The 57,671-nt window shown below is 62.2% G+C and carries 50 protein-coding genes and 1 tRNA gene (1 of these 51 running past the window's edge); 33 read left to right on the top strand and 18 right to left on the bottom strand.

Translation table 11 applies throughout. From position 1 onward, the window contains the following. The 3 genes in view from FW789_RS23200 to FW789_RS23190 are tightly spaced (at most 1 nt apart) and all read right to left on the bottom strand, a layout consistent with a single transcriptional unit that may run on beyond the window. On the bottom strand, window positions 1-311 hold the start of the coding sequence (locus FW789_RS23200; protein WP_103435189.1) for a TerB family tellurite resistance protein. 454 nt of this gene lie to the left of the window's left edge; the window shows 311 of its 765 coding nt (coding positions 1-311); the start codon lies at window positions 309-311; its stop codon lies off the left edge, out of view. Window position 312: 1 nt separating this feature from the next. Further along, a complete protein-coding gene (murU, locus tag FW789_RS23195) occupies window positions 313-984 on the bottom strand; it encodes an N-acetylmuramate alpha-1-phosphate uridylyltransferase MurU (protein WP_103435190.1) in 672 nt (223 codons plus the stop codon). Beyond that, window positions 981-1,994, bottom strand: a complete 1,014-nt coding sequence (locus FW789_RS23190) for an aminoglycoside phosphotransferase family protein (protein WP_446432104.1) — start codon at window positions 1,992-1,994, stop codon at window positions 981-983. The genes murU and FW789_RS23190 overlap by 4 nt, the downstream gene beginning before the upstream one ends. A gap of 130 nt (window positions 1,995-2,124) precedes the next feature. Here FW789_RS23190 and FW789_RS23185 point away from each other — a divergent pair, with 130 nt between their 5' ends. The 11 genes from FW789_RS23185 (at window position 2,125) to FW789_RS23135 (ending at window position 16,142) form a co-directional block, all read left to right on the top strand. Then, the gene (locus FW789_RS23185) at window positions 2,125-4,959 is read left to right on the top strand and encodes an LPS-assembly protein LptD (protein ID WP_446432103.1); all 2,835 of its coding nucleotides are present in this window, start codon (window positions 2,125-2,127) and stop codon (window positions 4,957-4,959) included. Continuing rightward, a complete protein-coding gene (surA, locus tag FW789_RS23180) occupies window positions 4,940-6,259 on the top strand; it encodes a peptidylprolyl isomerase SurA (protein ID WP_103435193.1) in 1,320 nt (439 codons plus the stop codon). The genes FW789_RS23185 and surA overlap by 20 nt, the downstream gene beginning before the upstream one ends. Continuing rightward, window positions 6,256-7,245: a 4-hydroxythreonine-4-phosphate dehydrogenase PdxA gene (gene pdxA, locus FW789_RS23175; protein WP_446432102.1), complete on the top strand. Its 990-nt coding sequence runs from the start codon at window positions 6,256-6,258 to the stop codon at window positions 7,243-7,245. Before surA ends, pdxA begins: the two co-directional genes overlap by 4 nt. Then, window positions 7,242-8,045, top strand: coding sequence for a 16S rRNA (adenine(1518)-N(6)/adenine(1519)-N(6))-dimethyltransferase RsmA (gene rsmA / locus FW789_RS23170; protein ID WP_101322389.1), 804 nt, complete (start codon window positions 7,242-7,244; stop codon window positions 8,043-8,045). Before pdxA ends, rsmA begins: the two co-directional genes overlap by 4 nt. Window positions 8,046-8,197: 152 nt before the next feature. Further along, window positions 8,198-8,578, top strand: coding sequence for a Co2+/Mg2+ efflux protein ApaG (gene apaG, locus FW789_RS23165; RefSeq protein WP_103435194.1), 381 nt, complete (start codon window positions 8,198-8,200; stop codon window positions 8,576-8,578). Next, complete coding sequence (locus FW789_RS23160) at window positions 8,578-9,459, top strand: symmetrical bis(5'-nucleosyl)-tetraphosphatase (protein ID WP_446432101.1); 882 nt, start codon at window positions 8,578-8,580, stop codon at window positions 9,457-9,459. Before apaG ends, FW789_RS23160 begins: the two co-directional genes overlap by 1 nt. Further along, window positions 9,456-9,785, top strand: coding sequence for a thiosulfate sulfurtransferase GlpE (gene glpE, locus FW789_RS23155; protein WP_101322392.1), 330 nt, complete (start codon window positions 9,456-9,458; stop codon window positions 9,783-9,785). Before FW789_RS23160 ends, glpE begins: the two co-directional genes overlap by 4 nt. Window positions 9,786-10,064: 279 nt before the next feature. Further along, window positions 10,065-11,987, top strand: a complete 1,923-nt coding sequence (locus FW789_RS23150; protein WP_103435196.1) for a PrkA family serine protein kinase — start codon at window positions 10,065-10,067, stop codon at window positions 11,985-11,987. Between the two features lie 129 nt (window positions 11,988-12,116). Continuing rightward, complete coding sequence (locus tag FW789_RS23145) at window positions 12,117-13,391, top strand: YeaH/YhbH family protein (RefSeq protein ID WP_101322394.1); 1,275 nt, start codon at window positions 12,117-12,119, stop codon at window positions 13,389-13,391. Then, window positions 13,388-14,956, top strand: a complete 1,569-nt coding sequence (locus FW789_RS23140; protein WP_101322395.1) for a SpoVR family protein — start codon at window positions 13,388-13,390, stop codon at window positions 14,954-14,956. The genes FW789_RS23145 and FW789_RS23140 overlap by 4 nt, the downstream gene beginning before the upstream one ends. A 58-nt stretch (window positions 14,957-15,014) precedes the next feature. Further along, window positions 15,015-16,142 carry a multifunctional CCA addition/repair protein gene (locus tag FW789_RS23135; protein ID WP_446432100.1) on the top strand — a complete coding sequence of 376 codons (1,128 nt, stop codon included), beginning with the start codon at window positions 15,015-15,017 and terminating at the stop codon, window positions 16,140-16,142. Between the two features lie 19 nt (window positions 16,143-16,161). Here the strand turns inward: FW789_RS23135 and folK are convergent, their stop codons facing one another. Together folK and folB are read right to left on the bottom strand one after the other, a co-directional pair. Further along, window positions 16,162-16,671, bottom strand: coding sequence for a 2-amino-4-hydroxy-6-hydroxymethyldihydropteridine diphosphokinase (gene folK, locus FW789_RS23130; RefSeq protein ID WP_186700414.1), 510 nt, complete (start codon window positions 16,669-16,671; stop codon window positions 16,162-16,164). Next, entirely contained in the window at window positions 16,662-17,018 is a 357-nt protein-coding gene (folB, locus tag FW789_RS23125) for a dihydroneopterin aldolase (RefSeq protein WP_101322398.1), read from the bottom strand. The genes folK and folB overlap by 10 nt, the downstream gene beginning before the upstream one ends. Before the next feature lie 74 nt (window positions 17,019-17,092). Here folB and plsY point away from each other — a divergent pair, with 74 nt between their 5' ends. Beyond that, window positions 17,093-17,662 carry a glycerol-3-phosphate 1-O-acyltransferase PlsY gene (plsY, locus tag FW789_RS23120; protein ID WP_446432099.1) on the top strand — a complete coding sequence of 190 codons (570 nt, stop codon included), beginning with the start codon at window positions 17,093-17,095 and terminating at the stop codon, window positions 17,660-17,662. Window positions 17,663-17,689: 27 nt separating this feature from the next. Here plsY and tsaD read toward each other — a convergent pair whose 3' ends face one another. After that, window positions 17,690-18,715 (bottom strand): tRNA (adenosine(37)-N6)-threonylcarbamoyltransferase complex transferase subunit TsaD, encoded by a 1,026-nt coding sequence (gene tsaD / locus FW789_RS23115; protein WP_186700416.1) that lies wholly within the window; start codon window positions 18,713-18,715, stop codon window positions 17,690-17,692. Window positions 18,716-18,920: 205 nt separating this feature from the next. On the opposite strand from tsaD, the gene rpsU reads away from it, so the two are divergent. The 6 genes from rpsU to FW789_RS23085 all read left to right on the top strand — a co-directional run bounded on the left by rpsU (window position 18,921) and on the right by FW789_RS23085 (window position 28,835). Further along, window positions 18,921-19,136: a 30S ribosomal protein S21 gene (rpsU, locus tag FW789_RS23110; protein WP_002551877.1), complete on the top strand. Its 216-nt coding sequence runs from the start codon at window positions 18,921-18,923 to the stop codon at window positions 19,134-19,136. Between the two features lie 297 nt (window positions 19,137-19,433). Further along, window positions 19,434-21,413, top strand: coding sequence for a DNA primase (gene dnaG, locus FW789_RS23105; protein WP_150571166.1), 1,980 nt, complete (start codon window positions 19,434-19,436; stop codon window positions 21,411-21,413). 68 nt (window positions 21,414-21,481) lie between these two features. Continuing rightward, on the top strand, window positions 21,482-23,332 hold the full coding sequence (gene rpoD / locus FW789_RS23100; protein ID WP_101322402.1) for an RNA polymerase sigma factor RpoD: 1,851 nt from the start codon (window positions 21,482-21,484) through the stop codon (window positions 23,330-23,332). A gap of 183 nt (window positions 23,333-23,515) precedes the next feature. Continuing rightward, window positions 23,516-27,253 carry a bifunctional diguanylate cyclase/phosphodiesterase gene (locus FW789_RS23095; protein ID WP_446432098.1) on the top strand — a complete coding sequence of 1,246 codons (3,738 nt, stop codon included), beginning with the start codon at window positions 23,516-23,518 and terminating at the stop codon, window positions 27,251-27,253. Between the two features lie 21 nt (window positions 27,254-27,274). Beyond that, a tRNA-Ile gene (locus tag FW789_RS23090) sits at window positions 27,275-27,351 on the top strand. Between the two features lie 341 nt (window positions 27,352-27,692). Next, window positions 27,693-28,835: a Fic family protein gene (locus FW789_RS23085; protein WP_446432097.1), complete on the top strand. Its 1,143-nt coding sequence runs from the start codon at window positions 27,693-27,695 to the stop codon at window positions 28,833-28,835. Between the two features lie 16 nt (window positions 28,836-28,851). Here the strand turns inward: FW789_RS23085 and FW789_RS23080 are convergent, their stop codons facing one another. Next, window positions 28,852-29,535, bottom strand: a complete 684-nt coding sequence (locus FW789_RS23080; RefSeq protein WP_103435205.1) for a hypothetical protein — start codon at window positions 29,533-29,535, stop codon at window positions 28,852-28,854. A 203-nt stretch (window positions 29,536-29,738) separates the two neighbouring features. Between FW789_RS23080 and FW789_RS23075 the strand changes: the two genes are divergently transcribed. From FW789_RS23075 to FW789_RS23030, 10 genes are all read left to right on the top strand, one after another. After that, window positions 29,739-30,200 carry an Lrp/AsnC family transcriptional regulator gene (locus FW789_RS23075; protein ID WP_101322405.1) on the top strand — a complete coding sequence of 154 codons (462 nt, stop codon included), beginning with the start codon at window positions 29,739-29,741 and terminating at the stop codon, window positions 30,198-30,200. Between the two features lie 173 nt (window positions 30,201-30,373). Beyond that, window positions 30,374-32,053, top strand: coding sequence for a flavin monoamine oxidase family protein (locus tag FW789_RS23070; RefSeq protein WP_101322406.1), 1,680 nt, complete (start codon window positions 30,374-30,376; stop codon window positions 32,051-32,053). 12 nt (window positions 32,054-32,065) lie between these two features. Beyond that, complete coding sequence (locus FW789_RS23065) at window positions 32,066-32,854, top strand: carbon-nitrogen hydrolase family protein (RefSeq protein ID WP_446432096.1); 789 nt, start codon at window positions 32,066-32,068, stop codon at window positions 32,852-32,854. 41 nt (window positions 32,855-32,895) lie between these two features. Next, window positions 32,896-35,226 (top strand): pyrroloquinoline quinone biosynthesis protein PqqF, encoded by a 2,331-nt coding sequence (gene pqqF, locus FW789_RS23060; RefSeq protein ID WP_446432095.1) that lies wholly within the window; start codon window positions 32,896-32,898, stop codon window positions 35,224-35,226. 159 nt (window positions 35,227-35,385) lie between these two features. Continuing rightward, a complete protein-coding gene (gene pqqA, locus FW789_RS23055; protein WP_003243383.1) occupies window positions 35,386-35,457 on the top strand; it encodes a pyrroloquinoline quinone precursor peptide PqqA in 72 nt (23 codons plus the stop codon). 79 nt (window positions 35,458-35,536) lie between these two features. After that, window positions 35,537-36,448 (top strand): pyrroloquinoline quinone biosynthesis protein PqqB, encoded by a 912-nt coding sequence (pqqB, locus tag FW789_RS23050; protein ID WP_427116780.1) that lies wholly within the window; start codon window positions 35,537-35,539, stop codon window positions 36,446-36,448. Window positions 36,449-36,457: 9 nt separating this feature from the next. Next, window positions 36,458-37,213, top strand: a complete 756-nt coding sequence (gene pqqC / locus FW789_RS23045; RefSeq protein WP_101322410.1) for a pyrroloquinoline-quinone synthase PqqC — start codon at window positions 36,458-36,460, stop codon at window positions 37,211-37,213. After that, window positions 37,210-37,485, top strand: coding sequence for a pyrroloquinoline quinone biosynthesis peptide chaperone PqqD (pqqD, locus tag FW789_RS23040; RefSeq protein ID WP_103435209.1), 276 nt, complete (start codon window positions 37,210-37,212; stop codon window positions 37,483-37,485). The genes pqqC and pqqD overlap by 4 nt, the downstream gene beginning before the upstream one ends. Next, entirely contained in the window at window positions 37,457-38,617 is a 1,161-nt protein-coding gene (pqqE, locus tag FW789_RS23035; RefSeq protein WP_340612756.1) for a pyrroloquinoline quinone biosynthesis protein PqqE, read from the top strand. The genes pqqD and pqqE overlap by 29 nt, the downstream gene beginning before the upstream one ends. Continuing rightward, the gene (locus FW789_RS23030; RefSeq protein WP_446432094.1) at window positions 38,583-40,415 is read left to right on the top strand and encodes an alpha/beta hydrolase family protein; all 1,833 of its coding nucleotides are present in this window, start codon (window positions 38,583-38,585) and stop codon (window positions 40,413-40,415) included. The genes pqqE and FW789_RS23030 overlap by 35 nt, the downstream gene beginning before the upstream one ends. A 51-nt stretch (window positions 40,416-40,466) precedes the next feature. On the opposite strand, the gene FW789_RS23025 is transcribed toward FW789_RS23030, so the two are convergent. Next, window positions 40,467-40,625, bottom strand: a complete 159-nt coding sequence (locus tag FW789_RS23025) for a YqaE/Pmp3 family membrane protein (protein WP_101322414.1) — start codon at window positions 40,623-40,625, stop codon at window positions 40,467-40,469. A 215-nt stretch (window positions 40,626-40,840) separates the two neighbouring features. Next, window positions 40,841-42,064: an aspartate aminotransferase family protein gene (locus FW789_RS23020; RefSeq protein ID WP_411564187.1), complete on the bottom strand. Its 1,224-nt coding sequence runs from the start codon at window positions 42,062-42,064 to the stop codon at window positions 40,841-40,843. Window positions 42,065-42,231: 167 nt separating this feature from the next. Between FW789_RS23020 and FW789_RS23015 the strand changes: the two genes are divergently transcribed. Further along, window positions 42,232-43,155, top strand: a complete 924-nt coding sequence (locus tag FW789_RS23015) for a LysR family transcriptional regulator (protein ID WP_103435213.1) — start codon at window positions 42,232-42,234, stop codon at window positions 43,153-43,155. Window positions 43,156-43,411: 256 nt separating this feature from the next. Here FW789_RS23015 and FW789_RS23010 read toward each other — a convergent pair whose 3' ends face one another. The 9 genes from FW789_RS23010 to bioB all read right to left on the bottom strand — a co-directional run bounded on the left by FW789_RS23010 (window position 43,412) and on the right by bioB (window position 53,769). Beyond that, on the bottom strand, window positions 43,412-45,190 hold the full coding sequence (locus tag FW789_RS23010; protein ID WP_103435214.1) for an acyl-CoA dehydrogenase C-terminal domain-containing protein: 1,779 nt from the start codon (window positions 45,188-45,190) through the stop codon (window positions 43,412-43,414). 136 nt (window positions 45,191-45,326) lie between these two features. Then, window positions 45,327-46,610, bottom strand: a complete 1,284-nt coding sequence (locus FW789_RS23005; protein ID WP_103435215.1) for a GGDEF domain-containing protein — start codon at window positions 46,608-46,610, stop codon at window positions 45,327-45,329. Window positions 46,611-46,820: 210 nt separating this feature from the next. Beyond that, complete coding sequence (locus FW789_RS23000; RefSeq protein WP_186700438.1) at window positions 46,821-48,626, bottom strand: phenylacyl-CoA dehydrogenase; 1,806 nt, start codon at window positions 48,624-48,626, stop codon at window positions 46,821-46,823. Between the two features lie 266 nt (window positions 48,627-48,892). Beyond that, the gene (locus FW789_RS22995) at window positions 48,893-49,189 is read right to left on the bottom strand and encodes a pyrroloquinoline quinone biosynthesis protein PqqE (RefSeq protein WP_101322420.1); all 297 of its coding nucleotides are present in this window, start codon (window positions 49,187-49,189) and stop codon (window positions 48,893-48,895) included. A 124-nt stretch (window positions 49,190-49,313) separates the two neighbouring features. Continuing rightward, on the bottom strand, window positions 49,314-49,994 hold the full coding sequence (gene bioD / locus FW789_RS22990; RefSeq protein WP_446432093.1) for a dethiobiotin synthase: 681 nt from the start codon (window positions 49,992-49,994) through the stop codon (window positions 49,314-49,316). A gap of 1 nt (window position 49,995) precedes the next feature. Continuing rightward, on the bottom strand, window positions 49,996-50,820 hold the full coding sequence (gene bioC, locus FW789_RS22985; protein WP_207073976.1) for a malonyl-ACP O-methyltransferase BioC: 825 nt from the start codon (window positions 50,818-50,820) through the stop codon (window positions 49,996-49,998). Beyond that, complete coding sequence (locus FW789_RS22980; protein ID WP_186700444.1) at window positions 50,813-51,544, bottom strand: alpha/beta fold hydrolase; 732 nt, start codon at window positions 51,542-51,544, stop codon at window positions 50,813-50,815. The genes bioC and FW789_RS22980 overlap by 8 nt, the downstream gene beginning before the upstream one ends. Next, a complete protein-coding gene (gene bioF / locus FW789_RS22975) occupies window positions 51,537-52,709 on the bottom strand; it encodes an 8-amino-7-oxononanoate synthase (protein ID WP_186700446.1) in 1,173 nt (390 codons plus the stop codon). The genes FW789_RS22980 and bioF overlap by 8 nt, the downstream gene beginning before the upstream one ends. A 1-nt stretch (window position 52,710) precedes the next feature. Next, the gene (gene bioB, locus FW789_RS22970; RefSeq protein ID WP_446432092.1) at window positions 52,711-53,769 is read right to left on the bottom strand and encodes a biotin synthase BioB; all 1,059 of its coding nucleotides are present in this window, start codon (window positions 53,767-53,769) and stop codon (window positions 52,711-52,713) included. Between the two features lie 89 nt (window positions 53,770-53,858). Between bioB and FW789_RS22965 the strand changes: the two genes are divergently transcribed. From FW789_RS22965 to rarD, 4 genes are all read left to right on the top strand, one after another. Next, window positions 53,859-54,596 (top strand): double zinc ribbon domain-containing protein, encoded by a 738-nt coding sequence (locus tag FW789_RS22965; protein ID WP_446432091.1) that lies wholly within the window; start codon window positions 53,859-53,861, stop codon window positions 54,594-54,596. Window positions 54,597-54,668: 72 nt separating this feature from the next. After that, window positions 54,669-55,433 carry a TOBE domain-containing protein gene (locus tag FW789_RS22960; RefSeq protein ID WP_446432090.1) on the top strand — a complete coding sequence of 255 codons (765 nt, stop codon included), beginning with the start codon at window positions 54,669-54,671 and terminating at the stop codon, window positions 55,431-55,433. A gap of 64 nt (window positions 55,434-55,497) precedes the next feature. Continuing rightward, window positions 55,498-56,472, top strand: a complete 975-nt coding sequence (locus FW789_RS22955; RefSeq protein WP_446432089.1) for a serine/threonine protein kinase — start codon at window positions 55,498-55,500, stop codon at window positions 56,470-56,472. A 62-nt stretch (window positions 56,473-56,534) separates the two neighbouring features. Continuing rightward, the gene (gene rarD / locus FW789_RS22950) at window positions 56,535-57,422 is read left to right on the top strand and encodes an EamA family transporter RarD (RefSeq protein WP_207073981.1); all 888 of its coding nucleotides are present in this window, start codon (window positions 56,535-56,537) and stop codon (window positions 57,420-57,422) included. Window positions 57,423-57,671 lie beyond the last annotated feature (249 nt).

Genomic DNA, 57,671 nt, shown 5'->3' with positions numbered 1-57,671 from the left:
TTGAACGCGGCAATCGCCCGCAACCGCGCCGGCTCGGCCAGCGCCAAGCGGGCCATCTCCTGACGCGCCTGCTGAATATGCCCAGGCGCCACCCGGCCGTCGCTTTTGGCCAAACGCCCAAGCAATACAAACAACAGCTCATCATCACGCAACGGCGGGCGCCCGCTCAGGCGCTCGCGACAGTCCGCCCAACTCTGCAGGCGCAAACGCCGGTCCATGGCCTGACCCAGCAAGGCTCCCAGTAGTGCACCAGGAATACTGGCCACTGCAAAGCCTGCCCCGGCACCAATCACTGTGCTCGGCCACCACATGTCAGGCGCGCTCGCCGATCAGGCGCTCGACTTCGGCGAGCCGCTCGAGCGTACCGACATCGACCCAATGGCCCTGATGGTGCTCGCCGCTGACCTGGCCCTGCGCCATCGCCGCACGCAGCAGCGGCGCAAGCTTGAACGCGCCCGCCTGGCAACCTGTGAACAACGCTGGGTCCAGTACTGACACCCCACTGAAAGTCAGCGTGCCTGGAGTATCGTCGCCATCGATCACCCGCTCACCTTGCAGGCGGAAATCGCCACGGCCGTGGTGCCCGGGGTTATCCACCAGCACCAGATGGGCCAACGCCTTGCTCGGCGCGCGCAAACGGCTAAAGTCGAAATCGGTCCAGACATCGCCGTTAACCAGAATGAACGGCGCATCACCGAGCAGCGGCAGCGCCTTGAAGATACCGCCGCCGGTTTCCAATGGCTCGCCCTCGGCCGAGTAGCGAATGCTCAGGCCGAACTGGCTGCCATCGCCGAGGTGGTCTTCGATCTGCTGGCCGAGCCAGGCATGATTGATTACCACCTCGGTCACACCGGCAGCCGCCAGCGCGCGCAGGTGATACTCAATCAGCGGCTGGCCGGCGACCGGCACCAGCGGTTTCGGGGTGTGCAGGGTCAGCGGGCGCATGCGCTCGCCCTTGCCTGCGGCCAGAATCATCGCCTTCATCGGCCCGCCTGCAGTTGTGCGATCAAGCTGCCCAGTTCTGCCAGCTCCGGCCGGCGCGCGATCACTTCGTCTATATAAACAAAGAAGCGTGGTACGTCGCTGAGGTAGCGCGGCTTGCCGTCGCGGTGGCAGATGCGCGCGAAAATACCGATGACCTTGAGGTGGCGCTGCACGCCCATCAGGTCACTGGCGCGGTGGAACGCCTCGAACTCAGCCTGCACCGGGATGCCGGCAACCCGCGCCTTCTCCCAGTAATCACCCAACCAGCCTTCAACCCGCGCTTGCGGCCAGCTGAGGAAGGCGTCCTTGAACAGGCAGGTGATGTCATAGGTGACCGGGCCATAGACCGCATCCTGAAAATCCAGCACGCCAGGGTTGGGCTCACTGTGCATCAGGTTGCGCGGCATGTAGTCGCGGTGCACCAGCACTTTTGGCTGGGCCAGCGCGCTGTCGATCAACAGCTGGCTGACACGCTGCCAGCTGGCCTGCTGCTCGGCACTCAGGCTGACGCCCAGCTCGCGGCCCACATACCACTCAGGAAACAGCTCAAGCTCACGGCGCAGCAAGGCGTCGTCGTAGCTCGGCAGCGCTGCGTCCAACGGCAGCCGCTGCAAGGCCAGCAGGGCGTCGATGGCGTCGGCGAACAGGCCGTCGGCGTTGTCCGGGTTAATAATGTCCAGGTATGTCTGGTGGCCCAGATCGCCCAGCAGCAGGAAGCCTCGCGCCAGGTCTTGCGCATGAATGGTCGGCACGTGCACGCCGGCACTGGCCAACAAATGATCGATGGCAACGAACGGCGCGCAATTTTCCTGCGGCGGCGGCGCATCCATGACCACGAAACTGCGCTCGCCGGCCTGCCAGCGGAAGTAGCGGCGGAAGCTCGCGTCACTGCTGGCGGCGGTCAGCGTACCTGCTGGCACGTCGCCCCAGCCGTTGCGTTGAAACAGGTTGAGCAGTTGTTCCTGGAGCCAGGCCTGGAGCAGTTCTAGACGAAGATCGTGTTCGGGCATTACAAGGGTCTCCGACGGCCCTAGCCGTCAAGCGGGTCATGCTTTATTATCCAGCATCTTTTTCAGACCATCGAGAGGCGTGCGGCCCCACACGCGGGCAGATGGCACGCAGGAAGCCCGGACTAATAAGATGGCATTGAAATCCCCCACGTTTCGTAGAAAGTTTCCGTTGCTGGTAACAGGCAGTTTGCTGGTACTGCAACCACTGGCCACCTCGTACGTGGTGGCAGCCGAGCAGTTTGACTGCCAAGTGTCCGCCTCCGGTGGTTGGGACTGCAAGCCCAAGACACCAGCCAACAGCCTGCCACCACGCCCTGTGCATGATGGCGCAGCGCTCAGTTCGACCGGCGAAGGTAAGGCTGAACAAGCCACCGTCGACGGCGAACCCGCGCCAATGCTGGTTACCGAGAGCAAGGGCCGCGGCCTGAAAACGCGCAGCGAAGACTACAGTCACCTCGACTGGGTCCCGCGCGACAAGCTCACGGCTGCCCAACTGGCCGAGACCGGTCCGTACTGCGCCGGTGCCTACATCGAGCCGACCCGCCCCGGCATGGATGACACCACGCCCAAGGACGAGTCGCCGACCTACATCAATGCCAAGGTCTCCAAGTACCAGCAGGAGCAGCAGATCGCTACCCTCGCCGGTGACGTGGTCATGCGCCAGGGCAGCATGCAGGTCGAGGCTGATGAAGCCAACCTTTACCAGGCCGAAAACCGTGGCGAGCTCAAGGGCAACGTCAAGATCCGTGACAACGGGGCGCTGGTAGTCGGTGATGCCGGGCAGATCCAGCTCGACACCGGTGAAGCCCAGGTCGACAACGCCGAATACGTGATGCACAAATCGCGCATTCGCGGTAACGCCCTGTACGCCAAACGCGCCGAAAACGCCATCATTCGCCTCAAGGACGGTACCTATACCACCTGTGAGCCGAACAGCAACGCCTGGCAGCTGAAGGGCAACAACATTACCTTGAACCCGGCCACGGGCTTCGGTACTGCGACCAACGTCACCCTGCGGGTCAAGGATTTCCCGGTGTTCTACACACCGTACATCTACTTCCCGATCGATGACCGTCGCCAGTCCGGCTTCCTGCCGCCGTCGTTCAGTTCCAGCAGCGACACCGGCTTCATGCTGGTCACGCCGTACTACTTCAACCTGGCGCCGAACTACGACGCCACGTTGTACCCGCGCTACATGGCCAAACGCGGCATGATGGTCGAAGGCGAATTCCGCTACCTGACCAAGTCCAGCGAAGGTCAGTTCGGCGGCGCCTACCTGAACGACGAAAGCAACGATCGCGAGAAGCAGACCGACTACCAGAAAGATCGCTACATGATCAACTGGCAGCACCGCGGTGGCCTTGATGATCGCCTGATGGCGGAAGTCGATTACACCAAGATCAGCGATCCGTTCTACTACCAAGACTTGGAGTCGGAGCAGATCGGCGTCGAGTCCGGTGATGTGGTCAACCAGCAAGGTGCGCTCACCTACCGTGGCGACAGCTACGTTGCGCGCCTGAATGCACAGGCTTACGAGCTGGCCACCATTTCGCAAATAACGCCGTACGACAAGCTGCCGCAGCTGACCATCAACGGCATGCTGCCGTACCATCCGGGCGGCTTCGATCTGTCTTATGACGCCGAGGCAGTGCGCTTCGATCGTGATTTGAAAGATGATTTCGTGCGTGACAAAGACGGTAACCCAGACACATCGGTCGGCGGTATCGCTGGCCGTCGGCTGGATGAAAACGTTTCAGGTCTGGCTCGCGCCAACGGTACACGCTTGAACTTCGCTCCAGCCATCAGCTTGCCGATTGAAGCGAGCTACGGTTATGTCAAACCGAAGTTGAAGTACGTCTATACCCGTTACGATCTCGATCTGGATGGCAAGGGTAAAAGCGACATTCAAACGGGCCTCGCGAGAGCCGCCGCGAATGGAACTGAGTATATCCGAGGGCAGTATTCGGGCACTCAAGACCGCAACGTACCGGTCTTCAGCGTCGACAGCGGCCTGTACTTCGACCGCAATACCCAGTGGTTCGGCAAGGACTACCGTCAGACTCTCGAGCCGCGCCTCTTCTATCTCTACGTTCCGTATGAAGATCAGAAAGACATTCCGGTGTTCGACTCAGGCGAGAGCTACTTCAATTACTCCTCGCTGTTCCGCGACAACCGCTTCACTGGCTCGGACCGGATTGGCGACGAGAACAAGCTGTCGCTGGGCGTGACCAACCGCTGGATCGAAGACAACGGCTTCGAGCGTCAGCGCGTCAGTGTCGGCCAGGCCCTTTACTTCGCCGACCGCAAGGTGCAGATGCCAGGCATCGACTGGCGCACCCGCCAGGACTCGAAATCGAACGTCTCGCCGTACGCATTCGAATACATGTTCGCCTTCAACCGCGACTGGCGCCTGAATGCCGACTACAACTGGGATCCGGACACCCGCAGCCCACGTTCGGGTAGCGCGATGTTCCACTACCAGCCGGAAGATAATCCGAACAAGATCATCAACGCTGGCTACCGCTACCGCAACGACCTGGTCCGCTACGACTCGCTGACCGGCACTTGGCAGGTAGGCGGCGGCGACTATGGCACCCCAGGGCAGCCGAACTACGTCAAGGACTACTACAAGATCAAGCAGCATGACTTCTCGGTGATCTGGCCGATCGTGCCGCAATGGAACGCCATCGCGCGCTGGCAGCACGACTACAACCAGAACCGTACCCTGGAAGCCATGGGCGGGTTCGAGTACGACAACTGCTGCTGGAAGCTGCGTCTGATCAACCGTTACTGGATCGACTACGACGACTTCAGCCAGGCAATTCCGCAGAACGAAAAAGGCGACCACGGCATCTTCCTGCAAATCGTCCTGAAAGGGCTCGGTGGCGTCGTGGGCAACAAGGTCGAATCTTTCCTCGACCAAGGCATTCAAGGTTATCGTACTCGTGAAGACCAAGCTTATTGATCGTCTGCGCCCGCTGATGCTGGGCGCCGCACTGCTGACCGGCGTGGCGCATGCTGCGCCACAACCGCTGGACAGCGTGGTGGCCATCGTCGACAACGACGTGGTCATGAAGAGCCAACTGGACCAACGTGTACGTGAGGTCGAACAGACCATCGCCAAGCGTGGCGGCGGCATGCCGCCGCCTGGCGCGCTGGACCAACAGGTACTGGAACGCCTGATCGTCGAAAACCTGCAACTGCAGATTGGCGAACGCTCGGGCATCCGCATCACCGACGAAGAGCTGAACCAGGCCATCGGCACCATTGCCCAGCGCAATGGCATGTCGCTGGAGCAGTTCCAGGCCGCGCTGCGTCGTGACGGCTTGTCGTTTGACGATGCTCGCGAGCAGGTCAAACGCGAGATGATCATCAGCCGCGTGCGCCAGCGCCGGGTTGCCGAGCGGATTCAGGTGTCCGAGCAGGAAGTGAAAAACTTCCTCGCCTCCGATCAGGGCAAGATGCAGCTGTCGGAAGAGTTCCACCTCTCCAACATCCTCATCCCGACCCCGGAAGGCGCCAACTCGGCAGCGATCCAGGCGGCCGCTCAGCAAGCCGGCCAGGTCTACCAGCAGCTCAAGCAAGGCGCAGATTTCGCGCAGATGGCCATCGCCCGTTCGGCCAGCGAAAACGCCCTCGAAGGCGGCGACATGGGCTGGCGTAAAGCCGGTCAACTGCCACCTGAGTTCGCCAAGATGCTCAGCGGCCTCAGCAACGGCGAGATCGCCCAGCCGATTCGCATCCCCAACGGCTTCCTCATCCTGAAAATGGAAGAGAAGCGCGGTGGCAGCGAAAACGTCCTGCGTGATGAAGTGCACGTGCGCCATATCCTGATCAAGCCAAGCGAGATCCGCAGCGACGCGGCCACCGAGCAACTGGCCGAGAAGCTCTACGAGCGGATCAAGAACGGTGAAGACTTCGCCACCCTGGCCAAGAGCTTCTCGGAAGACCCGGGCTCGGCACTCAACGGCGGCGACCTCAACTGGGTCGACCCGAACAGCCTGGTGCCTGAGTTCCGCGAAGAAATGGCCCGCGCCCAACAGGGTGAAGTGACCCGTCCGTTCCGTACCCAGTACGGCTGGCATGTGCTTGAAGTCATGGGCCGCCGCGCCACTGACAGCACCGACCAGGCCCGTGAACAGCAAGCCCTGAGCGTGCTGCGCAACCGTAAATACGACGAAGAGCTGCAAACCTGGCTGCGCCAGATCCGCGACGAAGCCTACGTTGAGATCAAGCTGCCTGGCGCCGACCAGGCCGCCCAGTGAAGCCCCTGCGCTTCGCCGTTACTCCCGGCGAGCCGGCCGGCATAGGTCCCGACCTGTGCCTGCTGCTCGCCAGCGAAGCCCAGCCCCACCCCCTGATTGCCATCACCAGCCGTGACCTGCTCGCCGAGCGGGCCACCCAGCTGGGGTTGGCTGTCGACCTGTTGACAGTCGCGCCGGGCAACTGGCCCGAGCAACCAGCACCGGTCGGCAGCCTGTATGTCTGGGATACACCGCTGGCGACAGCGGCTGTGGCCGGCCAGCTCGATCAGGCCAACGCCGCATTTGTGCTGCAGACCCTGACCCGCGCCGGCAACGGCTGCCTTGATGGCAGCTTTGCCGGGATGATCACCGCGCCGGTGCACAAGGGCGTGATCAACGAGAGCGGTATCCCGTTTTCCGGGCATACCGAGTTTCTCGCCGAACTGACCCACACCGCACAAGTGGTGATGATGCTCGCCACCGGCGACCTGCGCGTTGCCCTGGTAACCACCCATCTGCCGCTGCGCGAGATTGCCGACGCAATCACCGCTGAACGCCTCGAGCGGGTTACGCGCATCCTGCATGCCGACCTGCGCGACAAGTTCGGCATCGCCAACCCGCGCATCCTGGTCTGCGGCCTCAACCCGCATGCCGGCGAAGGCGGCCACCTGGGCCGCGAAGAAATCGACATCATCGAGCCTGCACTGCAGCGCCTGCGCAACGAAGGCATGGACCTGCGCGGCCCGCTGCCGGCCGATACCCTGTTTACCCCAAAATATCTGCAGCACTGCGACGCGGTGCTGGCGATGTACCACGACCAAGGCCTGCCTGTACTCAAGTACAAGGGCTTTGGCGCGGCGGTCAACGTCACCCTGGGTTTGCCGATCATCCGCACCTCGGTCGATCACGGCACCGCCCTGGACCTCGCCGGCAGCGGCCAGGTCGACACCGGCAGCCTGCGCGTCGCGCTACACACCGCCTATCAGATGGCCGAGAACCGCAAATGAACGAGCAATACCAACACCGCGCGCGCAAGCGCTTCGGCCAGAACTTCCTGCATGACGCCGGTGTTATCCACCGCATCCTGCGCGCCATCCACGCCAAGCCCGGCGAGCACCTGCTGGAAATCGGACCAGGCCAGGGCGCCCTCACCGAAGGCCTGCTGAGCAGCGGCGCGCAACTGGACGTCGTCGAGCTGGACAAGGACCTGGTGCCGATCCTGCAACACAAGTTCGCCGGCAACGACAATTTCCGTCTACATCAAGGCGATGCGCTGAAGTTCGACTTCAACCAGCTGGGTGTTCCAGCCGGCAGCCTGAAAGTGGTCGGCAACCTGCCGTATAACATCTCTACGCCGCTGATCTTCCACCTGCTCAGCCACGCCGGACTGATCCGCGACATGCACTTCATGCTGCAAAAGGAAGTGGTCGAGCGCATGGCCGCAGGGCCTGGCGGCGGCGATTGGGGCCGGCTGTCGATCATGGTGCAATACCACTGCCGGGTCGAACATCTGTTCAACGTCGGCCCTGGCGCGTTCAACCCGCCGCCGAAGGTCGACTCGGCGATCGTGCGCCTGGTCCCGCATGAAGTCCTGCCGCACCCGGCCAAGGATCACCTGCTGCTCGAGCGCGTCGTGCGCGAAGCCTTCAACCAGCGCCGCAAGACCCTGCGCAACACGCTCAAGGCCTTGCTCAGCAATGAACAGATCGAAGCCGCCGGCGTCGATGGCAGCCTGCGCCCCGAGCAGCTCGACCTGGCTGCGTTCGTGCGTCTGGCCGACAAGCTGGCCGAACAGAGCGCCGCGTAACAACGGTACCGGCCTGGCCTGGGTGTAGCCATTTGCGCCCAGGCCGCTACACCCGCTGAAGCACCTCCGCTGCGACACGACTGGCCTCCCGCCCCGCCGATAGCCTAGACTGCATGCATTGCCGTAATCGCGTGTTTGCTCAAGGCCATTGCATGTCCGACCCTCGATACCTGATCGACGTTAACGTCGTCACCCGCTACCTCAAAGAACAGTCCGACCCCGACAACGAGCGCTTTGCGTTCGCCTACACCATTACCGTGCAGAACAGCGGCACGGTCGCAGCCAAGCTGATGTCACGGCACTGGCTGATCACCAATGGCAACGGCGAAGTCGAAGAAGTGCGCGGGGCCGGTGTGGTGGGCCAGCAACCGCTGATCGCGCCTGGGCAGAGCCACACCTACAGCAGCGGTGCGGTGATCAGCACCCGCGTCGGTGCCATGCAGGGCAGCTACCAGATGTTCGCCGAAGACGGTAAGCGCTTCGATGCCGCCATTGCCCCCTTCCGCCTGGCTGTACCTGGGTCGCTGCACTGATGGCTGTGTACGCCGTCGGTGATCTGCAAGGCTGCCTGCAGCCGCTCAAGTGCCTGCTCGAACGTGTGCGCTTCAATCCAGCTGTCGACCGCCTGTGGCTGGTCGGTGACCTGGTCAACCGCGGCCCCGAATCGCTGGAAACACTGCGTTACCTGTACGCCATGCGCGATTCGCTGGTGTGCGTGCTGGGTAACCATGACCTGCACCTGCTGGCGGCCTGGCACAACGTCGAGCGCCTGAAAAAAAGCGACACCCTGCGCGAGATTCTCGAGGCGCCAGATGCCGATCAGTTGCTCGACTGGCTGCGCCGGCAAAAACTGCTGCATTACGACGAGCAGCGCGGCGTTGCCCTGGTGCATGCCGGTATCCCACCTCAATGGACCCTGGGCAAAGCCCTTGAACTGGCTGCCGAGGTAGAGCAGATACTGCGCGACGACACCCGACTCAAACTCTATCTGGACGGCATGTACGGCAACGAGCCGAACAAGTGGAGCAAGGACCTCAGCGGGGTCGATCGCCTGCGCGTGATCACCAACTACTTCACCCGCATGCGCTTCTGCACCGCCGCAGGCAAACTAGACCTGAAAAGCAAAGAAGGCCTGGACACTGCACCCAAGGGCTACAAGCCCTGGTTCGCGCACAAAGACCGCCGCTCCCGGCATGTGCAGATCATCTTCGGCCACTGGGCCGCCCTCGAAGGGCAAGCCGACGCCCCTGGCGTAGTAGCGCTGGACACCGGCTGCGTGTGGGGCGGCGCGATGACCCTGTACAACGTCGACAGTGGCGAAATGCACCGCTGTGACTGCGCCGACGACGGGACCCCGCGCCCGCCGGTCAGTCAGCTAAACTCAACGATCAGCCCAGAAGGAACCTCGCCATGAGCGAATTCAAGCGCATCCCTCCCGAGCAGGCCCAGGCCCTGCGCGAGCAAGGTGCAGTCGTGGTCGACATCCGTGACCCGCAAGCCTACGCCGCTGGCCACATCGATGGCGCTCAGCACCTGGACAACCACTCGATCAGCGACTTCATTCGCGCCGCCGATCTGGACAAGCCTACCGTGGTGGTCTGCTACCACGGCAACTCCAGCCAGAGCGCTGCCGCGTACCTGATTGGCCAAGGTTTTTCCGACGTCTACAGCCTTGATGGCGGCTTTGAACTGTGGCGCAACACCTACCCCGCCGAGACCGCTACCAGCTCCGCCGAATAAATTTTCACTAGCCTGCAGCCCGCGCCCCGTGCGGGCTGCGCCAGACCTGACGAACGGTCGCGGCAAACTTCTCGGCCTAGCGCCCTTGCCCTTGCGCAGAACCAACTACTCTTAAGCTCAGGCCATCCAAAAAGGGGAGAGCCGGTACACCGGCGTGCGGGTCATCGGTAGCGCTTCAAGGGTGTTCTGGGGGGTACACAGCGGCCGGCGAAATCCGGCAGCTGCCAGCATCAACTGATTGATCCGGCGTCGGCTCCACGTATCGAGCGAGGTGACGTCATGAGTATTTTTAGCCACTTCCAACAACGTTTCGAGTCAACCCGTCAGGAAGAACTGTCGCTGCAGGAATACCTGGAGCTGTGCAAGCAGGACCGCAGCGCGTACGCCTCGGCGGCCGAACGGCTGTTGCTGGCCATCGGTGAACCGGAGGTGATCGATACTTCCACCAACTCACGGCTGTCGCGCATCTTCTCCAACAAGGTGATCCGGCGCTATCCGGCCTTTGCCGACTTCCATGGCATGGAAGAGTGCATCGACCAGATCGTTTCCTACTTCCGCCATGCTGCGCAGGGCCTGGAAGAAAAGAAACAGATCCTTTATTTGCTCGGCCCGGTGGGTGGCGGTAAGTCGTCGCTGGCCGAGAAGCTCAAGCAACTGATCGAAAAAGTACCGTTCTATGCGATCAAGGGCTCGCCGGTCTTCGAGTCGCCGCTGGGTCTGTTCAATGCGACAGAAGACGGCGCCATTCTCGAAGAAGACTTCGGCATCCCACGGCGTTATTTGAACACCATCATGTCGCCCTGGGCGACCAAGCGACTGGCTGAGTTCGGGGGCGACATCAGCCAGTTCAAGGTGGTCAAGCTGTACCCGTCGATCCTCAATCAGATCGCCGTGGCCAAGACCGAACCCGGTGACGAGAACAACCAGGACATCTCGGCACTGGTCGGCAAGGTCGATATCCGCAAGCTCGAAGAGTTCCCGCAGAACGACGCCGACGCCTACAGCTACTCGGGCGCATTGTGCCGGGCCAACCAGGGTCTGATGGAATTCGTCGAGATGTTCAAGGCGCCGATCAAGGTCCTCCACCCATTGCTGACAGCTACTCAGGAAGGTAACTACAACAGTACCGAAGGACTGGGGGCGATCCCCTACTCCGGCATCCTGCTGGCTCACTCCAACGAATCGGAGTGGCACACCTTCCGTAACAACAAGAACAACGAAGCGTTCATCGACCGGATCTACATCGTCAAGGTGCCGTACTGCCTGCGCGTCAGTGACGAGATCAAGATCTACGACAAGCTGCTGTTCAACAGCTCGCTGGCCAAGGCGCATTGCGCGCCCGATACCTTGAAGATGCTGGCCCAGTTCACTGTGCTGTCGCGCCTTAAGGAGCCGGAAAACTCCAACATCTACTCGAAGATGCGCGTCTACGACGGCGAGAACCTCAAGGACACCGATCCGAAAGCCAAGTCGATCCAGGAGTACCGCGATTCGGCCGGTGTCGACGAGGGCATGAACGGTCTGTCGACCCGCTTCGCGTTCAAGATCCTGTCCAAGGTGTTCAACTTCGACGCCCACGAGGTAGCGGCCAACCCGGTGCACCTGCTGTATGTACTGGAGCAGCAGATCGAGCAGGAGCAATTCCCGGCCGAGGTGCGTGAACGCTATCTGCGCTTCCTCAAAGAGTACCTGGCACCGCGCTACATCGAGTTCATCGGCAAGGAAATCCAGACCGCCTACCTCGAGTCCTACAGCGAGTACGGCCAGAACATCTTCGACCGTTATGTGCTGTATGCAGACTTCTGGATTCAGGACCAGGAGTATCGCGACCCGGAAACCGGCGAAATCCTCAACCGGATTGCCCTCAACGAGGAGCTGGAAAAGATCGAGAAACCGGCCGGCATCAGCAATCCGAAGGACTTCCGCAACGAGATCGTCAACTTCGTGTTGCGCGCCCGCGCCAACAACAACGGCAAGAACCCAACCTGGCTCAGCTACGAAAAACTGCGGGTGGTGATCGAGAAAAAAATGTTCTCCAACACCGAGGACCTGCTGCCGGTCATCAGCTTCAACGCCAAGGCCAGCAAAGAGGACCAGCAGAAGCACAACGACTTCGTCACTCGGATGGTGGAGCGTGGCTACACCGACAAGCAGGTGCGCCTGCTTTCGGAATGGTACCTGCGGGTCAGGAAATCGCAGTAAGCGGCTAGCTAGACGGCCCAGACCGCACGCTGTGCAGCGCACCGTTTCGACGCTGCGCCACAGCCTGCGGTACTGGTGGTGGCTGTTTCGTGCAGCTTCAAGCCTGCAGCTGTTGTCAGCGGAGAGACCATGAGCTACGTAATCGACCGACGCCTGAACGGCAAGAACAAGAGCACGGTCAACCGCCAGCGTTTTCTGCGCCGGTATCGTGACCACATCAAGAAGGCCGTCGAAGAGGCGGTGAGTCGTCGCTCCATCATGGACATGGAGCACGGCGAACAAATCAGCATCCCCGGGCGTGATATCGACGAACCGGTGCTTCATCATGGCCGCGGCGGCAAGCAGACCGTGGTCCATCCAGGCAACAAGGAATTCACCGCCGGTGAACACATCGCGCGGCCGCAAGGCGGCGCCGGCGGTGGCGGCGGACGTGGCAAAGCGGGTAATTCCGGCGATGGCATGGACGACTTCGTATTCCAGATCACTCAGGAAGAGTTTCTCGAGTTCATGTTCGAGGATCTCGAGCTGCCCAACCTGGTCAAACGCCAGCTGACCGGCACCGAGACTTACAAGACCGTCCGCGCCGGGATCAGCAACGAAGGCAACCCGGCACGCATCAACATCATCCGCACCCTGCGCTCGGCTCATGCCCGGCGCATCGCCCTGACCGGCAGCAGCCGCGCCCTGTTGCGCGAGGCCAAGGCGGAGCTGGCACGACTGAAAGTCGAAGAGCCGGACAATTTCACCGATATCCAGGCAGTCGAAGCCGAGATCCAGCGTTTGAGCGCGCGGATCAACCGCCTGCCCTTCCTCGACACCTTCGACCTCAAGTACAACCTGCTGGTCAAGCAGCCCAGCCCCAGCTCCAAGGCGGTGATGTTCTGCCTGATGGACGTGTCCGGCTCGATGACCCAGGCCACCAAGGACATCGCCAAACGCTTCTTCATCCTGTTGTATCTGTTCCTCAAGCGGAACTACGACCGCATCGACGTGGTGTTCATCCGTCACCACACCAGTGCCCGCGAAGTCGACGAAGAAGAGTTTTTCTATTCGCGCGAAACCGGCGGCACCATCGTCTCCAGTGCGCTCAAACTGATGCAGGAGATCATGGCCGAACGGTATCCGACCAACGACTGGAATATCTACGCCGCGCAAGCTTCGGACGGGGACAACTGGAACGACGATTCGCCGATCTGCCGCGAGATCCTCTCCAAGCAGATCATGCCGCATGTGCAGTACTACACTTACGTTGAAATTACCCCACGTGAGCACCAGGCGCTGTGGTACGAGTACGAGCGCATCGGCGATTCGTTCCCGGATACCTTTGCCCAGCAGCAGTTGGTCTCGGCCGGTGATATCTATCCGGTCTTCCGTGAACTCTTCCAGCGCAGGTTAGCCACATGACCGCCAGAGCACAGAGACGCCAACCGATTTCCACCGGGTCCGAGTGGACGTTCGACCTGATCCAGACCTACGACCGTGAAATCGGTCGGCTGGCCGAGCGTTACGCGCTGGACACTTACCCCAACCAGATCGAGGTCATCACTGCCGAACAGATGATGGATGCCTATGCCTCGATCGGCATGCCGCTCGGTTACCACCACTGGTCCTACGGCAAGCAGTTCCTCAGCACCGAGAAGTCCTACAGTCGGGGCCAGATGGGCCTCGCTTACGAGATCGTGATCAACTCCGACCCATGCATCGCCTACCTGATGGAAGAAAACACCATGTGCATGCAGGCACTGGTGATTGCTCACGCCTGCTACGGCCACAACAGCTTCTTCAAGGGCAACTACCTGTTCCGCACCTGGACCGATGCCAGCTCGATCATCGATTACCTGGTGTTCGCCAAGCAGTACATCGCCCAGTGTGAAGAGCGCCATGGCATCGACGCGGTGGAAGACCTGATCGACTCCTGTCACGCCTTGATGAACTACGGTGTGGACCGCTACAAACGTCCCTACCCGATTTCCGCCGAGGAAGAGCGCCGCCGGCAAAAGGATCGTGAAGAGCACCTGCAACGCCAGATCAACGACCTGTGGCGGACCATCCCCAAAGGCGCCGACAAGGGCAACGACCGCGACGACGCGCGCTTCCCGGCCGAACCGCAGGAGAACATCCTTTATTTCATCGAGAAACACGCCCCATTGCTCGAGCCTTGGCAGCGTGAAGTGGTGCGCATCGTGCGCAAGATTGCCCAGTACTTCTATCCACAGCGCCAAACCCAGGTGATGAACGAAGGCTGGGCAACCTTCTGGCATTACACCTTGATGAATGACTTGTACGACGAAGGCCTGGTCACCGAAGGCTTCATGATGGAGTTTTTGCAGTCGCACACCAGTGTGGTGTTCCAGCCCGGCTTCGACAGCCCGTATTACAGCGGCATCAACCCCTATGCTCTGGGCTTCGCCATGTACGTCGACATCCGGCGTATGTGTGAACACCCAACCGATGAAGATCGCCGCTGGTTCCCTGAAATTGCCGGCAGCGATTGGTTGTCGACCATCAAGTTCGCCATGAGCAGTTTCAAGGATGAGAGCTTCATCCTGCAGTACCTGTCACCCAAGGTAATCCGCGACCTGAAGCTGTTCAGCATCCTTGACGACGACCAGCGTGATGACCTGCTGGTGCCTGCAATCCACGACGAAGACGGCTACCGCACCATCCGCGAACAACTGGCATCGCAGTACAACCTCGGCAACCGCGAACCGAACGTGCAGATCTGGAGCATCGACCGTCGCGGTGACCGCTCGCTGACCCTGCGCCACCAGCAGCACAACCGCAAACCACTGGGCGACTCCACCGAAGAAGTCCTCAAGCACCTGCACCGTTTGTGGGGCTTCGATATCCATCTGGAGACCGTGCAAGGTGACCAGATCATGAAGACCCATCACATGCCGCCACGCGGTGAGCACGGCGACCCCGGCGACTATGGCCGGATGGACCTGGCGGTGATCCACCACCTCTAGCCCAGCCACCGCCATTGCTGTCGACAGGGTATCCTGTCGCCAGCTATGGAGGTTCTACATGCAGATTTACAAAGTCGGCGGCGCCGTGCGCGACCGCCTGCTGGGCTTGCCGGTAAGCGATGTCGACTGGCTGGTAGTGGGTGCAACTGTCGAGCAGATGCAAGCGCTGGGCTATCGCCCGGTCGGTGCTGATTTCCCGGTCTTCATCCACCCGAAAACCGGCGAGGAGTACGCACTTGCGCGCACCGAACGCAAGAGCGGACGCGGCTATGGCGGCTTTACCTTTCACGCCAGCCCCGACGTTACCCTCGAAGAAGATCTGATCCGCCGCGATCTGACCATCAATGCCATGGCCGAAGACCTGCAGGGCAACCTATACGATCCCTACAACGGCCAGAGTGACCTCGAACAGCGCATCCTGCGCCATCTATCCCCGGCGTTCGCCGAAGATCCCCTGCGCGTGCTGCGGGTTGCGCGGTTCGCTGCGCGCTATGCCGCTTTGGGCTTCACGGTGGCCGCCCAGACGCTTGAGTTGATGCGCCAGATCACCGAGTCCGGTGAACTGCAGGCGCTGACTGCCGAACGCAGCTGGAAGGAGATCGAACGGGCCCTGATGGAAGATCAGCCACAGGTATTCATTGAAGTGCTGCTGGCCTGCGGCGCGCTCAAAGAGCTGCTACCCGAGCTGGATTCGCTGTTTGCCACGCCAGGTAAACGCGGCCAGACCACCTTGGCCGTGTTGGCCCACGCCGCAGCCCATGACCAGCCACTGCACGTACGCTGGGCCTGCCTGACCCATGATCTGGGTGCGGCCATCAAAGCCGTCAACCAACGCTTCAAGGCACCCCGCGAGTGCCAGGAACTCGCCACCCTGGTGGGCGAATGGCAGCATCACTACCAGCAGGCAGCAGCGCTGGATGCCAGCACGTTGCTCGATATTTTGCAGAAGTTCGACATCTATCGCCGTCCGCAGCGCCTGGAAGACTTCATGGCAGTCTGCGAGATGATTGCCCATGGACACTCGTTGCATGACTGCTCGCAGAGTGCCTACCTGCGCGGGGCAGCTGCAGCCGCGAAAGCCGTAGAAGTAAAAGACCTGGTCCAGCAAGGCCTGACCGGGCAAGCGCTGGGCGAGGCGGTCAAAGCCCAGCGATTGTCGGCACTCGAAGCCTATACCCAGCGCTGAATGCCGTTGTGACTGCAGCTCAAGTCCGGGTCAACTGCAAGCCGCGCCATTCGAACGGCACAGGTGCCAATATCTGATCGATGTTGGCGTCCTGCCATAGCTGGGCCATGCGCTTGCCCTCACCGGGATGGACCAGCTGCGGCGCGATCTGCGACAACGGCAGCAGCACAAAGGCGTTTTTCAGAATCTCCGCCCGCGGCAATTCCAGGCCATCAAAGCTACCGTGCAGATCGTCATACATCAGCACATCGATATCCAGCGGCAAGCCCTTGCGCTCAGGCGCGTAGCGGCCGTTTTCCGCCTCGATCAACTTCAGCCGACGGCCCAGCTCGAGCAGCGGCAGGTCGGTTTGCCCGGTCACCACCAGGTTGTAGAACGGACCACTCTTGATCCCCACCGCCTGGCTTTCGAATACTGCCGAGCAACGCATGTCGCCGAGAAAGCTGGCCAGCGCGTCGAGGCCTGCACACAAGTGCCGCTCGCGCTCGACATTGCTGCCCAGCCCCAGATATACCGTGCTCAGAGACATCCGCGCTCGATCTCCACGCCGACACCACCACGGGCCGCCGGCACCGCGCCCGGCTTGGTCAGCTTCAGGCGTATCCAGGGGATATTGAATTCGGCCATCAACAGCGCGACCAGGCGCTCGGCGAAGGTTTCTACCAGTTCGAACCGCGCCTGTTCGGCAAAGGCCTGAATGCGCGCCGTGATGGTGGCGTAGCACAGGGCCAGGTTGAGGTCGTCCGTGGCGGCCGCAGGGCGGTTGTCCCACGCCAGACTCAGGTCCAGGCGCAGGCACTGGCGAATCTCCCGCTCCCAGTCGTAGGCGCCGATTACCGTATCGACTTCCAGGCCTTCGATGAACACTCTGTCCAAGCACTTCTCTCCACAGCACGACAAGGGCGACTGGCGCCGTTAGAATCAAGGCGTCCTCGCCCGGAATAGTTAGCATGTTTTGGTTATTGGCGATGCTCGCCTACCTGCTTGGCTCGCTGTCCTTTGCCATTGTTCTGAGCCGCCTCAGCGGCAACCCCGACCCTCGCTCAAGCGGTTCGGGCAATGCCGGGGCGACCAACATGCTGCGCCTGGCTGGGCGCAAGATGGCGATCCTGACCCTGCTGGGCGACCTGTGCAAGGGCATCGTGCCCGTGCTGCTGGCCGAGCAAGCCGGGCTGGGTCTGCAACAGCAAGCCTGGATCGGCCTGTGCGCGGTCATCGGCCACCTGTTCCCGGTGTACTTTCGCTTCCGTGGCGGCAAGGGCGTAGCCACTGCCGCCGGCGTGCTCCTGGCCCTGTACACTCCAGCTGCCTTGGTGGCTATCACGGCCTGGCTGGTGACCTTCTACCTGACCCGCACCAGCTCGCTCGCCGCATTGATCGCCACTCCGCTGACCCTGCCATTGCTGGCCTGGCGCGAGCCGGCGGCGCTGCTGCCGATGAGTGTGCTGACGCTACTCATCGTCTGGCGCCATCGACGCAACCTGCGCGACCTGTTCGCTGGCCGCGAACGGCATTTCTGACGCCGCCCCAACCCTTTAAAAAACCGATCAGATCGGCGGCAACTGCTCCATCGGCCAGCGCGCCTGCACGCTGATCGCCAGATCCTGCTGCTGCCCGGCCAGCAAACGCTGACAACCGGCATAGGCGATCATCGCGCCGTTGTCGGTGCAAAAGCGCGGACGCGCGTAGTAAACACTGCCCTTGATCGAGGCGAGCATGCCTTCCAGCGATGCGCGCAACGCGGTATTGGCACTGACCCCGCCGGCAATCACCAGGCGCTTGAGGCCGGTCTGCTGCAGGGCGCGCTTGCACTTGATGGTCAGAGTGTCGACTACCGCCTGCTGGAACGCCAGCGACACGTCGCAACGGGTTTGCTCGGTGTCGTCACCGGCATCACGGCACTTGTTCCAGGTGTTCAGCGCTGAGGTCTTGAGGCCACTGAAGCTGAATTCCAGCCCAGGGCGGTCGGTCATCGGCCGTGGGAACGTGAAGCGCCCCGGCACACCCTGCTCGGCCAGGCGGGCGATTTCCGGGCCGCCGGGGTAATTCAGGCCGATCAGCTTGGCAGTCTTGTCGAAGGCCTCGCCGGCGGCGTCGTCCAGGCTCTCGCCGAGCAACTGGTACTGGCCGATACCATCGACCCGAACCAGCTGCGTATGGCCGCCAGACACCAACAAAGCGACGAACGGGAACTGCGGCGGCTGCTCTTCAAGCATCGGCGCGAGCAGGTGGCCTTCCATGTGATGCACGCCGATTGCCGGGATATCCCAGGCAAATGCCATCGACTGAGCGCAGGAGGCGCCCACCAGCAGCGCACCGACCAGGCCCGGGCCTGCGGTGTAGGCGATTGCGTCGATATCGCTGGCCACTGCGCCGGCATCCGCCAGCACTTCGCGGATCAACGGCAGCATGCGCTTGACGTGATCGCGCGAGGCGAGCTCGGGCACAACGCCGCCGTAGGCGCGGTGCAGGTCGATTTGACTGAACAGTGCATCAGCGAGCAAACCGCGTTCACTGTCATATAATGCGACGCCGGTTTCATCGCAGGATGTTTCCAATCCCAGTACTAGCATGGGTCTGTGCCTTGTTTAGGCTGAATTCGAAGGCGCGCATGATAGTCCCCGTGCCGAGTGCCGACCAGCGGTTTTCGATCAGAGGCTTTGCATTCCGGTCAGCTTAGCGTTAACATCCGCAACCCTTGAAAACCGACGTTCTCCAGCGCATCTTTATTTTTGTCAGGAGCACGTCTACCCCGGTAACGAACGAAGGTAGCCCTGGATGCCAGCCGTCAAAGTAAAAGAGAACGAACCCTTCGACGTAGCTCTGCGTCGTTTTAAGCGCTCCTGCGAAAAAGCCGGTGTACTGGCTGAAGTGCGTAGCCGCGAGTTTTACGAAAAGCCAACTTCCGAGCGTAAGCGCAAGGCTGCTGCTGCAGTCAAGCGTCACGCGAAGAAAGTGCAGCGCGAACAGCGCCGCGCCGTTCGCCTGTACTAATACAGACGTTCGTCGCAAAGCTTCTGCCCTGCCCGGCTAACCCCGGGCAGTTGGCAGCAGCAGCTTCAAACCTCAGGCGCGAGCCCGAGGCGCCAGCTACCTAGAGCAGCCGGCAACCGTAACACACGTCAGAACTGGTCCTCGCGACCAGGCGTGCCGTCCCTGTCTGACGAGCCCTTGTGGCTGGCGACGCGCACACTCCCCCCGCTTGACCCTCACTGCATCGCACCGCACCCATCATTCCCGCACCCTTGCGTTAGCGATTAGACTTGCCGACTGCACGATGACGAGACTGCCATGGCCGGGCTGATTCCCCAGAGCTTCATTGACGATCTGCTTAACCGCACCGACATAGTCGACGTGGTGAGTTCGCGCGTCCAGCTGAAAAAAACCGGCAAGAACTACTCCGCCTGCTGCCCGTTCCACAAAGAAAAATCGCCGTCGTTCACGGTCAGCCCCGACAAGCAGTTCTATTACTGCTTCGGTTGCGGCGCCGGCGGTAACGCGCTCGGCTTCGTCATGGACCACGACAACCTGGACTTCCCCCAGGCCGTCGAAGACCTCGCCCGCAGTGCCGGCATGGAAGTTCCGCGCGAAGAAGGCCGGCGTGGCAACAAGCCCCGTCAACCGACCGACTCGCCGCTGTACCCTTTGCTGGAAGCTGCCGCCGAATACTACCGCCAGGCGCTGCGCAGCCATCAGACGCGCAAGGCGGCCGTTGACTACCTCAAGGGCCGCGGCCTGTCCGGCGAAATCGCCCGTGATTTCAGCCTGGGCTTCGCCCCGCCCGGCTGGGACAACCTGATGAAGCACCTGGGTGCCGACAGCCTGCAGCAAAAGGTCATGATCGATGCCGGCCTGCTGATCGAGAACGCCGAAAGTGGCAAGCGCTACGACCGTTTCCGCGACCGGGTGATGTTCCCGATCCGCGACAGCCGTGGCCGGATCATCGCCTTTGGCGGCCGCGTGCTGGGTGACGACAAGCCCAAGTACCTGAACTCGCCGGAGACCCCGGTATTTCACAAAGGCCAGGAGCTGTACGGCCTGTATGAAGCGCGCAAGCACAACCGCAGCCTCGACGAAATCATCGTCGTCGAAGGCTACATGGACGTCATCGCCCTGGCTCAGCAAGGCCTGCGCAATGCCGTAGCGACCCTCGGCACTGCCACCAGCGAAGAGCACCTCAAGCGCCTGTTCCGGGTCGTGCCGAGCGTGCTGTTCTGCTTTGACGGCGATCAGGCCGGTCGCAAGGCAGCCTGGCGTGCACTGGAGTCGACGCTGTCGAGCCTGCAGGACGGTCGCCGCGCACGCTTTCTGTTCCTGCCCGAAGGCGAAGACCCGGACAGCCTGGTCCGCGCCGAAGGCACCGACGCGTTCCGCGCGCGCATCATTCAGCACGCGCAACCGTTGGCGGATTACTTTTTCGAGCAATTGAGCAACGAAGCCGATCCTCGCTCACTGGAAGGCAAGGCGCATATGGCGACCCTGGCTGCACCGTTGATCGAAAAAGTCCCCGGCGCGAACCTGCGCCAATTGATGCGCAACCGCCTCAAGGAAATCACCGGGCTGGATACTCAGCAGGTCGAGCAACTGACGCAGAACGCGCCGGCGGCCAGCGTGCCCGATTACGACCCAGGCTTCGACTACGACGCCATGGCCAGCTACACCCCCGACTATGCCGACGCGCACCAGCCCGACTACGGCGCGCAGCAAGAGCAGCGGCCATGGACGCCGAACAAGGGCGCCGGCAAGAAGCAGTGGGAGAAAAAACCCTGGGACAAGAAAGGCGGCAAACCCTGGCAACGGGATGGCCAGCGCGAGGCGCCGCCAAGGGTGCCGGCGCCGGTCGAACCGCCAACGCTGTCGGCCTTGCGCACACTGCTGCATTACCCGCTGCTGGCTGGCAAGGTCGAAGACGCCAGCCACTTCGCCGATGAAGAGCATGTGTACAACCAGCTGTTGATTTCGCTGATCGAAGCTGCACAGAAGAATCCTAAGCTAAGCTCAATGCAACTGATTGCACGCTGGCACGGCACTGACCAGGGCCGTTTATTGCGCGCCCTGGCAGAAAAGGAATGGCTGATCGATGCCGATAACCTTGAACAACAGTTTTTCGACACCATTACTAGCTTATCCGCCCGCCAACGCGAGCGCAGCCTGGAACATCTGATGCGCAAAGCGCGTCAAAGTGACTTGAGTCCAGAGGAAAAATCTCAGCTTTTGGCCCTGCTGAGCCGCAAAGTTCCTGCACAAAACCCGACCTCATCTGGCGCGTGAGGCCCTTATTCGGGTATAATCCTCGGCTTGTTTTTTTGCCCGCCAAGACCTTCAGTGGATAGGGTGTTATGTCCGGAAAAGCGCAACAGCAATCTCGTATCAAAGAGTTGATCACCCGCGGTCGTGAGCAGGGCTACCTGACTTACGCGGAGGTCAACGACCATCTGCCTGAGGATATTTCAGATCCAGAGCAGGTGGAAGACATCATCCGCATGATCAACGACATGGGGATCAACGTATTCGAGACTGCTCCGGATGCGGATGCCCTGTTGTTGGCGGAAGCCGACACTGATGAGGCCGCAGCCGAAGAAGCCGCCGCAGCACTGGCTGCTGTCGAGACCGATATCGGCCGCACGACCGACCCGGTGCGCATGTACATGCGCGAAATGGGTACTGTCGAGCTGCTGACCCGCGAAGGCGAGATCGAAATCGCCAAGCGGATCGAAGAAGGCATTCGTGAGGTCATGGGGGCTATCTCCCATTTCCCGGGTACTGTCGACTACATCCTCGGCGAATACACCCGCGTCACCACCGAAGGTGGTCGCCTGTCCGACGTATTCAGCGGTTACATCGACCCTGACGACAATATCGCCACGCCGTCCGAAGAAGCTCCGCAGCTAGGCGCCAAAAACGCCGCTGCTGCCAAGGACGACGAGGAAGAGGACGAAGAGAAAGACGACAGCGAGGAAGAGGAAGAGACCGAAAGCGGTCCCGACCCAGTCCTCGCCCAGCAGCGCTTCGGCGCCGTGTCCGACCAACTCGCGATTACCCTCAAAGTGCTCAAGAAGCACGGTCGCAGCCATGCCGAAAGCATTGGCGCGATGCAGGTTCTGGCCGAGCTGTTCATGCCGATCAAGCTGGTGCCCAAGCAGTTCGAGGTGCTCGTCGAGCGCGTTCGTGGTGCCTTGGACCGTCTGCGTCAGCAAGAACGCGCAATCATGCAGCTGTGCGTACGTGATGCGCGCATGCCGCGTGCAGACTTCCTGCGCCTGTTCCCGGGCAACGAAGTCGACCAGACCTGGAGCGGTGACCTCTCCAAGCGCAGCACCAAGTGGGCTGCAGCGCTGGGCGAAAAGAACGATGCCATCGTTGCCTGCCAGCAGAAGCTGGTAGACCTTGAAAACGAAACCGGTCTGACCGTTGCCGAAATCAAGGACATCAACCGTCGCATGTCGATTGGCGAGGCCAAGGCCCGTCGCGCCAAGAAAGAGATGGTCGAGGCCAACCTGCGTCTGGTGATTTCGATCGCCAAGAAGTATACCAACCGTGGCCTGCAATTCCTCGACCTGATCCAGGAAGGTAACATCGGCTTGATGAAGGCGGTCGACAAGTTCGAATACCGTCGTGGTTACAAGTTCTCGACGTACGCCACCTGGTGGATTCGTCAGGCCATCACCCGCTCGATCGCCGACCAGGCGCGCACCATCCGTATTCCGGTGCACATGATCGAGACGATCAACAAGCTCAACCGTATTTCCCGGCAGATGTTGCAGGAAATGGGTCGCGAACCGACCCCGGAAGAGCTTGGCGAGCGTATGGAGATGCCTGAGGACAAGATCCGCAAGGTGCTGAAAATCGCCAAAGAGCCAATCTCCATGGAGACGCCGATTGGTGATGACGAAGATTCGCACCTGGGTGACTTCATCGAAGACTCGACCATGCAGTCGCCAATCGATGTAGCTACCGTCGAGAGCCTCAAGGAAGCGACTCGTGATGTTCTGGGCGGCCTGACCGCACGCGAAGCCAAAGTGCTGCGCATGCGTTTCGGTATCGACATGAACACCGACCACACCCTTGAAGAGGTCGGCAAACAATTCGACGTAACCCGTGAGCGGATTCGTCAGATTGAAGCCAAGGCGCTGCGCAAGTTGCGCCACCCGACCAGAAGCGAGCATCTACGCTCCTTCCTCGACGAGTGATGACAAACCCCGGCCCAGGCCGGGGTTTTTCTTGGCCATCGAAAAAGTGCCAGCACTGACCGTGCAGTTGTCGGGGCAATCCCGCCAGCTGTTGAATTCCTGCCGAAGTTAATCGTCTTACCCTCACACCCCGCAGCAATGCACGGCTACACTCGAATTCAGACTATCTGCCTAGAGGCTGCTATGCCGAAAATGCCGGCCCTACTGTTGCTGATCCTGTTTTACTGGAGCGCAACGGCCGGCGCCCTGACCCTGACCGAAGACGAGCAAGCCTGGCTCAGCGCCCATCCACAGCTGCGCCTGGGCGTGGACGCATCCTGGCCCCCGTTCGAGTTTCGCGATCAGGAGGGCCTCTACCAGGGACTGGCCGCCGATTACATCAATGTGATCCAGGAGCGTCTTGGCGTCACTCTCAAGCCGACCGAGCCGAAGACCTGGGGCGAGGTGCTTGAGCTCGCCCGCAACAATCAGCTCGATTTACTGCCGGGCGTTATGTCGACCCCAGAACGGCAAAACTACCTGTCCTTCACCCGCCCATACCTGGACTTCCCGATCGTTATCCTGGCCCATGAAGGCGGCCCGCAACCGCGCACGCTCAAGGATCTGTACGGGCTGAAGATCGCGGTGGTAGAAAACTACGCGCCCCATGAACTGCTGCGCACCCACCACCCCGACCTCAATCTGGTCGCCCTGCCCAATGTCAGCTCGGCCCTGCAAGCCTTGGCGACCGACGAAGTGGACGCCGTGGTAGGTGACCTTGCTTCGAGTATCTGGAGCCTGCGCGAGCTCAAGCTCGATGGGCTCTACGTCAGCGGCGAAACACCCTACCGCTACCAGTTGGCAATGGGCGTACCCCGGGACAACAAGCAACTGGTGGCCATCCTCGACAAAGTCATCGCCGATATGAGCAGCGATGAAGTCAATGACATCCAGCAGCGCTGGGTCGGTAACGTCGTCGATCAGCGCAGTTTCTGGCACGACATGCTGCTCTATGGCCTGCCGACAGTTGTGCTGCTGATGCTGGTTCTCGCTGCCGTCATCCGCATCAATCGCCGGCTCAGCTCGGAAATATCCCGGCGCATAGCGCTTGAACAGGAACTGCGCAGCAGCGAATACCATTACCGCAGCCTGGTCGAAAGCCTGTTGGCGGTCGCATGGGAAGCCGACGCCAACGATTTCACCTACAGCTACGTCTCGCCCCACGCCGAAGACCTGCTCGGTTACAGCCTGGGAGACTGGCTCAGACCCGGTTTCTGGAGCAGCATCGTGCATCCCGAGGACGCGCTCTGGGCCAAGGCTTACTGCGACAGCGAAACTGCCGCCGGCCGCGATCACAGTCTCGATTACCGCGTGATCCGCGCCGATGGCCATACGCTGTGGGTGCGCGACATCGTCAGCATGATCGAACAGGGCCAGCGCTCGGTGATGCGCGGCCTGATGATCGATATCAGCGAGACCAAGCGTACCGAGCATGCCTTGCGCCTGTCCGAGCAGAAGTTCGCCTCGGTGTTTCAGCAATGCCCGGACATCCTGCTGATTGCTCGGCACAGTGACGGCTGCCTGCTTGAGGTCAACGAAGCATTCGAGGAGCAGATCGGCCTCGGCCCCAATCAGGTGATCGGCCGCACCGCTACCGAGCTTGGTCTGTGGGGCGTCAGCGGCAGCGGCCCGAGCGTACTGGAACGCTTGCACCTGGGCGGTATTCGCAACCTCGAGATGAGCTTCCGGCGCAGCAACGGCGAGTTGTTCACCGGCCTCACCTCGGCAGAGACCTTCGACCTCGACGGCACCCCGGCGGTGGTCGTGGCCGTACGCGACATCAGCCAGCTGAAGGAAACCCAGCAGCGCCTGCAGATCTCCGAAGAGAAATTTGCCAAGGCCTTCCACGCCTCGCCCGACGGCTTGCTGCTGTCCAGGCAGAGCGACGGCCTGCTGCTCGAGGTCAACGAAGGCTTCTGCCGCCTGACCGGCTACAACCTTGACCCGCGCCTTGATCAAACCTCACTGGACCTGGGCATCTGGGTCGACCTCAACGAACGCAAGCTGCTGCTGAGCAAACTCAAGAAAGACGGCTTCGTGCGTGATTTCAGCTGCCACATTCGCCGCAGCGATGGCCAGATTCGCCTCTGTGAGCTGTCCGCCAGACCGCTGCCGATTGCCGGCGCCGACTGCATGCTGACCATCGCCCGCGACATCACCGAACGCCACCTCATGCAGGAAAAACTGCAACTGGCCGCCACTGTGTTTGAAAACACTGCCGAAGGTGTGTTGATCACCGACACCGATCAGCGCATCAGTGCAGTCAACCGGGCATTCAGCGAAATCACCGGCTACAGCGAAATCGAAGCCCTGGGCCAAACCCCGCGCCTGCTCGCCTCCGGCCAGCACGACAGCGCCTTCTACGTTGCCATGTGGCACCAGCTGACTGCCGAAGGCCACTGGCAAGGCGAGATCTTCAACAAGCGCAAGAACAGCGAGCTGTACCCGAGCTGGCTGACCATCAGCGCGGTGCGTAACAGCGAGCGCGAGATCACTCACTTCGTGGCGGTGTTTGCCGACATCTCCAGCCTCAAGCACGCCCAGGCGAAACTGGATTACCAGGCGCATCACGACCCACTGACCGGCCTGCCCAACCGCGCCCTGTTTGAAAACCGCCTGCATGCCGCGCTGCAGTGCTCGCAGGTGTCCAACCGCCAGGGCGCGGTGCTGTTCCTCGATCTCGATCGCTTCAAGCACATCAACGACAGCCTCGGCCACCCGGTTGGTGACCTGCTGCTCAAAGGCATTGCCCAGCGCCTCAAGGAACAGGTGCGCGACGTCGACACCGTGGCGCGGCTGGGCGGCGACGAATTCATCATTCTGCTGCCTGGTCTGCACAAGCCAAGTGACGCCAGTGCCATCGCCAACAAACTGCTGGCCTGCTTCAGCGCGCCGTTCCAGGCCGGCGAACACGAGTTCTTCACCAGCGCCAGTATCGGCATCAGCCTCTACCCACAAGACGGCAGCGACGTCGCCAGCCTGATCCGCAACGCCGACGCTGCGATGTACCGCTCCAAGGCCAAAGGCCGCAACCGGGTCGAAGCTTACACCCGTGACCTCACGGCCCAGGCCAGCGTGCGCGTGGCTCTGGAAAACGAACTGCGCCGCGCCATCGAACGCAACGAGCTGAGCCTGTGCTACCAGCCCAAGCTCAGCCTCAAGACGCAAAACCTGGTCGGCGCAGAGGCCCTGATCCGCTGGAACCACCCAACCTTCGGCGACGTTTCCCCAGAGCATTTCATCCATCTCGCTGAAGAGAACGGCACAATCCTCCAGCTTGGCGACTGGGTACTGGAACAAGCCTGCCGGCAGATGCACCAGTGGCAAAAGCGCTATCAGCCGTTCGGCCCGCTGTCGATCAACCTCGCCGGCGCGCAGATGCGCCAGCCCCACCTGGCCAAGCGCATCGAGCAACTGCTCAAGACCTACCAGCTCAAGGCCGGCGACCTGCAGCTGGAGATCACCGAAAACTTCATCATGAGCCAGGCCGAAGAAGCCCTCAGCGTACTCCATCAGCTCAAGCAGCTCGGCGTGCAACTGGCGATCGACGACTTCGGCACCGGCTATTCATCCCTGAGCTACCTCAAGCGCCTGCCGCTGGACATCCTCAAGATCGACCAGTCATTCATCCGCGGCCTGCCCGACGACCCACACGACGCTGCGATCACTCGTGCGATCATCGCCCTCGGCCGGAGCATGCAGCTGACCATCATTGCCGAAGGGGTAGAGAACCAGGCGCAGCAGCATTTCCTCGCCGCTGAAGGCTGCGAACAGATCCAGGGCTACATCGTCAGCCTGCCACTGCCGCCGGAAGAATTCGCCGCAGGCCTCCTGCGTTTAGCACTATCGGATCTTTCGGATGGCACCCATTCAAAACCCTAGCTATAATCCCCGCCACCTCTGGGGCCTATAGCTCAGTTGGTTAGAGCAGAGGACTCATAATCCTTTGGTCCACGGTTCAAGTCCGTGTGGGCCCACCAAATTGAAAGCCGCGCAATGCGCGGCTTTTTCGTTTCTGCTGGATACTCAGTGTCAGCGGAAATCCAAGCTGGTCCATTAACTGATGCCGTAATGACAGCCCGCCGATTTGTAGCCCTGAGGCTAAAAACCTCCAAAAAACTCGGTTTCTTGTAGCCTCAGGGCTGCAAGATGCATTTGCATCTGCCGTTTAAGGTAACAACTGGGGCGGCGTCATACGTTTACGCCGCAAGGGCCTCTAGGGAACGCAGTGCCGTGGGTGAGCCGATTAGCAACGCTATTCGGCTCACAAAGTGAGCCGAATAAGACCTATAATCGGCTCACACCCTGAGGCCCTCCCCACATGACTCTCCCGTTCTGGATCTGGCTACACGCCGATTGGCCAACGTTTACCTGGCAAGAAGAGCCGCTCGCACCGTTGCTGCGTGCCTGCGCTCTGGCACAAGGTCGTCTGGTTGGGATGGCCGGTGTGGTCAGCAACACCGACCAGGCTCGTAACACGCTCGAGGCGCTGCTACAGAACATCATCACCAGCTCGGCCATCGAGGGCGAACAGCTCAATGTCGAGTCGGTGCGCTCCTCTCTGGCGCGTCGGTTGGGGCTGGACGCCGAGGGCCGCGCCAGCCCGCGCAGTGAGGGCCTGGCGGAGTTGATGCTCGATGCCACTCGCGAGCAGGCTGCACCATTGACGCAGGAGCGTTTACTGCGCTGGCATCATTTGTTGTTTCCGGCGGACGAGCAGCGGCTATCGGCACCTGTACGGGTGGGCAGCTTGCGGGGTGAGGAGCCGATGCAGGTGGTGTCAGGTCGGCTCGACAGGCCCAAGGTGCATTTCGAGGCACCGCCTCGGCAAGGGCTGGATGAACAGTTGTCAGCGTTCCTGGACTGGTTCGCCGCCACCCGCAACGCCCCCAACCTCGATCCATTCCTGCGCGCCGGCATTGCGCACTTCTGGTTTGTCACGCTGCACCCTTTTGACGACGGCAATGGCCGCCTGACACGGGCAATCACCGACCTGGCGTTGGCTCAGGGAGAACCGCAGGCGATTCGCTTCTACGCCATGTCCGCGAGCATTCTCGAGGATCGCAAAGGCTATTACGAGATTCTTGAGGCCAGCCAGAAAGGGAGCCTGGACATAACCCCGTGGCTGACATGGTTCCTGCAAACCTTGCTGCGCAGCCTTGAGCAGGCAAAGGCACGGATCGACAGAGTGCTGGGCAAGGCCCGATTCTGGCAGGAGCATGGCCAGCAGGCACTTTCAGCCGAACAGATCAAAGTACTCAACCGCCTGCTCGATGGCGATCTGTTCAATGAACGTGGGGGGTTTGCTGATGGGATCAACGCAGGTCAGTATCAAGCAGTGGCAAAGGTATCGAAAGCCACTGCAACTCGCCACCTCAGCGACCTGATCGAGAAAGGTTGCCTGGTACGCCTGCCCGGCGGCGGACGCAGTACTCGCTATCAGATCAATCTCTGCCACCGCTGATCAATGGCATCGCCCCTTACAAGTCCCGCAACAACAGCGTCTTGCCCACATTACGCAGCACCTGGCTGTACTGCCGGCGCCAGTTATCGCGCCAGAACGCCGCATCAGCGGCGGTGCCGTCGGTGGAGCGGGCGCGGACGATATCGCTGGCGGCGATTTCTTCGGGCTGTTGCTGGCTCAACATGGGGAAGGCCATGTAACCGCGATAGTGCTGCGCCAAGACCTTGTCCAGAGCAGTGCCCGCATAACCGCCTTGCTCCAGCAGGCGCTGACAGCCGCGGTTCGACAGCAGATAAGCATGGCTGCCGCGGGCACGCACCCGGGCGATGCCACGGCGCCAAGTCAACCAGACCTTGCCCAGGTTTGCGCCCAGGTAGAACAGCTCTGGATCGGCGCTCTGCAGAAAGCGGTTGACCTGCTCGACCTGAAACGGCTCGAACGCTACCAGCGTGGCGTCGTCCTCGAGAATCAACACGCGCCGACAGCCGCGCTCCAAGGCAATGCGCGCGCATTGAACATGGGAATCGAAACAGCCCCGTTCAGGGCTGTGCTGATCGCGCTCGACCAGCACAAATTCGATCTTTAGCCCGCTGTCTGCGAACTCGTGTTGCAGCAGCAGGCGGCGATCGGCGCGATCACGCAAGCTGATGCAAAAAATGCCATCGACCTGCAGCTGTGTAAGGTCCTTGGATCTGGTCATCCTTCCCATCTCTGGAACTGCTAAAGACTTCAAGGGTTATCGCCAGGCATTACGTCCCGGTTGGCCTGACACCCACTGGCGTGTGAACTGCGATTGATTTCAAAAGTATAGATCAACTGCGCCAGTCTGCCCGCGACTGTGCCGCAGTGGGTTTATCTGCGTTATAAGTGTCTTCACTCAAGTTCCAGCTGCAGAGAGCCGACATGTCGCAACCGCGTCAAATCATCCTCGACGAAATCGATCGCCAGCTGATCGCCCTGCTTCAGATCAACGCCCGCGAAAGCGTCGCCAACCTCGCCCGGCAGCTAGGCATTGCCCGCACCACGGTCAATTCACGCCTGGAGCGCCTGGAAAACAGCAAAGTCATCGCCGGCTACGGCGTACGCCTGGGCCAGCGCCTGATCGGCGGTGGGCTGCAAGCTTATGTCGGGATCAAGGTCCAACCGCGCGCGGGCAAGGAGGTAGTGCGGCGGATGACGGCCATGGGCCAGGTGCAACAGCTGTGTGCCGTGAGTGGCGAGTTCGACTACGTGGCGTGGCTGCACAGCGAATCGCCGGAACAGCTGGACCAGTTGCTCGACCAGATCGGCAGCCTGGACGGTGTGGAAAAAACCACCACGTCGATCATCCTCAGCAGCAAGATAGACCGCGGCCAGCCGATCTGACAGCCATTTACTGCTGTCGTCACAACGACACCATTAACCTCAAAATGACGACACATAGATTAAAACGACGTCAGCATAGATCTTAATAACGAACTGCGCACGCCCTAGAATGACCCCAGGCATTTTCTATACTCACGCTTCGCCCTCCGCGCAGCTCCTGGCAAGGTCATTACATGAACAACAATCGCCACCCCGCCGACGGCAAGAAACCAATCACGATTTTTGGCCCAGACTTCCCCTTCGCTTTTGACGACTGGCTAGAGCATCCGGCCGGCCTGGGTAGTATTCCGCTGGATCGACAGGGCGAAGAAGTAGCGATTATCGGTGCGGGTATTGCCGGTTTGGTAGCGGCCTACGAACTGATGAAGCTTGGCCTCAAACCAGTGGTGTATGAAGCGTCGAAAATGGGCGGCCGTCTGCGCTCGCAAGCCTTCAACGGCACCGACGGGATCATCGCCGAGCTGGGCGGAATGCGCTTCCCGGTGTCGTCGACGGCGTTCTACCATTACGTCGACAAGCTGGGCCTGGAAACCAAACCGTTTCCCAACCCGCTGACCCCTGCTTCGCCAAGTACCGTGATAGATCTCGAAGGCCAGACGTATTACGCCGAAAGCGCAGCTGATCTACCGGCGCTGTTTCAAGAAGTCGCCGACGCCTGGGCGGACGCGCTGGAAAGCGGCGCGCGCTTTGGTGATATCCAGCAGGCCATCCGCGACCGCGATGTGCCGCGCCTGAAGGAGCTGTGGAACACTCTGGTACCGCTGTGGGACGACCGCACGTTCTATGACTTCGTCGCCACTTCCAAGGCCTTTGCCAAGCTCAGCTTCCAGCACCGCGAGGTATTTGGTCAGGTTGGCTTCGGTACCGGCGGCTGGGACTCGGACTTTCCCAACTCGATGCTGGAAATCTTCCGCGTGGTAATGACCAACTGCGACGATCACCAGCACTTGATCGTCGGCGGTGTCGAGCAGGTGCCTCAAGGCATCTGGCGCCATGTGCCAGAGCGTTGCGCGCACTGGCCGGCAGGCACCAGCCTCAGCTCGCTGCATGGCGGCGCGCCGCGCACCGGGGTCAAACGGATTGCCCGTGCCAGCGATGGCCAACTGGCGGTCACCGATACCTGGGGCGGCTGCCGCCACTACGCCGCTGTGCTGACCACCTGCCAGAGCTGGCTGTTGACCACCCAGATCGACTGCGAAGAGTCGCTGTTCTCGCAGAAGATGTGGATGGCTCTGGACCGCACCCGCTACATGCAATCGTCGAAGACCTTCGTCATGGTCGATCGGCCGTTCTGGAAGGACAAGGACCCGGAAACCGGCCGCGATCTGATGAGCATGACCCTCACCGACCGCCTGACCCGTGGCACCTATCTGTTCGACAACGGCGACGACAAGCCGGGGGTGATCTGCCTGTCCTACGCGTGGATGAGCGACGCCCTGAAGATGCTCCCGCACCCGGTGGAAAAACGCGTGCAGCTGGCACTGGACGCCCTGCACCGGATCTACCCGAACACCGACATTGCCGGGCATATCATCGGCGACCCGATCACCATCTCATGGGAGGCCGACCCGTACTTCCTCGGCGCCTTCAAAGGTGCGCTGCCGGGCCACTACCGCTACAACCAGCGGATGTACGCGCACTTCATGCAGGACCACCTGCCGAGCGCGCAACGCGGCATCTTCATCGCCGGTGACGATGTGTCGTGGACCCCGGCCTGGGTCGAAGGCGCGGTGCAGACTTCGCTGAACGCGGTGTGGGGTATCATCAACCACTTCGGCGGCAAGACCCACCCGGACAACCCCGGCCCAGGCGACGTATTCGACGAGCTTGGGCCGATCGCCCTGCCCGACTGACCAGGAGGCGGCATGCGCATCGCTCTGTATCAAGGCCAGCCCGGCCCCCTCGACCTGGCTGGCAACCTCGAACGCCTGCAGCAGCAGGCGCACCAGGCAGCCGCCAGCGGCGCGCAGTTGCTGGTGTGCCCGGAGATGTTCCTGACCGGCTACAACATCGGCAGTGAACAGGTCGAGCAGCTGGCTGAAGCGTCGGACGGGCCCTCGGCCATGGCCGTGGTCGAGATCGCCCAGGCGCTCGGGATTGCCATTGTCTATGGTTACCCCGAGCGCGGCGAAGACGGCGCCATCTACAACAGCGTGCAGTTGATCGACAGCCATGGCCGCAGCCTGGCCAACTACCGCAAGACGCACCTGTTCGGTGAGCTGGACCGGGCCATGTTCGATGCCGGCAGCAATCACTTCCCGGTGGTCGAGCTGAATGGGTGGAAGGTCGGCATGCTGATCTGCTACGACATCGAGTTTGCCGAGAACGCCCGGCGTCTGGCGCTGGATGGCGCCGAGCTGATCCTTGTGCCGACGGCGAACATGAAGCCATATGACTTCGTCTGCCAGGTGACGGTGCGTGCACGCGCCCAGGAAAACCAGTGCTACCTGGTCTACGCCAATTACTGTGGCGCGGAAGGCGATATCCATTATTGCGGGCAGAGCAGCATCATCGGCCCGGACGGCGCTGTGCTGGCGCTGGCTGGCGAAGATGAATGCCAGCTGCACGCGGAGCTGGACAGGCAACAGGTCGTGGCCGGGCGCCAGGCATTCCCGTACTTGCAGGACCTGCGGCGCGACCTGCACCAGCGCTGAGCGTGAATGCGCTAGCATGCGCACTCGCCCCTGGAGAACTCATGCCTGACGCCACTCGCCATCTGACCCTGGCCAACGGCCTGCACCTTACCTTGCGTCACGCGCCGCGGCTCAAGCGTGCGGCGGCGGCCTTGCGCGTGCATGCGGGCAGCCATGATGCAGCGACGCGCTGGCCTGGCTTGGCACACTTTCTCGAGCATCTGTTTTTCCTCGGCACCGAGCGCTTCCCGCTGGACGACGGCCTGATGCGCTACGTTCAGGGCGTTGGCGGCCAGGTCAACGCGAGCACCCGCGAACGTACCACTGACTTTTTCTTCGAAGTGCCGCCCGCTGCACTGGCCGGTGGCCTCGAGCGCCTATGCCAGATGCTCGCCGGGCCTGACCTGAGCCTGGCGCGCCAAGTCAGTGAGCGCGAGGTGATACACGCCGAGTTCATCGCCTGGTCGCGCAATCGTGAAGCGCAGGACCAGCTCACGCTGCTCCAGCGGCTAGCGGCGGGTCATCCGCTGCGCGGCTTTCATGCGGGCAACCGATACAGCCTGAACCTGCACAACCCGCAGTTTCAGCGCGAGCTCAGGGGCTTTCACCAACGCTTCTATCAGGGCGGGCAAATGGTCCTCAGCCTGTGCGGGCCGCAGTCGCTGGACCAGCTGCAAGCCATGGGCGAGCGCTACGCCAGCGTTTTCGCCAGCGGCCAGCGAGTGCTGCAGGCGTTGCCACCGGCTTTGCAAGAACAACCGCTGGTGCTACCAGCGCCCAAGCACGGCCAACTCGACCTGCTGTTTGCCCACGATGGATTGCCGGCGGGTGCGCAGCAGGCCATGGCATTGCTGCTGGGGTGCATCAGCGACAGCCGCGAAGGCACTTGGCTGGACACACTGCGCCAACGCGGCTGGGTGCGTGAATGCCAGCCAAAGCTGTTGTATGCCTTCGCCGGCCAGTTGCTCTGGACGATACGTCTGCGCTTGACCGACACCGCGCAGGTCGATGAGGTAAGAGCGCTGCTGCACGGCTGGTTGCAGTTCATCAGGCAAGCAGACTTCGACGCGTTGAACGCAGCCTATGCTCATCTGCAACAGCGCCGGGCGATGTCCGCCAGCGCATTGGAGCTGGCGCAGCGAGACAGCCGTGAAAACCCGCTGCAAGCACTCGATGCGCGATCGCTCCAGGCCCTGACTGCAGTATTGGATGGCCTGCCGCTGCAGGCATACGCAAGCTGGCAACTGCCGCCCGCCGATCCTCTGCTGCTCGCGAGCTTGCCCAACCCGACGGCAGCGCTACCAGCCGCCCTGAGCGTCAGTACCTGCCTGCCCAGCTCGCGCCAATACGCCGCGCTGTATCTGCGCTGGAGGATCGCAACACCTCTGCGCCAGCGCCTGCACGCTGTGCTGGTCAACGCCCTACGGCCGCTGACCGAGCGCGCCGAGCAGGCCTCGCTGCACATGGACTTCAGCAGCAGCGGCGAGTACTGGCAGTTACGCTGCGCCGGGTTCCCCGCAGCCGTGGTACGGCTGGTTGAAGAGGCGCTGGCAGTGTTGAACCAACCTGCTGCTGACTGCTGGCAAGCACCCGTAGCGGATGAACCTGCGTTGATTCCGATCAGGGCGCTGCTCAAGCGTTGGCCCGACGAGGTAGCGATTGCGCCCACCGCTCAGCCAGATACTGCCGGAGTGCTGGATCAGGCGATCCTCGACCAGGTCTGGCGGAGCACTCGCTGCCGAGGCCTGGCGGTCGGCTTCGGCGACCCTGAACTGGCAGCATTGGGCTCGGCAGTCACCCGCACGATGTGGGACGAGGCTGCCGACCAAGAGCAGTCGCTCGATGCCAGCACTGTGTCGGGCAAACGCTGGCTATATGCCGACGTAACAGGCAGCGAACACGCGCTGTTACTTTTCTGTCCGCTGCCGGCGCAGCTACAAGGCGCCGGACGGCTGCTTGCACAACTGCTGCAGGGCCCGGTGTACCAGCGCCTGCGGGTCGAACTGCAATTGGGCTACGTAGTGTTCAGCGCCTTCCGCCAGACCGACGGCATCGGCGGCCTGCTGTTTGGCGTGCAATCGCCCCACGTCCGGCCGGCGCAGATCCTCGCACATCTGCTTGAGGTGTTCAGCGCAGGCGTGACCCTCGACACCGCCGTTCGGCAAGCTTTGGCTGATAGCTTCGACGAGGCAGCGATGCCCGACGCCGAAGTCGCGCAGTGGGCATGGCAAAGCCACCTGGCCGGTGCAGCGGCCGATCTCGGGGTGCTGCAAGCAGCTATTCTGGACACCGATCAAACTAGTCTGGACGCCTTGCTGACAGCCCTGATTACGGCCCAGCACGGCTGGCTATGCCTGGCCAACAGCCCAGCGCCTGACTCGCTCTGGCCGTGATTGTTACTCGCCACGCAACAACCCTTCTCGCAAAATGAACCTTCTGGTACATAATTATCTTGTAAGATAGCGCAACCTCAGCAAATGGAACCTCCTGCCTCAGGGGGTACCAAATAAGTAGCTGACAACCCTCAAGCCCCATCCCGAAGGAGTAATCCCATGTGGACAAAACCTGCTTACACTGATCTGCGTATTGGCTTTGAAGTGACCATGTACTTCGCCAACCGCTAAGCCTGGCTTGCGGTTAGACGCCTCGGTCCCGCCGGGGCGTTGTTGTTTTTGCCTACAGCATTTTGCATAGAGGGTGGCCATGTACGTCCAGATTCTTGGTTCAGCTGCCGGTGGCGGATTTCCGCAGTGGAACTGCAACTGCGTCAACTGCAAGGGTTTCAGGGATGGCTCGCTGCGCGCGCAGGCGCGCACCCAGTCATCGATCGCGCTGTCCGACGACGGCGAGCACTGGGTCCTGTGCAACGCTTCGCCAGATATCCGCGCGCAACTGCAGGCGTTTGCACCGATGCAGCCGGCCCGTGCACTGCGCGACAGCGGCATCGACGCGATCGTCCTGCTCGACAGTCAGATCGACCACACCACCGGCCTGCTCAGCCTGCGTGAAGGCTGCCCGCATCAAGTTTGGTGCACCGAAATGGTCCATCAGGACCTGACCAGCGGTTTTCCGTTGTTCAACATGCTCAGCCACTGGAACGGCGGCCTGGCCTGGAACCGTATCGAACTCGAAGGCAGCTTCGTCATCCCGGCCTGCCCCAACCTCAAGTTCACCCCGTTCCCGCTGCGCAGCGCCGCGCCGCCGTATTCGCCGCACCGCTTCGACCCGCATCCAGGCGACAACCTCGGCCTGCTGGTCGAAGACCTGCGCACAGGCGGCAAGCTGTTCTACGCCCCAGGTCTCGGTCAGGTCGACAACTCCCTGCTGGAAATGATGCAGGGTGCCGACTGCCTGCTGGTCGATGGCACGCTATGGCGTGATGATGAAATGCAGCAGCGTGGCGTCGGTACCCGCACCGGTCGCGAGATGGGCCATCTGGCGCAGAGCGGCCCAGGCGGCATGCTTGAAGTGCTGGACGGTTTCGCCAGCCAGCGCAAGGTCCTTATCCACATCAACAACACCAACCCGATCCTCGATGAAGACTCGCCCGAGCGCGCCGAAGTCGAACGCCGCGGCGTCGAAGTCGCCTACGACGGCATGAGCATCGAGCTGTAGGAGCCGCACATGAGCGACGCAACGCCGATGTCGCCTGCCGAATTCGAGCAGGCTCTGCGCGCCAAGGGCGCCTACTACCACATCCATCACCCCTATCACGTGGCAATGTATGACGGCCGCGCCAGCCGCGAGCAGATCCAGGGCTGGGTCGCCAACCGCTTCTACTATCAGGTGAATATTCCACTGAAGGACGCCGCGATCCTCGCCAACTGCCCGGATCGAGAGATTCGCCGCGAGTGGATCCAGCGTCTGCTCGACCACGACGGTGCGCCCGGTGAAGACGGTGGTATCGAAGCCTGGCTGCGCTTGGGTCAGGCGGTCGGCCTGGACCCGGAGCAACTGCGCTCGCAAGAGCTGGTGCTGCCCGGCGTGCGCTTCGCGGTCGACGCCTACGTCAACTTCGCCCGCCGCGCCAGCTGGCAGGAAGCCGCCAGCAGCTCGTTGACCGAGCTGTTCGCGCCGCAGATTCACCAGTCGCGGCTCGACAGCTGGCCACAGCATTACCCGTGGATCGATCCGGCTGGCTACGAGTACTTCCGCACCCGTCTTGGCCAAGCCCGGCGCGACGTTGAGCACGGCCTGGCGATCACCTTGCAGCACTACACCACCCGCGCCAGCCAGGAGCGCATGCTGGAAATCCTCCAGTTCAAGCTGGATATTCTCTGGAGCATGCTCGACGCCATGAGCATGGCCTATGAGCTGGACCGCCCTCCCTACCACTCCGTCACCCGCGAGCGGGTCTGGCACAAGGGGATCACACTATGAGTCTTGACCGTCAACAGGTGCCCAGCTGGCGCCCAGGCTACCGCTACCAGTATGAGCCGGCGCAGCAAGGCCACGTCTTGCTGTACCCGGAGGGCATGATCAAACTCAACGAAAGTGCCGCGCTGATTGGCGGCCTGATCAATGGCCAGCGCTCGGTCGCGGTGATCATCGCCGAGCTTTCCCAGCAGTTCCCCGATGTGCCCGAGGTCGCTGACGACATCGAGCAATTCATGGAGGTGGCCCGTGCCGAACACTGGATCGTCCTCGCTTGAAACAGCCGGCAAGCCCGGCGTCGGCCTGCCGCTGTGGCTGCTCGCCGAGCTAACCTACCGCTGCCCGCTGCAATGCCCGTACTGCTCCAATCCGCTCGATTTTGCCGAGCAAGGCCAGGAGCTGACCACGGCACAGTGGTTCAAGGTCATGGCCGAAGCGCGCGAGATGGGCGCGGCACAGTTGGGCTTCTCTGGCGGCGAGCCACTGGTGCGCCAAGACCTTGCCGAGCTGATCGGTGAGGCCCGCCGGCTGGGCTTCTACACCAACCTGATCACCTCAGGCATCGGCCTTACCGAAAAGCGCATCGCCGAGTTCAAGACCGCCGGGCTGGATCACATCCAGATCAGCTTCCAGGCCAGTGACGAGCAGGTCAACAACCTGCTCGCCGGCTCGAAAAAAGCCTTCGCGCAAAAGCTCGAAATGGCCCGCGCCGTCAAAGCCCACGGTTACCCGATGGTGCTCAACTTCGTCACCCACCGGCACAACATCGACAAGATCGACCGTATCATCGAGCTGTGCGTGGCGCTTGAGGCCGACTTCGTCGAGCTTGCCACCTGCCAGTTCTATGGCTGGGCGCAGCACAACCGCGCCGGGCTGTTGCCAACCCGTGCGCAGCTGGAGCGGGCCGAACGCATCACCAACGAGTACCGCGAGCGGCTCAAGGCAGCTGGCAACCCATGCAAGCTGATTTTCGTCACCCCTGACTACTATGAAGAGCGACCCAAGGGCTGCATGAATGGCTGGGGCAGTATCTTTCTTACCGTCACCCCCGACGGCACCGCACTGCCCTGCCATGGCGCGCGGCAGTTGCCGGTGCAGTTCCCCAATGTGCGCGAGCACGACCTTCGGCACATCTGGTATGACTCGTTCGGCTTCAACCGCTACCGCGGCTTCGACTGGATGCCCGAACCCTGCCGTTCGTGCGACGAGAAGGAAAAGGACTTCGGCGGCTGCCGCTGCCAGGCGTTCATGCTTACCGGCGATGCCAGCAACGCCGACCCGGTGTGCGCCAAGTCGGCCGAGCATGGCATCATCCTCCAGGCACGTGAGGAAGCCGAGCACGCCCATCAGGCCATCGAAGAGCTGACATTCCGCAATGAACGAAACTCCCGAGTCATCGCCCGCGGCTGAGTTCAGCGCCGCCCAAGCCGTCGCCGCCGGCACCGACTTCGCCGACCTCAAGGTCGGCGCGGCCGGGCTGTTCTGGAACGAATTCCGCCCTGCCGACGGCGCTTGCCGCCTGTGGCACTGGCGCGAGCAGCAAGCCCATTGCCTGACCCCGGACGGTTTCAGCGCACGCAGCCGAGTCTACGAATACGGCGGCGGTAGCTTCTGCCTGGGCGAGGACGTGCTGGTATTCGTCAACGAGTCCGATCAGCAGATCTATCTGCAAGGCCTCGATGGCTCTGCGCCACGCGCCCTGACCGTTGCCGCCGACTGCCGCTATGGAGATGTGCTGTGGCATGCCGGCTCAGTGCTCGCTGTCGAAGAGCAGCACGCTGACAGCGTTGTGCACCGCTTGGTCTGCTTCGCCGCTGAGGGCCGTCAAGTGCTGGCCGAAGGCGCCGACTTCTATTCGGCACCGACCCTGAGCGAAGACGGCCAGCGCCTGGCCTGGATCGAATGGGACCGCCCGGCACAGCCCTGGACCCGCACTCGATTGATGTGTCGCCAGCGCGACAGCCACGGCGAGTGGACTGCCGCGCTATGCCTGGCCGGCGATATCGACCCAGAGCAGTCCTTGCAGCAACCCCGCTTCGACAGGCAAGGCAGGCTGTATTGCCTGTCTGATCGCAACGGTTTCTGGCAGCCATGGGGCGAGATCGAGGGCGATTGGAAAGCACTACCAGCAGTCGCCGCCGACCACGCCGCCGCGCCCTGGCAACTGGGTGCCAGCAGTTGGCTGGCAATCGCCCATGATAGCTATCTGGCCAGTTGGTTCGAAGACGGTTTTGCCCAGCTTGGCCTGCACAGCGGTGATCAGGTTCAGCGCTTCGCCAGCGAGTACACCCGCTTTCGCAGTCTGGCTCTGGACGACCGCCATATCTACGCCATCGCCGCCTCGCCGATCAGCCCAGCCGCAGTCATCGCCATCGAGCGTGTCAGCGGCCAGACCAGCGTGCTTAGCGGCGGTGGCCTGCCGCTGCCCGCCGAGCGGGTCAGTCGCCCGCAGCCGATCCGCTATCCCAGCGGCGACGCCCATGCGCATGGCTTCTTCTACCCGGCGGCCAACCAGCCGCAAGGCGCCGCGCCGCTGGTGCTGTTCATCCACGGCGGGCCGACCTCGGCCTGCTACCCGGTACTCGACCCACGCATCCAGTACTGGACCCAACGCGGCTTTGCCGTGGCCGACCTCAACTACCGCGGCAGCAGCGGTTATGGCCGCGCCTATCGGCAAGCGCTGCACTTGCGCTGGGGCGAAGTCGACGTCGAAGACGCCTGCGCTGCAGTCAGTTACCTGGCGGGGCTTGGCCTGATCGACCCGCAGCAGGCGTTCATTCGCGGCGGCAGTGCTGGCGGCTACACCACCCTGTGCGCGCTGGCATTCGCCGATGTATTTCGCGCCGGCGCCAGCCTCTATGGCGTCAGCGACCCGCTGGCGCTGGCACGGGCGACGCATAAGTTCGAAGGGGATTACCTGGACTGGCTGATTGGCGATCCTGAACGAGACGCCGAGCGCTACCGCCAACGCACGCCGCTGCTGCACGCCGAGCAAATCAAGGTGCCGATGATCTTCTTCCAGGGCGAACTGGATGCCGTGGTGGTGCCCGAGCAGACTCGCGCCATGCTGGCGGCGCTCAAAGCTAACGGGATCGAGGCTGAAGGGCATTTTTATGCCGGTGAGCGGCATGGTCTGCGCAAGGCCGAGAACCTTGCGCATGCACTCGTGGAAGAATGGAAGTTCTATTGCCGGGTTCTCGACCGTTGAGCCGAGTACGCCGCAATTGCAACAGAGGGCCGCAGCGCGGCCCTCGTCACGTCAGCGCTTGGCGATGATATACACCGCGTGGATGATGCCGGGGATATAACCCAGCAACGTCAACAGGATGTTCAGCCAGAACGCACCGGCAAAGCCGACCTGCAGGAACACGCCAAGCGGCGGCAGAAGGATCGCGATAATGATGCGAATGAAGTCCATGCATGTCTCTCCGTCAGTGGTTACTACACAGACTCGCGCGCTTGCGCAGAGGTTCCGCAGGCGGCGGTATTGCGCTCGCGGGTAGGGTTTGCCGAATGAGCGTAATCCGCTCCTACAGCGTGCGCAAAAAAACGCCCCGGGCCGAATAAGACAGGCCAGGGGCGATGCGCAGAAACGCCAGACGGTTCGTTGAAATAAGTGAGCGCTATTGCCGATCAGGCGCGCATCTCGCGACGGTTGTGCTGTTGCCCGTGCAGCCGGGCAAAGGCTCTGGCCAGCTTCAGCAGCATCTCGTCGACAAGCCCGCGGCTAATCGTCAGCGCCGGGGCAAAGCGGACTACATCGGGCTGGGGCGCCTGCAGCAACAAGCCCTCCTGCAATGCCGCCTGCACCAACGCTGACGCCACCTCATCGTGTAACTGCAGCGCCCACAGCAGACCCTGCCCGCGCACCTCGCCATGACCATAACGGCCGGACAACCTGCTCAAGCCTTCGCGCAGGTGGCGGCCGCGGTCCTTGATCTGCTCGAAGAAACCAGGCGCGAGCACGCTCTCCAATACCGCCAGGCCGGCCGTGCACATCAGCGCATTGCCGTGCTGGCTGCCTTGCAGCTCGCCAGGTTCGGCGCAGCAGGCGCTGCCGCGGGCCAGCAACGCGGCGACCGGCACGCCACCCCCCAGGCCTGTGCCAAGGGCAATGATGTCGGCACGCACGTCATATCGCTGTTCGGCCAACAACGCACCGCAGCGGCCGATGCCGGTCAGTACTTCGTCGAAAATCAGCAGAATGCCCAGCTCGCGGCACAGCCGTTCGACACCCTGGAGATACTCGCGGCTGGCCGGGATAACGCCGGCCTCGCCCTGGATCGGTTCGAGCATGATCGCGACCGTGCGCGAGTCGACGGCGGCGTGCAGTGCGCTCAGGTCGTTGAACGGCACCTGGCTGAAGCCCGACGTATCCAGACCGCGCCCGTGGCAAGCCTGGCTGGCCGTAATGACATGATCGGCGCCGCTGCGATGCAGTTGGCCCCATTTACGCGCCAGGCGGATCGCCGTTGCGCACGCTTCGGCACCGCTGTTGAGCAGGTATGCCTGGTCACTGCCGGTGCTCTGGCAAAGCTTCTGCGCCAGCAGCAACTGGTTGTGGTTGGTTAGCTGCCCGCCGCAGTTAAGCAATGTCTGGGCCTGAGCACTCAGCGCTTCGCTCACCACTTGTGGGCAATGGCCGAGACTGTTGCCTGCACTGCCTTGAGTGAAGTCCAGATAAGCCCGACCGTCGTTGTCCCATAACCACGAGCCCTGCCCACGCACAAAAATCGGCGCAGGCAGCGCGGCGGACGCCATCAGCCATTCGCTCGATAGCGACGCGGCAGCTGCCGGTGCTGCTGGTACAGGTTCGACCACCGCGACAGCTGGCCGACGCAGCTTGAACAGATTCATCAGAACTCCAGACCGATCTTTCAGCGTGGCCTATCAAAAGTGTTTTTCAGCGACTGCAACAATCGGTCGCTGCAACAGCAGGTAAATGCTTGAAAACGCCGCTAGACTAGGCACAACCGGGCACCCTGGCCATTTCGATTTCCCAGCTTTTTCGATAAGTGTTGCTTATGGATTTTCGCCAACTGCGTTATTTCGTCGCGGTCTATGAAGAAGGCCACGTCGGCCGTGCTGCCGAACGCCTGTCACTGTCGCAACCGGCCTTGTCCCAGCAGATTCGGCAACTGGAACACAGCCTCGACCTGAGCCTGTTCGAGCGCAGCAACAAGCGCCTGCTGCCGACCCTGGCCGCGCACACCTTGTACAACCATGCCCAGCCCTTGCTCGACGGTTTACAGCGCGCCCATGAGGCTATGCGCAGCTTCAAAGGCCAGGCACTGCGTACCCTCGCCATCGGTGTCCTGCAGACCGTCCGCCCCGGGCTGGTGCCGCAGTTGCTGGAGCGCGTGCGCCGGGCGCAGCCGCATTTGGTGGTGCAGATCTACGAGCTGTCGGGGCTGGAGATCGAGCGGCGTCTGCTCAATGGCAATCTGGATATCGGCATCAGCTATCTGCCGCCGCGCCAGGCAGGCCTGCACGGGCTGATGCTGTATGAAGATGAGCTGCAACTGGTCATCCCCAACACTCATCAGTTGAAGGACTTCAAGAAGGTCTCGATCAGGCAGGCGGCCGAATTGCCGCTGCTTATGCTGGGTGAAGAGTTTCAGATCCGCCAGATCTGGAAGGAGCAGCTGGCCAGCCAGGGCCGCAGGCCGCAGGTACAGGCCGAAATGAACAACATGGCGGGAATCCTCGACAGCCTGGCGCACACCTCGCTGGCAACCATCCTGCCAGGGCGCGCCAAGGCGGCGGCCGAGGATGATCAGGGGCTACTGTGGAAGCCCCTCAGCGAACCCCGCGTACCACTCAAGGTTGGCCTGGTGTTTCGCGATGCGCAGCGCCAACAGGCTTCGCTGGAGCTGTTGCGCACATTGCTCGAAGAAGAAACCGACGGTCGCCCGCTGGGCGTGTCGCCGCTGGACGTACTGGGCTGACGGCAAAAACCACGCAACAAAGAAAACCCCGCCTAAGCGGGGTTTTCCAGACTGTTTCCCTGACATCCCTATCGCCTCACCATCCTGGCGAGATTCCTTCGTGTCCCTGTTCTGTCCTTTACGCTTCCTGCGTTCCGTCCATGTGAGAAATATTAGCTGTGGATCCAATCTGAAGATAGAGGCGAAAAGTCACCACGTCGTGTAGGAAAAGGCTTACAAATCACCCCAGCTTTGTTATGGCATGCAACGCCGGCGATCAGAACTGCGCGGCGTCCAGCAGATACAGCGACTCGCTACCCGCCTTGACCGAAGCCACCAGCGAATCCACCCGCGGCAGCAACCGCGCGAAGTAGAACCGCGCCGTGCCCAGCTTGCCCTGATAGAAGGCCGCATCGCCCTCGCCTGCCTTGGCTGCCTGGGCCATGCGCGCCCACATATAGGCATAAGCGACATAGCCGAACGCGTGCAGGTACTCAACCGAAGCTGCACCGATCTCGTTCGGGTTGAGCTTGGCCTGCTCGATAACCCACTCGGTCAGCCCATCCAATTGATCCAGGGCAGTGGCCAATGGCAGGGTATATTCGCCCAGCTCGCTATCGGCACCAGCCACGAACTGGCGAATTTCGTCGGCAAACACCTGGTACAACGCGCCACCGCTGGCGACCACCTTGCGGCCCATCAGGTCCAGCGCCTGAATACCGTTGGTGCCCTCGTAGATCTGGGTGATGCGCGCGTCGCGCACCAGTTGCTCCTGGCCCCACTCACGGATGTAACCGTGGCCGCCAAACACCTGCTGGCCATGCACGGTGCATTCAAGCCCGGTGTCAGTCATGAACGCCTTGGCCACCGGGGTCAGCAATGCCACCAGGTCCTCGCTGCGCTTGCGCATGATCGGATCTTCGCTGTACTTGGCGTTGTCCAGTTGCAGGGCAACGTAGGTGGAGAATGCTCGACCGCCTTCGATCAAGGCTTTCATGGTCAGCAGCATGCGCCGCACATCCGGGTGGACGATGATCGGGTCGGCGACTTTGTCTTTTGCCTGTGCGCCGATTGGCGAGCGGCTTTGCAGGCGATCGCGGGCGTACTCGACGGCGTTCTGATAAGAGCGCTCGGCCGAGGCCAGGCCTTGAATACCGACGCCCAGGCGCTCGTAGTTCATCATGGTGAACATGGCCGCCAGGCCCTTGTTCGGCTCGCCGACCAGGTAGCCGACCGCGCCGTCGAAGTTCATCACGCAGGTCGCCGAGCCCTGAATGCCCATCTTGTGCTCGATCGAGCCGCAGTGGGCCGAGTTGCGCTCACCCAGGCTGCCGTCGTCGTTGACCAGGAACTTGGGCACCAGCAGCAGGGAAATGCCCTTGGGCCCCGCGGGTGCGTCCGGCAGCTTGGCCAGCACCAGGTGAATGATGTTTTCGGTCAGGTCGTGCTCGCCACCGGTGATGAATATCTTGGTCCCACTGACCTTGTAACTGCCATCCGCCTGCGGCTCGGCCTTGGTACGGATGATGCCCAGGTCGGTGCCGGCATGGGCCTCGGTCAGGCACATCGAGCCGGCCCAAACGCCGCTGTACATGTTCGGCAGGTATTTGTGCTTGAGCACTTCGCTAGCATGGGCGTTGATCGACAGGCAGGCCCCTGCGGTGAGCATCGGATACAGCCCAAACGACAGGCTCGAGGCGTTGATCATTTCTTCGACCTGAGCCGAGATCGCCTTGGGCATGCCCATGCCGCCAAACTGCGGATCACCGCCAACACCGACCCAGCCGCCTTCGGCGTAGGTCTGGTAAGCCTCGATGAAACCGGCCGGGGTGCGTACGCTGCCGTTGTCCCAGTGGCAGCCCTCTTCATCGCTGGCGCGGTTGAGCGGCGCGATGCTGCGGGCGGTGACCTTGCCGGCTTCTTCCAGCACCGCCAGAGCGGTGTCCTGGTCGACCGCCTCGGCCAGCTCGGGCAGCTGTGCCCACAGCGTGGCCACGTCGAAGACTTCATTGAGAACGAAGCGCATATCACGCAGGGGCGCTTTATAGTCAGCCATGGACAACCTCTCACTAGTCGGGTCGGGGCGGTCCTGGCGAGGACCGCGGCACTGGAGTGAAATCAGTGTAACCGAACAACTTTTGCGAGACATAGGGTCATCACGTGACCCTACAGTCAACCTTAGTCAACCTAAGTTATGCCATTCGCACAGCGCCGCGGCGTGATTGGTGGCCGAACATCACTACACAGTTACGCCCGGCAGCCTTGGCGCTGTACAGCGCCTCGTCGGCAGATTTGAGCACCGCCTCGGGGTTGCGGTGGTCGATCAAGCGTTCGGCCACGCCGATGCTGATGGTGACCGATACGGTAGCGCTGGCCGAGCCGCTGCGCCGTTGCCGGCCGGCGCTATCGTCCTGCGGGCGGCTGTTCTGGTCGCGCAGCTGGATGGCGTAGTTGGCAATCATCTCGCGTACCGCTTCCAGGTGCGGCAGACATTCTTCGGCAGTCTTGCCGGCAAACACCAGGGCGAACTCTTCGCCGCCATAGCGGTAAGCCCGGCCGCCCCCCGTCACTTTCGACAGCCGGCTGGCAACCAGCCGCAGCACCTGATCACCGACGTCGTGGCCGTGGGTATCGTTGAATTTCTTGAAGTGGTCAACGTCGGTCATGGCAATCACGTAGTTGCGCCCCAAGCGCTGCATACGCTCGTTCAGCGCACGCCTGCCGGGCAAGCCGGTGAGCTCGTCGCGGAAGGCCATCTGATAGGCCTCGTGGGCGACCGCTGCGGCAATCATCAGCATGACCTGGCTGCACATGATGTTCAGGGTGAACGGCAGGATGAAGGTTTTCGGCAACATCCACAGCAGGCCCAGCAAGCCGATGATCTGCGCCGCATGCAGCGGTCGCGGCTGGCGCAGGTACTGCACCGCCAGCAGGATGAAGACGATGACGAAGACCGGGTACGCCAGCTGGATCAGGCTCATCCACTGACCGTGCAGCGACGGCCAGCGGATCTCCGCCAGCCAGCCCAGCAGCGCCTCCGGAAAGCTCTGCTGCAAGGCCACCGCCACGCTGCCGACGGCAAACAGTACGGCAAAGCGGGCGAGCATGTCCTGGGCCAGATGGGTGCGTTCCTGCCAGGCGGCGAACAGGCCGAACAACGCAGGTAGCAGCAGGCAGACCAGATGAAAGATTACTGCAGCGTCTTCACGCACGCGGCCGTTGTCGCGATAGAAGTCGGTCTGGGTGTCGAGCAGGTAGTAAGCGATATACACCGTGACCATCAGAAACAGCTCACGCTGCCGGCGATACACCGCGCAATAGGCGCCGCCGAGCAGCAGCACCATGGTTGGCAGCACATTGAACAAAGACGTGAAGAAGACGCTGAGGTCTCTCACATAGGCCGCCGCCAGCCCCGACACCAGTAACACCAGTGACGGCAGGAAATGGCTTACGCGTACAGCGGATAACTGAAACAAGGGTATCTCCAACCCGGCAGATCAATAATGGCATTGTGCCTTTACTTCATCGGCAGCGCACATGAATAGATGAGTACACCAGATGTTTAACGGCAGGCGTGGAGCCAGGCTTAGCTTTTTCTGTGCAGGGGGCTACGCGGCCCGGACGAGCGTTCACAAAAAAACCGCCTGCCGGTGAGGGCAGGCGGTTTTTGATGTTGCCAGCGCGGCTTAGATGGCCAGGCCGAAGTCTTCTTCTTTCATCGCCATCAGGTTACCGGCACCGGACAGCATGGTCGCTGCATGGGTTCGGGTACGCGGCAGGATACGCTGGAAGTAGAAGCGTGCGGTCTGCAGCTTGGCGGTGTAGAACGCTTCTTCGCTGGTGCCGGCGGCGAGTTTTTCAGCTGCCAGACGGGCGATATCAGCCCAGAAGTAGGCCAAGCAAGCGTAGCCCGAGTACATCAGGTAATCGACCGACGCGGCACCGACCTCTTCACGGTCTTTCATGGCGGCCATGCCGACTTTCATCGTCAGTTCGCCCCACTCCTTGTTGATCGCCGCCAACGGCTCGACGAATTCCTTGACCGCTTCGTTGCCTTCCTGGGCCTGGCAGAACTTGTGCACGATCTTGGTGAAGCCCTTGAGCGCTTCGCCCTGGGTCATCAGCACTTTACGCCCGAGCAGGTCGAGGGCCTGGATGCCGGTGGTACCCTCGTAGAGCATCGAGATGCGGCTGTCGCGCACGTTCTGCTCCATGCCCCACTCGGCGATGAAGCCATGGCCGCCGTAGATCTGCACGCCATGGTTGGCGGCTTCGAAACCGACCTCGGTCATGAACGCCTTGGCGATCGGGGTCATGAAGGCCAGCAATGCATCGGCCTTCTTGCGGGCTTCTTCGTCCTTGCTGTACTTGACGATATCGACCTGCTGCGCGGTGAAGTAGACCATCGCCCGGTTGCCTTCGGCAAAGGCCTTCATGGTCAGCAGCATGCGCCGTACATCAGGGTGGACGATGATCGGGTCAGCGGCCTTTTCAGGTGCCTTGGGGCCGGTCAGCGAGCGCATCTGCAGACGGTCGCGGGCGTATTTAAGGCCACCCTGGAATGCCACTTCAGCGTGGGCCAGGCCTTGCAGCGCGGTACCCAGGCGAGCGGTGTTCATGAAGGTGAACATGCAGTTCAGGCCTTTGTTGGCCGGGCCAATCAGGTAACCGGTAGCGCCGTCGAAGTTCATCACGCAGGTGGCGTTACCGTGGATGCCCATCTTGTGCTCGAGCGAGCCGCAGCTGACGCCGTTGCGCTCGCCGATGGCGCCATCGGCGCTCGGCAGGAACTTGGGCACGATGAACAGCGAAATACCTTTGGTGCCAGCAGGGGCATCCGGCAGCCGCGCCAACACGATGTGGACGATGTTGTCGGCCATGTCGTGCTCACCGGCCGAGATGAAGATCTTGGTCCCGGAAACCTTGTAAGAGCCATCCGCCTGCGGCTCAGCCTTGGTCCGCAGCATGCCCAGGTCAGTGCCGCAGTGCGGCTCGGTCAGGCACATGGTGCCGGTCCATTCACCGGTGACCAGTTTGCTCAGGTAGGTGTCCTGCTGCTCGGCGGTGCCGTGCTCGGAAATGGTGTTCATCGCGCCATGGGACAGGCCTGGGTACATGCCCCAAGACCAGTTGGCTTCACCGACCATCTCGCTGACCGCCAGGCCCAGCGACTCAGGCAGGCCCTGGCCGCCGTGAGCAACATCATGGGCCAGGCTCGGCCAGCCGCCTTCGACGAACTGTTTGTAGGCTTCCTTGAAGCCAGTCGGGGTCTGCACACCCGACTCGCTCCACTTGCAGCCTTCGAGGTCGCCAACGCGGTTCAGCGGCGCCAGCACGTTCTCGCAGAACTTGGCACCTTCCTCAAGGATCGCAGCGACCATGTCGGGCGTGGCTTCCTCGCAACCCGGCAGGCTCTGGTAGTGCGCTTCATAGCCGAGCAGTTCGTCGCGAACGAAGCGAATATCACGCAGAGGGGCTTTGTATTCAGGCATTGCGATGAACCTCTTGAGGAGTCCGATGGAGTGAGCGCCGACAGCAACCGGCACTCGATCAAACAGTTGTTTGAAACTTACGTTTAGGTGCAAACAAAGTCAAGAAGGGACTATGGTGCCATTTATGTCGCGAAACATGGCGTATCTGCCATGCACCCGTAAATGCAACTGCGGGCCTGACTGCAGAGGGCAACCGAGCAGACAACGGTGTTGTCTGGTCAGCGCCATCGCAGTCAGGCCCGCAGAGGTTTCAGCGAGATTAGCAATCAGGCGTAGGTGTCGATGAAGCGGCCGAGCAGTTCATCGGAAGCCTTGGCGACTTTCACACCAAGCTCGACTTCAGTCTTGCCCAGCGCCAACTGCACCGTGCTGGTGGCCATGTCCATTTGCTGGCTGCGGTCGACAGCGCGCAAGCGCTCGGCCTGATAGTCGCTGGACTGGCTGGTGGCGGCACGTTCGACGGTGCCGTTGGCGATCTGGCTGGCGGCCTGATCAACGCGGTTCTGGCCCGCCTGAATGGCGCCAAGACCTGCGTAGTAGGCAGAGCTACCGGTGATTTCCATGTCAAAACTCCGATGACGCTGGATAACGGACAAACTTCATTAAAGCAGGCCAACGCCGAAAAGGCCCGTTTAAATCGCTAATAGCCTAGTGCCAGCTGATAGACCGAGGGTATGCGGACGGAGCTTAATCAAGCAGATCAAGCTGCAGATGTTCGGCCACGGCATCGGCGCTGGCTTGCTTGAGTTTGGGCACCCGCCCCAGGCACGGCGCGGGTAGGCGTTCGGCGAGGCTGGCCAGGTTTTCTTCCAGCCGCGAGGTGCGCGGCTCAATCACATTAGCCACCCAGCCGGCCAGCTGCAGGCCATCGCGGGCAATTGCTTCGGCACTTAACAGCGCGTGATTGATGCAGCCCAGGCGGACGCCGACCACCAGGATCACCGGTAGCTTCAGCGCGATCGCCAGATCGGACAGGTTGGCATGGTCCGACAACGGCACCCGCCAACCGCCGGCACCTTCGATCAAGGTGAAGTCGGCGCCCTCTGCCAGAATCCCCTGCATCGCCTTGAGCAAAGCGGGCACCGCCAGCGCCACGCCCGCTTCGCGCGCAGCCAGGTGCGGGGCGATCGCTGGCTCGAAAGCGAACGGATTGACCCGGTCATAAGGCAACTGGAGTGTGCTTTGATCGATCAGGGCAAGCGCATCGGCATTGCGCAGGCCCTTGCTGGTCACCGCGCACCCCGACGCGACTGGCTTGGCCGCAAGGGTACTCAAGCCTTGCAGGCGGGCCGCATGGAGCAAGCCGGCAGCGATGGTGGTCTTGCCCACGTCTGTGTCGATACCGGCAATGAAATACGCTTGGCTCATGTCATTCCCCAGCCTGCAGCGGCTTGCGCAGCACGGCATACACCACCTGATAGGTGGCCGGCAGGCCGGACGGCTGGCGCCAGTGTTCGTAGGCCTGCAGCAAACCCTGCATGCGCGCCCGCCCCGTTAGGCCAGCCGGCCGGCCGGGATTGAGGTTATGCGCACCCAGCGCCTTCAATTCATGGGTCAGGCTGCGTACATCGGGGTAGTGCAGCACCTGCGCACGCTGTTGCAGATCGAGCAGCTGCAGGCCGCTGCCGGCACATAGCCGCTGGTAATCGTCAAACCGGCGGAAGCGGTTGACGTGGATCATGCCGTCTACTGCCTGCCAACTGGCGCGCAACTCTTCCAGAGTGCCTACGCACAGGCTGCTGAGCGCCAGCACTCCACCAGGGCGCAACACCCGCTGTGCTTCGCTGAGCACGCTGGCGAACTGGCTGCACCACTGCACGGCCAGGCTACTGAAAATCAAATCGACACTGGCGTCCTGCAGCGGCAGGCGTTCGGCATCGCCGACCACGTGAAACTGCGCGCCACCTTGCTGCCGAGCGTGACCCAGCATGCCTTCGGCAATGTCCACGGCCACGCCGACAGCGCCGGCAAAGCGCTCGGCCAGCACGCGGCTGAAGTGACCGGTGCCGCTGCCCAGGTCGAGCCAGCGGCTTGGGGTCAGATCAGCCGGCAACTGCTCGAGCAAAGCCACACCGACGGCGCGCTGCAACGCGGCAACGCTGTCATAACTGGCAGCAGCGCGAGAAAACGACGCCGCCACCTGGCGTTTGTCAGGCAAGCCGCCCGGCAGGGTCGGATGGGACAGATCAGTCATCGCCGCTCTCGTGCAAAAAATTCTTGATGCCCGCCGCCAGATCCTGCGGATATTCCAGCAGGAAGGCATGCGAGGTGTTTTCAACCAGACCGACCTCGACGTCCGGGACCAGCTCGCACAGCGCCTTGGCTGCCTCTGCCGGGACCAGCACATCGCTGCCGGCAAACAGGTGCAACTGCGGCCCGGTGTACTCCACCAAGGCGTCGCGGGTATCCAGCTTGCCCAGCACCTTCAGGCCGCTCATCAGGTACAGCGGATCAGTGCTCGGCAGGCCGACATTGAGTTGCTTGAGCACGGCCAGTTGATCCGGCGCGCCCTGGGTACACAACGAGCGAAAGCGCTTCAGGGTGACCTGCAGATGGCTGCGACAGCCGTCGACAAAGGTGCTGAAGGTGTCTGCCGGCATGCCGTGCGGCCAGTCGGCGCGGCTTACGAAACTAGGATTACTGGCCAGGGTCAGCAGGCCGCAGCAGCGATCACCGCGCTTGCGCGCCAGTTCGCTGGCAAGCATCCCGCCCAGTGACCACCCGCCCAGCCAGGTATCCTGGGGCAGGGTGCGATCAAGATGCTCGACCCAGGCCTGGACATCGCCGTCGGGCAATTCCGGCAGCGGCAGCAGGTCGACCTGCAAGCGCGAATCCTGCGCGCGCAGGCTTGCCGCCAATGGATGCAGTGCAGCAGTACCCAGCCCCCAGCCGGGCAAGAGAATCAGGCGATTACGCATCGGCGCGCTCCAGTTGTGGATAACAGTCTGCCAATGCATTCAACAATAGCTGCACCTGCGCCTCGGTGTGCGCCGCGCTCAAGGTCACCCGCAGCCGCGCACTGCCGGCCGGTACTGTCGGCGGGCGGATAGCGGTCACCAGCAAGCCGCGTTCGCGCAGCATCTGCGACAGGCGCACAGCACGGCCGCTGTCGCCGATCAGGATCGGCTGAATCGGCGTCTGACTGTCCATCAGTTGCAGGCCGATCTGCTCTGCCCCCTCGCGGAACTGGCGGATCAACGCCGCCAACTGCTCGCGCCGCCAGCTTTCGTCACGCAGCAGCTGCAGGCTCTTGAGCGTGGCGCAGGCCAGCGCCGGCGGTTGGCTGGTGGTGTAGATGTAGGGCCGAGCGAACTGCACCAGTGCCTCGATCAAATCATCACTGCCGGCAACAAACGCACCTGCGGTGCCGCAGGCTTTGCCGAGGGTGCCGATCAACACGGGCACCTGCTCCAGACCAAGGCCGAAGTGCTCGACGATTCCGCCGCCGTTGGCGCCCAGGGTGCCGAGGCCGTGGGCATCATCGACCATCAGCCAGGCATTCGCTGCGCGGGCGGTCGCGGCCAGTGCGGGCAGGTCGGCGAGATCGCCATCCATGCTGAACACGCCATCGGTAACCACCAGGGTATTGCCGGTCGCCCGCTGCAGGCGGCTGGCCAGGCTCTGCACATCGTTGTGCAGATAACGATTGAAGCGCGCACCGCTGAGCAGGCCGCCATCGAGCAGCGAAGCGTGGTTGAGGCGGTCTTGCAGCACCGTGTCGCCCTGTCCGACCAACGCGGTGATGGCACCGAGGTTGGCCATGTAGCCGGTGGAAAACAGCAGCGCACGCGGCCGCCCGGTCAGCTCGGCCAGGGCTTCTTCAAGCTGGTGATGCGGGGTGCTGTGGCCGATGACCAGATGCGAAGCACCGCCACCAACACCCCAGCGCTCGGCGCCGGCGCGCCAGGCAGCGATCACCTCAGGATGATTGGCCAGGCCGAGGTAATCGTTGTTGCAGAAGGCCAGCAGCGGCTGGCCGTCGACCACCACCTGCGGCCCCTGCGCGGTCTGCAGCAGCGGCCGTTGCCGATACAGATCGGCCGCACGCCGTTCGGCCAGGCGCGCGGTGAGGTCAAAGGCCATTTCAGGCCGACGCTGCGTCGTAGAACATCTCGCTGCTGCGCTGCTCGACCAGGGCCTGCTCGATGGCTGCCTGATGCACTTCGTCAGCGTGCTCTTCGCGCGCTTCCGGCTTGATCCCGAGGCGGGCGAACAGCTGCATGTCCTTGTCGGCTTGTGGGTTGGCCGTGGTCAGCAGTTTTTCCCCGTAGAAGATCGAGTTGGCCCCGGCCATGAAGGCCAGCGCTTGCATCTGCTCGTTCATCTGCTCACGCCCGGCTGACAGCCGTACGTGCGACTTGGGCATGAGAATCCGTGCGACCGCGAGCATACGGATGAAATCGAACGGGTCGATGTCGGCTTCTTCAGCCAGCGGCGTGCCGGCAACCTTGACCAGCATGTTGATCGGTACCGACTCAGGATGCTCGGGCAGGTTGGCCAGCTGAATCAGCAGCCCGGCGCGGTCGTCCAGCGACTCACCCATGCCGAGGATGCCGCCGGAGCAGATCTTCATGCCGGCGTCACGCACATAGGCCAGGGTCTGCAGGCGCTCGCTGTAGGTGCGGGTGGTGATGATGCTGGCGTAGAACTCAGGCGAGGTGTCGAGGTTGTGGTTGTAGTAGTCCAGGCCAGCCTGGGCCAGCGCGGTGGTCTGGTCCTGGTCTAGCTTGCCGAGGGTCATGCAGGTTTCCAGGCCCAATGCCTTGACCCCTTTGACCATCTCCAGCACGTAAGGCATGTCTTTGGCCGACGGATGCTTCCAGGCCGCGCCCATGCAGAAGCGCGTCGAGCCGATGGCTTTGGCGCGGGCGGCCTCATCCAGCACCTTTTGCACTTCCATCAGCTTTTGCTTTTCCAGCCCGGTGTTGTAGTGGCCGGACTGCGGACAGTATTTGCAGTCTTCCGGGCAGGCGCCGGTCTTGATCGACAGCAGGGTCGAGACCTGCACACGGTTGGGATCGAAATGCGCGCGGTGCACGCTTTGCGCCTGGAACAACAAATCATTAAAGGGCTGCTGGAACAGCGCCTTGACCTCGGCCAGGCCCCAGTCGTGACGTGTTGTAGCAATTGTGCTGGCGCTCATCGGCGTTTCCTTATCTAGGCTCTGACTGGCGCGCAGGCCAAGAAAGCCGCCAGCGCATCACGGATAGGCGCAATATTTACGGAAGGGCCATGGACTGTCAACCAATACTCAGATGGCTGGTTTACAAGTGTACAAATATTAATCAAAGGTGTTTGCTGTGTGATGAACACGCTTACCAGCCCTACCCGCTGTGCAGCGCCTGTGAACAGGAATTGCCCTGGCTGGAGGAACAATGCCTGCGCTGCGCGTTACCGCTGGCCATCGCCGGCCTACATTGCGGCCCCTGCCACCGCAGGCCGCCGGCCTTCAGCCAGGTGATTGTGCCGTGGCATTTCGGCTTCCCGCTGGATAGCCTGATCAGTCGCTTCAAGCATCGCGGGCAGTGGCCCCTCGGTCGTATGCTGGCGGGCTTGCTCGGGGATGCGTTGGCGCATCGCTACGCCGAAGGCTTGCCCAGGCCGGAATACTTGTTGCCAGTGCCTTTGGCGGCGCGTCGGCTGCGCCAGCGCGGCTTCAATCAGGCCGGTATGCTTGCGCGCTGGCTGTCAGGCCAACTGGGCATCGCCTGCAACGAGCGCTGGCTGCTCCGCACTCGCGACACCCCGGCCCAGCAAAAACTCGGCGCCAAGGCGCGCCGGCGCAATCTGCGTGAGGCGTTTACCCTGGCGCCAGGCGTTGATGTCGAAGGGCGGCACCTGGCAGTGGTCGACGACGTGCTGACCACCGGCGCCACTGCCCAGGCCATTGCCAAACTGCTGCGCAAGGCCGGCGCCCAGCGGGTCGATGTCTATTGCCTGGCGCGCACGGCCAAACCTGGCCAGGCCTGAGCGGGCGCCGGGGTTGACTGATGACGCTACGGGAGGCAACTTCGCCAGTCTCACACCGCCTGGCTCAAGCGCATGTCTCTGCCCACCCAGCTCACCCAACACATCGCCCGCCGCCCGCAGCGCATCGCCTTGCTGCAGCACATCGCCGAGCAGGGCTCGATCACCCGCGCGGCGAAGGCTGCCGGGATCAGTTACAAGTCCGCCTGGGACGCCATCGACGAGCTCAACAACCTTGCCGCGCAGCCCTTGGTCGTGCGCAGCACCGGCGGCCGTGGTGGTGGCGGCGCTCAGTTGTCGACAGAGGGCCAGCGCGTGCTGCGCCTTTACTTGCGCCTGCAAGCGCTGCAGGCGCAAGTGCTCGAGGCCGCCGAACACAGTAGCGACCTCGACCTGCTCGGCCGGCTGATGCTGCGCACCAGCGCGCGTAATCAGCTGCAGGGTGTGGTCAGCGCAGTGAGCAGCGAAGGTCGGCATGACCGGGTGACCCTGGCGCTGAGTGGCGGGCTGCAGATTCAAGCGCTGATCACCCGCGACAGCACCGAGCGGCTGGAACTGGCGCCAGGCAGCCAGGTAGTGGCCTTGCTCAAGGCCGGCTGGGTGCACTTGCTCGGCCCGGAGGACACCGCAGAACCAGGCAGCAACACGCTCGGCGCCACGGTCGCAGAAGTGCTCGCTGAAGAAGAGGCCAGCTGCGAAGTGCGCCTGCAACTGAGTAATGGCCAGACCCTCTGCGCTTTTGCCGAGAGCCAGTGGCTGACAGCTCATGGGGTGACCACCGGCAGCGAACTACGTGCGCAGTTCCATCCCGCTTATGTACTGCTGGGCGTGCCGGCCTAGCGACCTCCGGTGCGAGGGGTAATGGAGTACCATGGTGCTCACGATGTCGCCCTGCGGAGCTCCAATGTCCCACCCTTTCGATACCCTCACCCCCGACCTGGTCCTTGATGCGGTAGAAAGCCTGGGCTTTCTCAGCGATGCCCGCGTGCTGGCGCTCAACAGTTACGAGAACCGGGTCTATCAGGTAGGCATCGAAGACCAGCAGCCGCTGATCGCCAAGTTCTATCGGCCGGGGCGTTGGACCGACGCACAGATCCACGAAGAACATGCCTTTACCGCCGAGCTTGCCGACTGCGAAGTGCCGGTCGTGGCGCCAATCAGCCATGAAGGCCAGAGCCTGTTCGAACATCAGGGCTTTCGCTTTGCCTTGTTCCCACGCCGCGGCGGCCGGGCGCCAGAGCCGGGCAATCTCGACCAGCTGTATACCCTAGGCCAGTTGCTCGGGCGCCTGCACAAAGTCAGCGCCACGCGGCCGTTCGTGCACCGTGAGTCGCTCGCTGTGGATAACTTCGGGCATGCCTCGCTGCAGACCTTGCTCGACGGCAACTACGTGCCCAGGGAACTGCTACCAGCTTATGAATCGGTCGCTCGCGATCTGCTCAAACGGGTTGAAGCGATCTACGCGCGCACCCCGCACCAGACCATCCGCCTGCACGGCGACTGCCACCCAGGCAACATCATGCACCGCGAAGACGCCTACCATTTGGTCGATCTGGACGACTGCCGGACGGGCCCGGCAGTGCAGGACCTGTGGATGATGCTCGCCGGCAGCCGCGAAGAACGCCTGGGCCAGTTGGCCGAGCTGATCGACGGCTATAACGAGTTCCACGACTTCGACCCGCGCGAGCTGCCGCTGATCGAGCCGCTGCGGGCCTTGCGCCAGTTGCACTACAGCGCCTGGCTGGCGCGGCGCTGGGACGACCCGGCGTTCCCGCGCAGCTTCCCCTGGTTTGGCCAGCCGCGCTACTGGGGCGATCAGATCCTGGCGTTGCGTGAGCAGATCTCGGCGCTGGACGAAGCGCCGCTGAAATTGTTCTAGGAGCAGGTGCAGGTCTGTCTACAATAGGTGCTGTTATTTAGCTACCTAAGCAAGGATTCGGCATGCACGCTGCAAACCCGCGTCGCGGGTATATTCTCGGCCTGACGGCCTACATCATCTGGGGCCTGTTCCCGCTGTACTTCAAAGCCATTCAGAGCGTGCCGGCGGTCGAGATCATCGTCCACCGGGTGCTCTGGTCGGCGTTGTTCGGTTCGCTGTTACTGCTGGTGTGGAAGCACCCCGGCTGGTGGCGCGAGTTGCGCGACCACCCCAAGCGCCTGGCAATCCTCGCCCTGAGCGGTACGCTGATCGCCGGCAACTGGCTGACCTATGTTTGGGCGGTAAACAACGGGCGCATGCTCGAAGCCAGCCTCGGCTATTACATCAACCCATTGATCAACGTGCTGCTGGGCATGCTCCTGCTCGGCGAGCGTTTGCGGCGGCTGCAGTGGCTGGCGGTCGGCCTGGCAGCGGTCGGGGTCGCGCAGCAGGTGTGGCAGGTTGGCAGCCTGCCGTGGGTGTCGCTGGTGCTGGCGCTGACCTTTGGCTTCTATGGGCTGATTCGCAAGCAGGCACCCGTCGCGGCACTGCCCGGGCTGGTGGTGGAAACCTGGATGCTGGTACCGCTAGCCGCAGGCTGGCTGTTGCTGCACCCGGCTGCCAGCAGCACGCAGGGGGATTTCTTCAGCAGCACTGAAGCGCTCTGGCTGATTGCCGCCGGGCCGGTCACGCTGATCCCGTTGGTGTGCTTCAACGCAGCCGCGCGGCACCTGCCCTACACCACCTTGGGTTTCCTGCAGTACCTGGCACCGAGCCTGGTGCTGTTGCAGGCGGTGCTGCTGTTTGACGAGCATCTGTCGTCGAGCACGCTGGTCGCATTCATGTTCATCTGGGCCGGCTTGGCGCTGTACAGCGTGGATGCCTGGCTTAAAGTGCGCAAGCGCAGCTGATCAATAAATAACCAAAATCCTGCAGACCACAGCTGGCGTGGCCTGCAGCAACCTCTCCAGAGGTTATCCACATGCTGATCCCCGCGCTTTGTGCACAAGCACCTGATTACTGAGCGTTTTTTGCTCAATCCTCGGCAAGCGGCGTGGACATTGGGCTGAAGCGGTACGCCCCCAGGTTATCCACAGGGACGTCCCCGTAAATCAGGGATAACCGCATTGCCTCGTAGCACTGCTGGGGGCGCTATGCGC

It is taken from the genome of Pseudomonas sp. 1121_17, from assembly GCF_052850745.1.
Note: the sequence above shows the minus strand (reverse complement) of the source record. Positions and strands in the feature narration are given on the sequence as shown.

Excerpts from the sequence above, each read along its gene's own strand:
- FW789_RS23010 (WP_103435214.1), bottom strand. The coding sequence starts at position 45,190 with ATGGCTGACTATAAAGCGCCCCTGCGTGATATGCGCTTCGTTCTCAAT.
- FW789_RS23020 (WP_411564187.1), bottom strand. The coding sequence starts at position 42,064 with ATGAATCTGTTCAAGCTGCGTCGGCCAGCTGTCGCGGTGGTCGAACCT.
- FW789_RS23065 (WP_446432096.1), top strand. The coding sequence starts at position 32,066 with ATGCGCATCGCTCTGTATCAAGGCCAGCCCGGCCCCCTCGACCTGGCT.
- FW789_RS22965 (WP_446432091.1), top strand. The coding sequence starts at position 53,859 with ATGGACTGTCAACCAATACTCAGATGGCTGGTTTACAAGTGTACAAAT.
- FW789_RS23185 (WP_446432103.1), top strand. The coding sequence starts at position 2,125 with ATGGCATTGAAATCCCCCACGTTTCGTAGAAAGTTTCCGTTGCTGGTA.
- FW789_RS23030 (WP_446432094.1), top strand. The coding sequence starts at position 38,583 with ATGAACGAAACTCCCGAGTCATCGCCCGCGGCTGAGTTCAGCGCCGCC.
- FW789_RS23000 (WP_186700438.1), bottom strand. The coding sequence starts at position 48,626 with ATGCCTGAATACAAAGCCCCTCTGCGTGATATTCGCTTCGTTCGCGAC.
- plsY (WP_446432099.1), top strand. The coding sequence starts at position 17,093 with ATGTTTTGGTTATTGGCGATGCTCGCCTACCTGCTTGGCTCGCTGTCC.
- FW789_RS23080 (WP_103435205.1), bottom strand. The coding sequence starts at position 29,535 with ATGACCAGATCCAAGGACCTTACACAGCTGCAGGTCGATGGCATTTTT.
- FW789_RS23135 (WP_446432100.1), top strand. The coding sequence starts at position 15,015 with ATGCAGATTTACAAAGTCGGCGGCGCCGTGCGCGACCGCCTGCTGGGC.
- FW789_RS23190 (WP_446432104.1), bottom strand. The coding sequence starts at position 1,994 with ATGCCCGAACACGATCTTCGTCTAGAACTGCTCCAGGCCTGGCTCCAG.
- rarD (WP_207073981.1), top strand. The coding sequence starts at position 56,535 with ATGCACGCTGCAAACCCGCGTCGCGGGTATATTCTCGGCCTGACGGCC.
- FW789_RS23070 (WP_101322406.1), top strand. The coding sequence starts at position 30,374 with ATGAACAACAATCGCCACCCCGCCGACGGCAAGAAACCAATCACGATT.
- pqqC (WP_101322410.1), top strand. The coding sequence starts at position 36,458 with ATGAGCGACGCAACGCCGATGTCGCCTGCCGAATTCGAGCAGGCTCTG.
- bioD (WP_446432093.1), bottom strand. The coding sequence starts at position 49,994 with ATGAGCCAAGCGTATTTCATTGCCGGTATCGACACAGACGTGGGCAAG.
- rsmA (WP_101322389.1), top strand. The coding sequence starts at position 7,242 with ATGAACGAGCAATACCAACACCGCGCGCGCAAGCGCTTCGGCCAGAAC.
- apaG (WP_103435194.1), top strand. The coding sequence starts at position 8,198 with ATGTCCGACCCTCGATACCTGATCGACGTTAACGTCGTCACCCGCTAC.
- FW789_RS23025 (WP_101322414.1), bottom strand. The coding sequence starts at position 40,625 with ATGGACTTCATTCGCATCATTATCGCGATCCTTCTGCCGCCGCTTGGC.
- FW789_RS23150 (WP_103435196.1), top strand. The coding sequence starts at position 10,065 with ATGAGTATTTTTAGCCACTTCCAACAACGTTTCGAGTCAACCCGTCAG.
- folK (WP_186700414.1), bottom strand. The coding sequence starts at position 16,671 with ATGTCTCTGAGCACGGTATATCTGGGGCTGGGCAGCAATGTCGAGCGC.
- pqqF (WP_446432095.1), top strand. The coding sequence starts at position 32,896 with ATGCCTGACGCCACTCGCCATCTGACCCTGGCCAACGGCCTGCACCTT.
- dnaG (WP_150571166.1), top strand. The coding sequence starts at position 19,434 with ATGGCCGGGCTGATTCCCCAGAGCTTCATTGACGATCTGCTTAACCGC.
- FW789_RS23160 (WP_446432101.1), top strand. The coding sequence starts at position 8,578 with ATGGCTGTGTACGCCGTCGGTGATCTGCAAGGCTGCCTGCAGCCGCTC.
- bioC (WP_207073976.1), bottom strand. The coding sequence starts at position 50,820 with ATGACTGATCTGTCCCATCCGACCCTGCCGGGCGGCTTGCCTGACAAA.
- FW789_RS23075 (WP_101322405.1), top strand. The coding sequence starts at position 29,739 with ATGTCGCAACCGCGTCAAATCATCCTCGACGAAATCGATCGCCAGCTG.
- pqqD (WP_103435209.1), top strand. The coding sequence starts at position 37,210 with ATGAGTCTTGACCGTCAACAGGTGCCCAGCTGGCGCCCAGGCTACCGC.
- murU (WP_103435190.1), bottom strand. The coding sequence starts at position 984 with ATGAAGGCGATGATTCTGGCCGCAGGCAAGGGCGAGCGCATGCGCCCG.
- FW789_RS22995 (WP_101322420.1), bottom strand. The coding sequence starts at position 49,189 with ATGGAAATCACCGGTAGCTCTGCCTACTACGCAGGTCTTGGCGCCATT.
- rpoD (WP_101322402.1), top strand. The coding sequence starts at position 21,482 with ATGTCCGGAAAAGCGCAACAGCAATCTCGTATCAAAGAGTTGATCACC.
- rpsU (WP_002551877.1), top strand. The coding sequence starts at position 18,921 with ATGCCAGCCGTCAAAGTAAAAGAGAACGAACCCTTCGACGTAGCTCTG.
- FW789_RS22960 (WP_446432090.1), top strand. The coding sequence starts at position 54,669 with ATGTCTCTGCCCACCCAGCTCACCCAACACATCGCCCGCCGCCCGCAG.
- tsaD (WP_186700416.1), bottom strand. The coding sequence starts at position 18,715 with ATGCTAGTACTGGGATTGGAAACATCCTGCGATGAAACCGGCGTCGCA.
- pqqB (WP_427116780.1), top strand. The coding sequence starts at position 35,537 with ATGTACGTCCAGATTCTTGGTTCAGCTGCCGGTGGCGGATTTCCGCAG.
- FW789_RS23145 (WP_101322394.1), top strand. The coding sequence starts at position 12,117 with ATGAGCTACGTAATCGACCGACGCCTGAACGGCAAGAACAAGAGCACG.
- FW789_RS22955 (WP_446432089.1), top strand. The coding sequence starts at position 55,498 with ATGTCCCACCCTTTCGATACCCTCACCCCCGACCTGGTCCTTGATGCG.
- bioB (WP_446432092.1), bottom strand. The coding sequence starts at position 53,769 with ATGAGCGCCAGCACAATTGCTACAACACGTCACGACTGGGGCCTGGCC.
- FW789_RS23015 (WP_103435213.1), top strand. The coding sequence starts at position 42,232 with ATGGATTTTCGCCAACTGCGTTATTTCGTCGCGGTCTATGAAGAAGGC.
- bioF (WP_186700446.1), bottom strand. The coding sequence starts at position 52,709 with ATGGCCTTTGACCTCACCGCGCGCCTGGCCGAACGGCGTGCGGCCGAT.
- FW789_RS22980 (WP_186700444.1), bottom strand. The coding sequence starts at position 51,544 with ATGCGTAATCGCCTGATTCTCTTGCCCGGCTGGGGGCTGGGTACTGCT.
- glpE (WP_101322392.1), top strand. The coding sequence starts at position 9,456 with ATGAGCGAATTCAAGCGCATCCCTCCCGAGCAGGCCCAGGCCCTGCGC.
- FW789_RS23095 (WP_446432098.1), top strand. The coding sequence starts at position 23,516 with ATGCCGAAAATGCCGGCCCTACTGTTGCTGATCCTGTTTTACTGGAGC.
- FW789_RS23085 (WP_446432097.1), top strand. The coding sequence starts at position 27,693 with ATGACTCTCCCGTTCTGGATCTGGCTACACGCCGATTGGCCAACGTTT.
- FW789_RS23140 (WP_101322395.1), top strand. The coding sequence starts at position 13,388 with ATGACCGCCAGAGCACAGAGACGCCAACCGATTTCCACCGGGTCCGAG.